Origin of the sequence: uncultured Pontibacter sp. (assembly GCF_947492645.1) — a bacterium.
GTDB lineage: Bacteria > Bacteroidota > Bacteroidia > Cytophagales > Hymenobacteraceae > Pontibacter.
This window is the reverse complement of sequence record NZ_CANLMZ010000008.1, coordinates 576,715-634,385: the sequence shown is the minus strand read 5'-3', so window position 1 is coordinate 634,385 and position 57,671 is coordinate 576,715. Positions and strand designations below refer to the sequence as shown.

The window sequence follows — 57,671 nt, the reverse complement described above, 5'->3', positions numbered from 1 at the left end:
GCATTGCTGAAGAGCGCAAACGTGTTCGAATATATCAACCATGCCGCTGACTACGGAATTACTATAGGAGATGCTTCTGTAGATTTTAACGCTGTTGTGAAGCGTAGCCGCGGTGTGGCAGACGGCATGAGCAAAGGCATCCAGTTCCTGTTCCGCAAGAACAAGATCGATGCGATTATGGGTACTGGTAAAATCGTTGGCAAAGGTAAAATTGAAGTTACCGACGCTGACGGCAAAAAAGATACAGTAGAGGCTACAAACATTATCATTGCAACCGGCGCGCGTTCACGCGAGCTTCCTAACCTGCCGATCGATGGCAAAAAGATCATCGGTTACCGCCAGGCAATGGCTTTGGATAAAAAGCCTGAGTCTATGGTAGTGGTAGGGTCTGGTGCTATCGGTGTGGAGTTTGCATACTTCTACAACGCGATGGGCACTAAGGTAACCATTGTGGAGTACATGCCGAACATTGTTCCTGTTGAGGACGAAGAAGTGTCACGTCAGTTGTCTAAGTCATTCCGTAAGTCTGGCATCGATATCATGACGGATTCTTCGGTAGAGGCTGTGGATACAAGCGGCGACATCTGCAAGGTAAAAGTTAAAACTGCCAAAGGCGAGCAGACTTTAGAGGCAGAGGTTGTACTTTCTGCGGTTGGTATCCAGACAAACCTGGAGAACATCGGCTTAGAGGAGCTTGGCATTAGTGTAGACAGAAGCCGTGTTGTGGTTGATGAGTTCTACAAAACAAATGTAGATGGCATTTATGCGATCGGCGATATTGTACCTGGTCCGGCATTGGCACACGTTGCTTCTGCAGAGGGTATTATCTGCGTAGAGAAAATAGCTGGCCATAGCCCAGAGCCATTAAACTACGGCAACATACCTGGCTGTACGTATTGCTCTCCGGAGATTGCTTCGGTTGGATTAACTGAGAAAGCTGCGCGTGAGCAAGGCCTGGATATCAAAGTTGGCAAATTCCCGTTCTCTGCATCCGGTAAGGCAAGTGCAGCTGGCGCGAAAGACGGTTTTGTAAAAGTTATTTTTGATGCCAAGTATGGCGAGTTCCTGGGCGCGCACATGATCGGTGCTAACGTAACGGAGATGATCGCTGAGGTAGTAGTTGCCCGTAAGCTGGAGACTACTGGCCATGAGATCATTAAGTCGGTACACCCGCACCCAACCATGAGCGAGGCTATTATGGAGGCTGCTGCTGCTGCTTACGACGAGGTAATTCACTTGTAATTAATCCGGCTCGCAAGAGTATTAAGCAAGAATATAAAGGGGTTGGTCGAAAATTCGGCCAGCCCCTTTTGCTTTGTGGTGCATTAGAGCTGCGTTTGTTTTTTCTTTGCACTAAAATCAGGCTGCTAAACGGCCTGATGCGCAAACCAAAACCTACCACTATGAAAAAATTATTCCTGCTTCTGCTGGCTGTGCTGCTATGCACATTCTCTTACGCCCAAACCGATACCGTACGTGTATCAACCAAAGGCATTCGCATAAAGCAAGTAAAGGCTGGCACACGCCAGTATTTGGTTACCATACAAACACCACAAGCCCCAAACGTGCTAAGGCAGTCGCTTTGGAACCGCAATGTTAGCTTTGAGAACTACCAGGGCAAAGAGCGGATGGTGGTGCGCCAAAACTGGATCGGAGCCGATACGCTTTCCAACAGAACCATACTTACCGTTTGCGAAAAAGACTTCACACCCATTTACCAGACCAGCACCTCGGCACGCGGAACAGCGGCCTTTAACTTTGAGAAAGGCCGTATTGTAGGTGCCGACTCTGTCAAAAGCAATGGTTTTAAAGGCTTTGCCATGCCATCGCCGGAGCCTACGTTTGACTGGGAGCTGGACATGGAGTTTTTTGAAAGCCTGCCTCTAAAAGCCAACACCGTTTTCCTGATCAATTTCTACCACCCGGGCAGCACAACCGGTCCGCAGTATTACGCTTATAAAGTTGTAGGCTCCGAAAAACTGCTTACTGTTAATAATGCCACCACCGACTGCTGGCTACTGCGCATCGATTACAGCTCTACCAGCCACGCTACATTTTGGGTAAGTAAAAAGGCGCATGAGGTGCTGAAGATGGAGGAAGTCTTTAACGGGACCAGGCGTAATAAAATTAAACTTAGCACGACAGCCGGAAAGTATATTTAAGCCTGTTCATACTTTGCAGGCAACCGCACGCAACGTGTACCTATACTTCCAGGTCTTTGGCTTGAATACTGTTTTGGAAGTATAGCAATTTGTCCAATCCAATTATACCTATAACCTATACCTATGAAAAAACTATTTCTGCTGGCGTTTCTGGCGCTGGCCTTTACCTCCTGCGATAAAGATGAAAGCGAAGCAGTAGAACCAGTTGCCATTGTACACAAAGAAATCAAGGCTACGTTTAAGTATACTTTACCGATCAGGGTAGATATAAACAATGATGGCCAGGATGATTTTTCTTTCGGGAATGTGCTGGTTTCTGACTCTTATGGGGCGCACAACCTGTTTTACATAAGGCCGCTGGCGCACAACCAGGTGCTCCTGAATATGAACGATGAAATAGCGATTGGAAACTGGAGTGCAGCCCTGAAAGCAAATGATGTGGTGCAGGAAGATCAGATAAATAATCTGAAATGGGTAAGAGGAACCGGGTTTCTGCTTGACCTGCGTAAGCCGGATGCCACCCACACATTTTATGAGGGACCGCTTTCAGATAAGGCGCCGCTTTATATAGGGGTAAGGCTAGAGAAAAATGGCGGCTACCATACAGGTTGGGTAAAGCTGAACTATGCCATGGGTAGTGAGGAGGTGGAGGTAACAGATGCGGCCTTTAATCCGCTATCTATGCAAATACTAAAAGCCGGGCAACGGTAATACTTAAGGTGAATCAAAAGCGTAAAAGGCAGGTAATTGTAACCTGCCTTTTACGCTTTGGCATACATAAAGGATCCGGAGAAATTTATTATTGGCAGTACTAGAGGTTGCATTGTTAAGATTCCGTTTTTATCTTGGGGTTTAAGGTTTCCATGCTATTTTAATCGGAACTTATACTTACATTGTAGGCTTATATGAATGACTCGCCGACGATCTTCTCCAATAGTTTAAGGTTTTGTAATCAGTTTAGGCATCTATTAAACATCCTCTGGTAACAACTCCTATGAATAAGAAAAGCAAAATTAAATTTGTCTCAAAAGACAGAAACCTGTTCTTTGCCACGCTGCGCAAACGCGTTGATAATTACTTTGAAGAAAACAACCTCTCGAAAAACGCCAACTCAGAAATGATAGTGAAAAGCGTGGTGCTGTTATCGTGCTACGTACTTCCGTTTATATACCTGCTGGCCTTCCAGCCATCATTGCCTGTAAGTCTACTTTTGTGGTTTTTGATGGGGTTGGGTGTGGCTGGTATAGGCATGAGTATTATGCACGATGCCAACCACGGAGCTTACTCTAAAAACAAGCATGTTAATTTCTGGATGGGCCATACGTTGAACCTTGTTGGCGGCTCGGCCTTTAACTGGAAACTTCAGCATAACATACTGCACCATACTTACACCAACGTTATCGACCTGGACGAAGACATTCAGGATAGATTGGTGCTGCGCTTTTCGCCGCATACTAACGTGAAGTTTTACCACAAGATACAATGGATTTATGCGTTCCTGTTTTACGGTTTACTTACACTTTACTGGGTAGTAGCCAAAGACTTTGTGCAGTATTTCCTGTTCATCAAAAATGGCGTTAACTCAAACTCAGATGCCGAGAACAAGAAGTTCTTGCTTAAGGTGATAACCATGAAACTGTTGTACTTCCTTGTGTTTCTGGTGATGCCTACTTTACTTTTCGGTATTCCGTTCCTGCACGTGTTGTTAGGCTTCTTGCTGATGCACTTTGTGGCAGGCATTATACTTACGGTTGTTTTCCAGCTGGCGCATACAGTAGAGGGTACCTCGCACCCGCGCCCCGACGAAAACGGTAACATAGAAAACGACTGGGCCATACACCAGATGAACACCACCGTAAATTTTGCCCGCGATAACAAATTTATCAACTGGTATGTAGGCGGGTTAAACTTCCAGATCGAGCACCACCTTTTCCCGCGTATCTGCCATGTGCATTACCCGGCCATAGCACATATCGTAAAAGCTACTGCCGAAGAATATGGTATACCTTACATGGAGAATAAAACCTTCTGGCAGGCTGTTCGCTCTCACATTGCCACGCTGCGCCGCTTCGGTAAACTGCCCAGCTTAAACGAGGCTATAGGCTAAGGCCGGAAACAAAGAAATTCACAGGAACAGGTTATACAGCTTGTTCCTGTTTTTTTTTATGGGGTGCTATACTTGGTTTGAGAGCTGGCACATGCTAAAAACTAACTATAGGAACTGAGCATACTTACCTTTACCTTTGTGCCACAATTAATATCTCTACCTGCTAAAATAGAACCTTAATTTACTTTATTAGGTTAAGTAGAGACAGGATGAGCAAGGAGCACGATTGTTGCTAAATTTTCAGTTGAAAAGAGCTTGTTCATCAAAGCTTACGCTGTGCCGGAATTTGCCGTGCCCAGCCTTTTGTACTGAAACATCATTTAATGACATTCGAGAATTTAAACCTGATTGAGCCAATCCTAAAAGCTCTTAAAACAGAAGGATACACAACACCAACTCCCATTCAGGCACAAGCCATCCCTTACATACTGCAGCAGCGCGACATCTTAGGATGCGCACAGACAGGTACTGGTAAAACAGCGGCTTTCTCTATTCCTATTCTGCAGTTGCTGCACGCGCAGCCTCAGAACGGACCAAAGAAAATAAGGGCGCTTATACTTACACCAACACGCGAGCTGGCTATCCAGATCGGGGAAAGCATGAGAGCCTACGGCAAGAACACAGGCCTGAAGCATACTGTTATATTTGGTGGTGTGCCGCAACGCCCGCAAACCGATGCCCTTAGAGCCGGTGTGGATATTCTGGTGGCAACGCCAGGCCGTATGCTGGATTTGATGGCACAGAAATTTATTAGCCTAAGCCACCTGCAACTGTTTGTACTTGATGAGGCAGACCGCATGCTGGACATGGGTTTTGTGCATGACGTGAAAAAGGTGCTGAAGGTATTACCGGAGAAAAAGCAGTCGCTGTTCTTCTCTGCTACCATGGCGCCTGAAATCATGAAACTGGCTGATACTATTCTGGTAGATCCTGCCAAGGTGGAAGTAACGCCGGTATCATCTACGGCCAACACCATTCAGCAGAAGGTATACTATGTAAAGAAATCAGATAAGAAGAACCTGCTGATACACCTGTTGAAAGACGGTGAGATAGACAGAGCCTTGGTATTTACCCGCACAAAACACGGTGCCGACAGAGTAGCCAAAGACATGACCAAAGCCGGAGTACAGGCAGAGGCAATCCATGGCAACAAATCTCAGAATGCAAGAGTGCGTGCTTTAGATAACTTTAAAAAGAGCCAGACACGTGTACTCGTAGCTACCGATATTGCCGCACGCGGTATTGACGTTGATGACCTGAGCCACGTGATAAACTACGAATTGCCGAACGAGCCTGAAACGTACGTGCACCGCATTGGCCGTACCGGTCGTGCAGGGGCAAGTGGCGTAGCCTTATCGTTTTGCGATGCCGAAGAAACTGCTTACCTGGTAGGTATACAAAAGCTGATCTCTAAGTCGGTGCCCGTGGTAGATAACCACCCGTACCCGATGACGGCCAAAGATTTTGCTGAGGCGGCCAGTACTGTAAAACAACAGAAGCAAAAAGGTGGCAACGGTGGCAGAAGCCGCTGGGGCAACAAACCTTCTGGTAGTGGCAATGCTGGAGGGCAGAGCAGAGGCAATAATGGCGGCGGCCAGCGTACAGGCGGCAGCCGTAGCAATGGTAACCGTAACAGAACGCATCAGGCAAGCTAAAATCCTAATTAACAAAGTATAAAAAAAATCCTGCCGGTATTAAGCCAGCAGGACTTTTTTTATGTTGGACTTTAACCTTACAGGAGCTGTGCATACAGCAAAGCCTGGCGAGCAATTTTTTATAAAACTAAACAAGGAGCATGCTCTTCTATAGATAATCTATCAAGGTTTATAGTTACCGGTTATCGTTCAGTTGCTTGTTTTCATACTTCTCGTTTCGCTTCTTGTTTTTCTTTTTGTCTTTTTTGCGACCAATGGCACCGCCACCCACGGCACCTGCTGCGCCACCAACTACGGCTCCGGTAGTGCCACCTACAGCGGCACCTGTTGCCGCACCAGCTGCACCACCAATTACAGCGCCTTTTTTCTTACTGCTCCAACTGTCTGTGCCAGCGCAACTGCCTAGTAAAAATACACTTAGAAGTATGTATATAAATCCTTTTAAAGTTTTCATAGCTTTTGAGTTTAATAAATATTGTACGGCCATTGTACGACGCGCAACGTGTTGTGGTTTAAGTTATAAGGTGTAATAGATAGCTGGTTGTTTTTATAAAAGGCTATTAGATAGAGTGTTACGCAATAGTGAAACCTCAGGAGCAAACCCGATTTAGCGCTGCCAAGAGTCAGGAGAATTGCATAACTTGCAGCCTCAAATTAGCATTCATTGCACCTTCAAAGTATGGCTTCCCGTAAAGCTGTACTACAATTTACAAACGTTCATACTTTCCCCATGCCTGCTATCAACATTACGCCCTGCACCACCACAGACCTGCATACCTTACAGGATATCGCCATCAACTCGTACGGCGACCATTATTTATACTTGTGGTACGATGGCGGCATGTGGTATATAAACAGATGCTTTAGCGAGGATGCCCTAAAGAAAGAGCTTGAGGACGAAAATACCGCTTTCTTTCTCATCTATGAGCAGGAGGAGCTGGTGGGGTTTCTCAAACTGAACATCAATGCTGAAATAGAAGGCTATACGGCACAGGAGGCGCTGGAGCTGGAGCGTATTTACCTGGTTAAAACGGCATCGGGCAAGGGCATTGGCCGCGAAGCGATGACCTTTACAAAGAAGTATGCACAAGACCTGGGCAAGAAAGTTATCTGGCTAAAAGCCATGGACAGCAGCAAATCGGTGGCTTTTTATGAGCAGAACGGGTTTGAAAAGTGCGGCACCTATACCCTCAACTTTGAAGCCATGAAGGAAGAGTACCGTGGCATGTATGTGATGAAGTTGGAACTGGCTTAACTGACCAAAACATAAATTTACTGATGGTTAAACATTTAATGTAGATACATTGTTATATTTGCAGCACCTAAACCATCTGCTGCAGAAACAGTAAACGGTATTTAGGTCAATAGTAAAGTACCACATGAGAGTAGCTACAAACAGAGCAGGCGCAAAACCAAGGGTTGCGCACAAGGCCTTCCTCCCTAAGCTGGGTGCCGGGAATATGTTGCTACAAGCATGTAATGGTAGCTGAAGCTAAATAAATTAATCTAAAGCACACAGCTGCAGGCCGGGGATACCATGGTCTGCTTTTCTTTTTTATAGCCTCAACAAGGCTGAACACAAATGGATAAGAGACAACAGAATATAATCATATTTATACTTGGCGCTTTGGCAGCCTTAGGGCCGTTTGCCATCGACATGTACCTGCCAGGTTTCCCGGCTATTGCCAAAGATCTGCGCACCGATATTTCGCATGTGGCGCTGTCGCTTACGAGTTACTTTGTCGGTATATCAGTAGGGCAGCTTATATATGGGCCTTTAGTAGACAGGTTTGGACGCAAAAAGCCGTTGCTGATAGGCTTAAGTCTGTTTATAGTAGCAGCCGTAGGTTGTGCCTTTGTACCTACTGTAGAGTGGCTGATAGCGCTGCGCCTGCTGCTGGCCCTGGGAGGTTGCGTGGGTATGGTAGCCAGTAGGGCAGTAGTGCGCGATGTGTTCCCGGTTAAGGATATACCAAAGGCTTTCTCGATGTTGATGCTGGTGATGGGTGTAGCGCCTATCGTGGCACCAACTATTGGTGGGTTTGTAACAGCGCACTTAGGCTGGCGCTATATTTTTGCTGTATTGGCGGCCATAGGCGTGGCAGTAATGCTCCTGATCGTTTTCCTGCTGCCCGAAAGTAAAGGGCCGGACAAAACCATATCGCTTAAGCCGAAAAGTGTTTTGAACGAATTTATGGGAGTACTTAAAAATCCTGTTTTTGTGACTTATGCCTTTGCTACCAGTACGGCACAGGCTGGTATGTTCGCTTACATTGCAGGGTCTCCTTTTGTGTTTATGGAAATCTTCGGATTAACTGAAACGCAGTTTGGCTGGGCCTTCGGTATGAATGCATTCGGTTACATTGCCGGCAGCCAGTTTAACAACTTAATGCTCCGTAAACGTACCTCTGCGCAGATAACCTTAGGTTCAGGTGTTGTGCAGTTCACGGCGGGCATGCTGCTGCTGTTTGGCAATTACTTTGGCTATCTTAATGCCGCCGGTTCGCTTATACTTATCTTCAGCTATATGTTTTGCCTGGGTGTGTTGGGGCCAAATGCATCGGCGCTGGCGCTGGCGCCTTTTGCACGAAACGCCGGTAGTGCCTCGGCGCTAATGGGAAGTGCCCAAATGGCAACCGGGGCCATTGCCTCGGTACTGGTAAGTACATTGCATAACAACACCGCTATACCTATGATGGCTGTTATGGCTGGCGCAACAATTATTAGTCTGGGCCTGCTGCTTGGGTTTAAAAATTACTCAAAACATAGCCTCCAGCTTCATCCACAGGACCAGGTATAATTTAGCTATTTAAAATAAGGCCTCGCATACGTATACTTTGGTGAGTACAAAAGCACTTAGGAGGAGTAAAATCAACTGAAAAGTATAGCAACTTAAAGTATAGCAACAAACTCGAAACCACTTATACTTATTACAAAACCTTGAGCAACACCCTGGATATATTGATAGTTGGCGGAGGACCAATTGGCCTGGCTTGCGGCATAGAAGCAAAAAAAGCAGGCTTAAGCTATGTAATCATTGAAAAAGGCTGCCTTGTAAATTCGCTGTTCAACTACCCCCTGCACATGACCTTCTTCTCCACCGCCGATAGGCTGGAGATTGGTGGTTACCCGTTTCCGTCTATCCACTCAAAGCCAAACCGCATGGAGGCGCTGGAGTATTACCGCCGTGTAACTGATGTGAGCGATCTGAACATACGCTTGTTTGAGGAGGTGCAGAGTATAAAGCCAGGTGCTGAAGAAGTGTACAGCGTAAGTACGGCTAAAGGCAAGTATAAAGCACGCCATATTGTTATCGCTACTGGGTTCTACGACATCCCGAACCTGCTGAATATACCCGGTGAAGACTTGCCGAAAGTAAAGCATTATTACTACGATCCGCACTTTTTTTACAAGCAGAAGGTGCTGGTGGTGGGGGCCAACAACTCTGCGGCCGATGTAGCCTTGGAAACATGGCGAAGAGGGGCAGAGGTATCTATGGTAATCAGGCAACCGGAACTGCAAAGTATAAAATACTGGGTAAAGCCAGACCTGCAAAACCGTATCGACGAGGGGGCCATAAAAGCATACTTTAACGCTAACTTAACAGAAGTACGAGAGCAGGAAGTAGACCTGCAGACAGCTGAGGGCAAGCTCACAATAGAAAACGATTACGTAATGGCCATGACGGGCTACCAACCGAACTTCTCCTTTTTGGAAAAGGTTGGCATTGAGCTCTCTGATGATGCATTGCGCCACCCCACACACAATCCCGAAACCATGGAGACCAATATGCCGCGCATGTACCTGGCCGGTGTAGTATGCGGTGGTATGGATACAAGGGTGTGGTTTATCGAAAACTCAAGGGTGCATGCTGTTAAGATTGTGCAACACATACTAGAACAGGCAAAAGTAAGCAGTTAGTTTTGCTCTGCCGGCAGATGTTGCTTGGTGCGGCTAACCAAGTATACTCCCACAAAAATCATTAAAGCGTACAGCGCCTTTTGCATGGTAAAAACATCTTTGCCAAAACCTACCGCAATAAGTATGGCCAGCACCGGCTGCAAGTAAATATAAGCTCCTACCAGCGATGGGTTAGCATAGCGCAAAGCCCAGGTGTTGAACAGGTAAGCGATAATAGTTACCGCAACCACCATGAAAAGTATAGCTAACCAGATCGAAGTCGGAAATGCGCTATAACTTGGCTGCTGCACCTCTACCCACCCAAACGGGATAACAATAACGGCACCCACGGCAAAGATGCGGCTCACAATTGTAATGGCTTTATACTTCTGCATCAGCGGCTTTACCAGTACCAGGTACATGCCAAACGAGATGGCGTTTACAATGATCAGGATGTCACCCCAAATGTTGCCTGCTGTACTTGCGCTGCCCGAGGTAGAGATAAGCAGCAAAGCTCCGGCGCAGGATACCACAATGCCCGATACCTTGCGCATACTTACCCGCTCCTTTAAAAGTATAGCCGAGAAAATAAGTACAATTACCGGCACAATCACCATTAAAAGTGCCGCGTTGATAGGAACTGTAAGGTTTAGCCCCGCAAAAAAACAGAGTTGGTTGATGGCAATGCCCGTTACACCGCAAAGTATAGACCGCACATTATCCGCCCAACCCACAATTTTCTCCTTTACAACTATCCGGGCAAATACGCCGAAAAATAGAGCCGCTGACACCACCCTTATCACAATCAATCCGAAAGGGCCAACATAAGCGGGCATTACTTCTTTGGCGATGCTGTAGTTGCTGCCGTAGATCAATGCCACCAAAAAAAGCGCCCCATGCACCTGCACCTGTCTGTTCATGGGTGCAAAGGTACGTGCTAATTTTCGTAGCTCCGTATAAGGATGGAAACAATTAAATACTGCTGCACCTATGAATTATATGCAAAATATACCGCTTACAGTAAGGCGTGCTATTGAGGTGATGGGGCTTTTCTTTTTAGGGTGGATAATAGTACTCGGTAAAGGAGTATTGGCACCTATACTAATGGCTTTCTTTCTTAGCATCATGCTGCTGCCACTCTACCGCTTTTTCAGAAAGTATAAATTCCCGGAAATGCTGGCCATCGCAATTAGTTTACTCACCTTATTTGTTGTTGCAGGCCTTATCATATGGTTTTTCTCTGCCCAGATAAGCAGCCTGGTACAGGATTTCCCAACCATCCAGAAGAACGTAACAAACCACCTGAATGCCCTTAGTGCATGGGTGGGCAGGCACTCGCCATATTCTACAGCAGAGCAAATGGAGTTTATACGTACGCGCAGCAGCGGGTTGTTGAGCTATGCGGGTAATCTGCTAAGCGGTGCGGCGCTTTCTGTCACGTCGGTTTTCGTGTTTGTGGCTTTGCTGCCTATCTATATTTTCCTGTTGCTGTTTTACCGTAACCTGTTGTTGCGCTTCGTGTTTCTGTGGTTTCCTGAGGAGATGCACGGTAAAGTTGGTGAGGCGCTGCACGAAATGCAGATCATCATTAAGAGCTACCTGTTTGGCCTGCTGATACAGGTAAGCTACATGACTGTTTTGCTGGGCGGCATCCTGTTGATAATAGGTATAAAGCATGCACTCCTGATCGGTTTGATCTTTGCCTTTCTGAACCTGATCCCGTACGTGGGCGCTTTGCTCGGAAACATAATCGGGGTGTTGCTTACGCTGGCCTCGTCGTCGGAGCTTTGGCCTATACTTGCTGTGTTGGGCACAATTGCCGGTGTGCAGTTTCTGGATAATAACATCCTGATGCCCCGCATTGTCGGCTCTAAAGTAAAAATCAATGCCCTTGCCACCATTGTGGGCGTGCTGGTGGGCGGCGAGATAGCGGGAATAGCGGGTATGTTTCTGTCGTTGCCGATAATTGCCATCCTTAAGATCATCTTTGACCGAAGCAGGAGCTTCAGGCAATGGGGAGTGCTTTTTGGCGACGAGAGGCCAGACGCAAACCCTATGAAAGAACCTGAGTTGAGAGATAAAAGCGAGGCTACACAGCAGCAGCTGCAACGGGAAAATAAAGTAGAGCCTCCACACAAGGATACCTAACCAGGTAGGATGCTTTATAGTAACACTTGAAAAACATGGCAGAACGTACGTGTGCCAAAGTATAACTGTAAAGCGAAAGCCAGCTGTTTTGGAAGCAGGTAAGGCATAATCTTTAAGCTCAATTTCGTAGCTTTGTTAACAACCGATTCCGGAGAAAGTAGAGAGTAAATGAATCACCCGAACATACCTTTGGCCGAACGCATGCGGCCACACAACCTGGACCAATATTACGGACAAAAACACTTGGTGGGGCCAACAGGCATCCTGCGCCGCTACATTGAGGGCGGTGTAATACCAAGTATGATATTGTGGGGGCCTCCGGGTGTTGGTAAAACCACGCTGGCCAACATTATCGCCAACCAGATGAAAGTGCCATTCGTAGCGCTGAGTGCCATAAATGCTGGCGTAAAAGATATACGCGAGGTAATAGAACAGGCTAAAAAGCGACAGGGAACTGTACTGTTTATCGACGAGATCCATCGTTTTAACAAGTCGCAGCAGGATGCCTTGTTGGGGGCCGTAGAGAAAGGTACTGTTACGCTGGTGGGTGCCACTACCGAAAACCCATCTTTCGAGGTAATTTCGGCCTTGCTGTCCCGGTGCCAGGTATACATACTCAAACACCTTACTAAAGACGAATTAGTAGAGCTGGTTGATAAGGCGCTGGAGCAGGACGAGTGGATGCGCCACCGAAACGTGCGGGTGCAGGAGTATGAGGCGCTGCTTACCATATCAGGTGGCGATGCCCGTAAGCTGCTGAACCTGCTGGAGATTGTAGCGGAGGGTGTGAAAGGCGATGAGGTAGCAGTTACAAACGACCTGGTAAAGCAGGTGGCGCAGCAAAACATTGTGATGTATGATAAGTCCGGTGAAATGCACTATGACTTGGTTTCGGCTTATATCAAATCTATTCGCGGCTCTGACCCAAATGCGGCAGTATACTGGCTAGCACGCATGATTGAGGGTGGTGAGGACCCTAAGTTTATTGCAAGGCGCTTGCTTATTGCGGCATCCGAGGATATTGGCTTGGCTAACTCCAATGCGTTGCTTATGGCTACATCGTGTTTCCAGGCGGTGCAGATGATCGGGTACCCGGAGGCAGAAATCATACTTTCGCAATGCACGGTTTACCTGGCAACATCGCCTAAAAGCAATGCTAGCTACAAAGCCATTAAAACAGCCCGCGCGCTGGTGCAGCAAACAGGTAACCTGCCTGTGCCGCTGCACATACGCAATGCGCCAACCAAGCTGATGAAGGAGATAGGTTACGGCAACGATTACAAATATGCCCATGATTACGAAGGCAATTTTGTGCAGCAGGAATTTATGCCGCAGGAGCTAAGCAACACACCGCTTTACCAGCCCGGCAACAATGCCCGCGAGTGCGAAATGCTAAAGCAATTGCAGGCGCAATGGGGTAAAAAGTACCGTTATTAATCTGGATGCCTTTTCTGATCATTGGTGCAATTATATAGTATAGCAACTTGATTTTCAGTTTTATAAGAAGTGTTTCCAGCTGAAGGATCTGGAATCATCAACTTAAAATAACTTTGCTTTAACACCCGGTAAAAAAATAAGAAGCAAGGACAAACGAAGCATGAACAGGCTACTATTTATACTTTTATTTTTATTGCAAACAGCCTTTTACATTGTATGGGAGCAAATGGGCTACAGCTTTGGCAGCGTATTTATTTTTGTAGGCACCATGGTGCTGGTATACTTCAGGAGGCGCTATTTGCAAATGCTCCCTTATTGGGCAGGCAACCTCTCCGATATACCAAAATACTTTAAGTTGCCTTAAATAGTAGCAGGTAAGTTTTAAAGTAAGATGAAGATTGTGCAGGTCTTGGTAGCAGCTGTGTTAAGATACAGCCATTTAGCCATCCAGCAGTTATAAATCTATTGGTCTATAAAATGCATAGGTTAGTCGAGAAGGGAAGCAGGAGTTGAACTATATGCGTTATTTTTGTTTATTGTAGTGTGAGGCTACGTATAGCAGCACAATCAACGAAGTATAACAAACACTAAAATCCATATGTTGAATTTTCTTAAATATGTGCTGGCCACTATTGTGGGCATGCTCATATTCTTCTTCATCAGTATACTTATACTGGTTGGCATTGCAGCTAGCGCATCCTCCGATGACGAAGTAAAAGTTAAAGAGGCCTCTGTGCTGGAGCTTAAATTTGATAAGCCTATTGTAGAACGCGACCCTAAAAGTCCATTCGCAGAACTTGGCTTCTCTTTTGGCGGCTTCTCCAGCTCTGATGGGCTGGACGAGATAAAAGCAGCCATCCGCAGGGCAAAAACAGACGATAATGTGAAAGGCATTTTCCTTAACATGACTTTTGTAGATGCAGGAATGGGTAAACTGGAGGAAATCCGTAACGAGCTGATTGACTTTAAGGAGTCAGGTAAGTTTGTGGTTTCTTACTCCGATCTGTCTACAGAAAAAGCATATTACCTGGCATCTGTAGCTGATAAAATTTACCTGAACCCATTGGCTACTATCGAGTTTAATGGCATGAGCTCGGAGATGTTCTTCTTTAAAAAGATGTTGGATAAACTGAACATCGAAGCGCAGATCTTTAAAGTAGGTACTTACAAAAGCGCCGTAGAACCTTTCTTCCTGGAAAAAGCCAGCGAGGCAAACCGCGAGCAGCTAAACTCTTTCCTGAATTCCATTAACGATTACCAACTGCAGAACATCGCCAAAGCCAGAAAAATTGATGTAGCGGAGCTGAAGAATGTGCAGGATAACCTGTTGGTGCGCAACCCGGATGATGCCAAGCGCTACAAGCTGATAACAGACATCGGTTACTTTGACGAAGCCATCGCTTACATGAAAAACGAGACCGGCAAAGAGGAAAAGGATAAACTGGAACTGGTAGAGCTATCGAAGTATAAAAAAGTAAAGGACAAGAATGTAAGCACCTCTAAAAACCGTATTGCCGTTATTTATGCTGAAGGCGATATTGTGGATGGTGAAGGTGACGAAGACAACATTGGTGGCCGTAAGTATGCAGAGGCTATCCGTGATGCCCGTATGGATGAGAACGTGAAAGCCATTGTGCTGCGCATCAGCTCACCGGGCGGAAGTGCCCTTGCCTCAGATGTGATGTGGCGCGAGATTCAGCTTACTAAAGGCGTGAAGCCAATAATTGCCTCTATGTCTGATGTGGCTGCCTCTGGAGGATATTACATGGCCATGGGCTGCGATACGATTGTGGCGCACCCCAACACCATTACCGGAAGTATAGGTGTTTTTGGTGTGATACCTAACATACAGGGCTTCCTGAATGAAAAGCTGGGCATTACTGTAGATCACGTAAGCACGGGCAAATTCTCGGAGGCTCCTACAATTACGCGCCCGATGACGGCAGCTGAAAAGGAGATTGTGCAAAATCAGATAGACCAGATTTACGAAACCTTTACAAGCAAAGCTGCAAAAGGCCGTAACATGACCCAGGACAAGCTAAAGGAGTATGCCTCTGGTAGAGTATGGTCTGGCACAGAAGCCAAGCAGCGCAACCTGGTGGATGTATACGGTGGCCTGGAAACAGCCATTGAGATAGCTGCCAAGAGAGCCGGTGTTGCCGATGATTTCCGTTTGAAGGAGTTGCCTGCCCGAAAATCTTTCTTTAGCGAAATGCTGGGCGACATGAGCGCACAGGCAAAAGAGCAGTCTGTTAAGGCTGAACTTGGAGAGCTTTACCCATATTATAAACTGTACAAGAAAGTAGAAACCATAAAAGGTGTGCAGGCGCGCATGCCTTACGAGTTAAGCGTTCAGTAAACAATCATCAAGTGTATTTCTGAGCCTAAGCATCAGGAAGCCACACTTATCAAGTATAAAAACCGCCTTTGGGTTTAACACCTAAAGGCGGTTTTGTTTTTGGGGCAGCCTATTTTTTTGCAACTTGCCGGTCCATTTATACTTCCTTCAGCAGGTGCTTTCAGAAGTATAAATGCAGTTATGCGGTAACGTATACTTATGAGCAAAGTCATTTTAATACCGGACAGGATTGAATTACTTTGCACGCTTATATTCGCTTAGTCACTCATTCAAATTTTTACAAACCAGCACATGATGCAGCTTTTAAAAGAATCTACCAGCTATATACAGAAACAAATAGGCGATTTTGCTCCTGAGTTCGGGGTTATACTTGGCACCGGCCTTGGCGCCCTTGTAAACGATATCGAAGTACAGTATGCGCTTTCTTATGCCGATATCCCAAACTTTCCGGTATCAACCGTAGAAAGCCACTCCGGTAAGCTAATCTTCGGTAAGCTGGCCGATAGACCAGTTGTTGTTATGCAGGGTCGCTTTCATTATTACGAAGGCTATACCATGGACCAGGTTGTTTTTCCGGTGCGTGTTATGAAGCTGCTGGGCGTTAAAAAGCTGTTTGTGTCTAATGCAGCCGGCGGCCTTAACCCAAGCTTTAACACCAGCGATTTAATGGTGATCACGGACCATATCAACCTGCAGCCAAGTAACCCGCTTATCGGTAAAAACCACAACGAGCTGGGCCCTCGCTTCCCGGACATGAGTGATGTGTATGACGAAGAAATGGTGCGCCAGGCCATGATCGTAGCCGAGGATGCAGACTTCGATATTCGTGAAGGGGTTTACGTTAGTGTGCCAGGCCCTATGCTGGAAACACCTGCAGAGTATAAATACTTAAGTATAATTGGTGCGGATGCCGTGGGCATGTCTACGGTGCCGGAGGTAATTGCTGCCCGCCACATGGGTATGCCGGTGTTTGCTGTTTCGGTTATTACAGACTTGTGCACACCGGATAAACTAAAGAAAGTTGTTTTAGCTGATATTCTGGAAGCGGCAGCCATTGCAGAACCACGCATGACGCATCTGATTAAAGAGTTGATCAGGTTGCAGTAGGCCATCGGCCACCCATAAATGAGAAAGGGCGAAGTTATGCTTCGCCCTTTCTCATTTATGCCTTGCGCAACTAGTGCAGTACCACCGTTTTTCGCTGGTAGGCTAAGTTTGTAAAGATCCCGAAGCCACCCTGTACTGACGATTTTATTCGGGAGGGCTGGCCAAAAGGGTTGCCGTTGGCGTCTTGTGCATCATCAACAGAATTCAGGAAGTCGTAATACTGTTTTTCGATGTGGTAAAGCGATACAATGATGGTGTCGTTACGGGCATAATCGTAAGCCGAGCCGATAGAGGTACGCTTACCGTTTGTCAGGTTATCGCTGGTCGTAAAATCGCGGTCTGGCTTAGTGCCCACACTATCAATGTGCGTTACAAAGCGGTAATAATTTGCCACATTCGGATCGTCTTGATAAGTGGTAAGTAAGTATGCTTTTTCTTTCTCGTTAAACTTCCATTCCACCTCTTCAATCGGAACAACAGGCAGTACTTTTGTAAAGCCGGTTACCTTGCGGCCTTTGCCGTCTGTTACCTCCAGCCCATATATATCTCCGGGTTTTCCACGCATTACCTCCGTAGAGGTATGGGTGTAGTATTTGCCTGCTGACTGGTAGGTGTGGGGCTGGTAGTTTAATTTGATGCGGCGGCCATTGTGCGTGATGTATACTTCGGCATCTGTCACAAAAGGAGACTGCGGCGCATCAAAGTAAGATACACTTTCGGTTACGGTAAGCTTATAGGTTTTGCCCGGCTGCAGGTAACATTCTACCACTAGCTGCGAAGTATGCGCTGGTAAAGCCACTTCAATGTCCTTTTCCAGGTCGCAGGCAGTAAGCAGCAGCAGGGGCACGATGAAGTATGATAATAGCTTGCGGTTCATCAGAATTTAAAGTTGTAAGTTACAGATGGTATAGTCGGGAAGAGCGAAACCTGCTTGCCCTGGAATTTTGTTATCTGGCCGGTTGCTTCATCCTCTAGCTGGTCGAAATACACAAAGTATGGATTGCGCCTGTTGTAGGCATTGTACACGCTAAACGTAAGGTCGGCGGCGCCACGTTTTGGTTTTAACTTAAGCACCAGCCCCAGGTCAAGGCGGTGGTTGGGCTCCAGCCTAAAGCCATTACGCTCGGAATAGACAGGCACGACAGAAGAGCGTTGCCCCTGCACATCCTGAAAAGCAAACCTGGCAACCGGCAAAGAATAGGCGTTGCCTGTGCCGTAGGTAAAGGCGCCTGTCAGGTTTATGCGCTTGCTTAATTGGTGCAGCAGTACCACACTTATATCGTGCCGCCTGTCGTAGCGCGTCGGAAACCATTTGCCATCGTTTATAGCCTCTTCGGGGTTTTCGCTGTTAAATTTGCGATACGTCCAGGATAAGGTATAGCCAACCCAACCGGTAGTTTTGCCTTTTATTTTCTCGATGTATGCTTCGGTTCCATAGCTTTTGCCTTTCCCGAACAGAAACTCAGCCTCCAGGTCATCGTTCACAAAAAGGTTGGCGCCATCCCGGAAATCAATCTGGCGCTCCATCCATTTATAGTATACCTCGTTGGTTACCAGAAACTGCCCGTTGCCAAACAGGTGGCTAATGCCTGCTGCTACCTGCTGCGACCGCTGCGGCTTTACCGAGGCAGAGGATGGGTACCAGATATCGGTTGGCAACGAAGCGCCTGAGTTTGCTATCAGGTGCACATATTGCATCATGTTGGCGAAGCTGCCTTTAAGCGAGGTGTTCTCGGTTAAGTTATACTTGGCGGCAATGCGTGGCTCCAGGGCAAAGTATGTTTTGCCGTTGTTAAAGCCCGAAAAGCGAAGGCCATAGTTAAGTGATAGCTGCGCGTTTACCTGGTAATCATCAGAAATGTAAGCGCCAAATTCGGTTGCGTTATACTTGCTGCCAGCCCCAAACGATTGGCTGTTGTCCTCAGAGTCAAAGTTCAGGCGGCCAACGGTAAAGTTGTGGCGGGTGGCGCTTGCTCCAAATTTAAGGCTGTGCCCCCCCGACAGAAAAAGGTCGAAATCAGTTTTTAAAGTATAATCCTCTATATCAGAGGTAAGCTTAAAGCTGAAGATGTCGATCTCGTTGTTGATGGTATACTTGTAGCTGGTAATGCCAGCGGAGGTGTTGGAGTATAGCCTGTCGTTGTACTTATGGCGCCAGTTCAGGTTAGCCATGCTGTTGCCCCAGTCAAAACCAAACCTGAAATCATCGTCCCGGAACGTGAAAAAATCACGGCCCCAGTAACTGCTGAGGCTTAGCTCGTCTTTCTCTCCCAGCTTGTAACTAAATTTACCGTTGAGGTCGTAAAAATAGTAATCCGGGATGGGGTTATAGTCTTTTTTGTCTTCGTTCAGGCGGTTTAGCTGGCGGGTAAACACATCTACATAGGTGCGTCGTCCCGAGATCAGGAACGTAGCCTTGTCTTTTACAATAGGGCCATCCAACGTGAGCCGCGATGAAATTAAGCCGAGCCCGCCTGTTGCCTGTATGCGTTCGTTGTTTCCTTCGGTCATCTCTACATCTACAACCGACGAAAGTCTGCCTCCGAACTGCGACGGGAAACCTCCTTTGTATAACTCCACGCTTTTAACGGCATCAGAATTAAACACGCTGAAGAAGCCGAACAAGTGCGATGGGTTATAGATCAGCGCATCGTCCAGCAGCACCAGGTTTTGGTCCGGGCCGCCGCCACGCACATACAAGCCCGAAGAGCCTTCGCCCCCTGACTGCACACCCGGCTTTAGCTGCAGCGTTTTAATTAAATCAACCTCGCCGAACAGGGCCGGCAGCAGCTTTGCTTCTTTGGAGGTAAGGGTTTCCACGCTCATGCGGGTATCGTTCAGTTTCTGGCGCAGCGTCATCGCCTCAATCTCTACCACTTGCAGCTCAGTAGTGGCAGGGCTAAGGCTGAAGTTTAACGTTAGGTTGTTTTCCGAAACGGTAACCGTATTGCTGGAGGCATCATAACCAATATAACTGGCTTGCACCACGTGGCTACCCTGTGGCAGCGACAACGTATAAAAACCGTTTTCGTTTGTGGTGGTGCCTGTTTTTAAGCCCGGTACGGCCACGGTTGCCCCTATTAGTGCCTCGCCGGTGGCAGCTGCACGCACCATGCCGCTTAAAGTATAATTTTGCGCAACGGCTGGTAACGTAAGTGCCAGAACAAGTATAAAAAGCAAGAAATAAAAGGGATAGCGCATGCAGGCAGTTAAATGTCGGAAGCGTGTTAAAAGTATAGAAACCTTATTGTATAATAAAGATAAACACAAATTGTTTGCCCACACACAGGTTTTACTGCGCTGTGGTTCTGGTAATTATCTAAAAAGTGAGAGCCGCACCTGTAAAGGCAACGGCTCCCGGTAGATAGATAGGTAGTAGTAATATTTTATCCCTGGTAGAGCTCCAAAATGCGTTGCTTGCAGTAGAACTCACATTTGCTTTGGAGTAGTTCCGTTTGGGCTCTGTTTTTATTATTCAAAGATTCCATGTAGGCGAAAAAGTCGATGGTGCCCAGTTCATATCGCTTCTTAGCCGACTCAAAGGCTTTTTCTGTATACTCCAGGTTGGCTACAACGGTATTATACTTTTCCTGGGCTGCCAATACATCTAAGTATACTTGTTGCACCGTTTGCCGAAGTTGGTTCTGGCGTGCAATCAGGTCGAGTTCGGCGTTGCGCAGGTCTAAACGTGCTGTCTGAGAGTCAAAATGGCGGCTTAGGCCGTTAAACAATGGTATACTTAAGCTCAGGCCTATAATCTTGCGTTGGTTCAGGTCCAGTTGCTCAAAGTATGGGATGGTGCTGAAATCGCCATTGCCGGGATTTTTTAAAACGTTGCTGGTATAGTTAGAACTTAGCACTCCTTCTAACGAGAGCGTTGGCGAGAAATTGCTTCTGACAACTTTCAGATTACTTTTAGCTGCCTCTAGCGATGCCGTTGACGACTTTACCAAAGGAGAGAAGCCCAGCGCCCGTGCCATGATATCCTGTTCACCTGGCAGGCTCATGTTTATATCGATTGGTGTCGTCGGGGTTTGGAGTGCGTAGTCCTGGTTGCCCTCCACGTTCATCTCCTGCGCCAGTTGCAGCTTTGCCCTGCGGTAATTATTCTGGAACGTGATCAGGTTCAGCTTTTCGGTGGCAATCTGGGCTTTTATCTGGTATACTTCGTCCTGGGCCCGCACACCGGCGCGCTCCAGTTTTTCCATTTTCTCCAGCTGGGCATTCAATAGTTTTATCCGCTCTTGCACAATGGTGATGTTTTCAAAGTCCAGGAGGGCTTGCAGGTAATAGTTAGTAATGTTTGCTTCCAGGTCTATCTCTGCCTGTTGGGCGGCGTATGTGCTGGCTTCGGCTATCTGGCGTGCCCGCTTCAACTCAAACAATTTTGTGAAACCATCAAACAGAACTACCTGGCCGCTAAGGTATGGGTATGAGGTAGTGGTGGTGCCGTTCTTTACCTGCCCCGTCACGTTGTCAAAAGTCTGGCCGTTAATTTTGTTCAGGTCTGCATTGGCGGCAACAGCTGGCAGGTAACTGAATTTGCTGCGGCTAACGTTGATGTCGGCTTTGGTGCTGTTATACTTTGCCTGGCGCAGCGCCACGTTGTTCTGGCGGGCCAGGTTAAGGCTTTGCTCCAGCGTGAGCACCTCCTGTGCCTGTACAGCTGCTGCCAAACAGAGGCATGCAGCTAGCCCTCCCAGCTTTTTCAGCAGGGCTTTGGATAAAAGATTTTTCATAGTTTTAGGTTGTACTTATGGCTGTAGTTTATACTTCGCTGTTAAGCCAGGCAGCGCGTAGGGCTTTCTGCTGCTCGGTGGCATTTGGGTCTGGGGTAAGCACATGCACGGCCTGCTGCTCTATGGCAGTTACCTTGCCTTTCAACTTCTTCTCCTTCAGTTTGCCTTTTGCATTCTTTCGGCCTACGGTAATGGTTATCTTCTCGCCGGGCTTCATCTGCTGCAGCCTTTCGCCTATCAACTCGCGGATGTTTTCGGTGGTAATGTCGGTGCCGTTAAATTTGAGCAACTGGTCGTTTACCTGAAATCCCATCTGTTTGCCAAAGGCATCCATGTCATCAATTTCTGCTACGATAATCTTGTTGGCCTCTCTGTCAAAGCCAGGTGTGAAACCACCGTAAGAGTTTATACTTTCGTTGGCGACAGGCTGGTAAGTAATACCAACCTTCCGGAAAGTTTCCTCCAGCGGCAGCGGTTCTGATCCTTCCACATGTTTTGCAAAAAACGTTCTTAACTCAGGAGAGGTAAGCTCCGCTATTTTATCAAAAAGCTCATCATCTTTAAAGGAGTTCTCTTTGCCGTAGGTTTTCGACAGATCCAGCATAAGATCGCGGAGGCTATACTTGCCCTGGCTTTGCTCACGCAGGTTTATATCCAGCACCAACCCTATGAGTGCACCTTTCTGGTATACATTGCCATACTCTTTTTCATACTTATCCAGCACCAGCGCACTCATTTCTGTAAAAGGCAAGGTGTCGTTGTAGTACATTCTGGAAGTGGCAATGTACTCGCGCAGCTTGCCCAGGTAAGTATCCAGGTCGTAGAGGTTCTCATATACCTGCACATGCGAGGCAAAATACTCAGTTACGCCTTCATACAACCACAGGTGCTTCGACATTTTAGGGTCAATGAAGTCGAAATTGCCGATCTCTTCGGAGTGTATGTTGAGTGGCGTTACGATATGGAAAAACTCGTGCGCGGCCACATCTTTTATAGTAGAGCTGAACTGCTCTGCCGGCATTTCAGGTAAAAAGTATACCGATGAGTACGAGTGCTCCAATGCCCCGTAAGACCCTGATTTTCCTACGCGCTCCGGCACATAGATCAGAAACGCATACTTATCTACAGGCAAGGTGCCACCCAGGTACTTGCGTTGTGCGTCCAGTATGTCACGTACATTATCGGCTATGGGTTTGGATGTAACGCGCCCACTCGGAGAGTATACCGACACCAACACATCTGCTTTACCGATTTTAAGTACAGTAGTATCCGGACGGTTATACATTAGTGGCGAGTCGGCCAGGTCCATGTAATTTGGCACCAGGTACTTGTCTGATGTGGCGGTGCTGGAGGTAGCCACAAGCGGGGTAGAGCCATAGAAACCCTCCGGTTTGGTTACGTTCAGCTCGTAAGGTATTTGCTTCATACCGTCAAAGTAGCCCACAAACCCGAAGGTGTTTATCAGAAAGTTCTTGCCTGCCTCGATGTTTGTGCCGCCGGGCTCAAATATGGCGTTTTCAGACATGTCCGCATCAAAGGTATCGTCTACCCAATAGGTAATTTTAGAAAGATTGGTGGCATTGCCAATTTTCCAGCGGTTAGTGTCTAGTTGTTCTACTGCCAGCGCTTTCCCATTCTTATCGAAGGCTTTAAAATCGGTTATAAACCTGCCAAAGTCAGAAACAGAGTAGGTGCCGGGTACTATTTTGGGCATGATGTAGGTTACTTCGCTCTGCTTTAGTTGTGGCACTTGTAGCGTTACCTGCACTTTATCATCCTTAACCTGTGTCAGGTCCAGGGTAAAGTTATACTTGCCAGCTGCAGTTTGCTGCGCCGCAACGTGCCCGGTTAAAGTGAGGCTAAGCCCTAAGCTCAGCAGCAGAATAGATTTTTTTATCAACATAGTATAAAGTATAAATATAAGATCATGCCTTAACTGCTAACGTACGATCTATACTTTGTGCTCGTTTCCGGTGCAGGTAAGCATCCATCGACACAGGCCCGGCACCGTTAAAAAGAAAGAAAAAGCCTACAGCTATCAACTGCGCTGCAGGGTAGTACTGCGGGAACGACTGCCCGGTATGCGCAATCAGAATGGCCGCTGTAAAATTGATGATCAGCAGTAATCCAACCCACCGTACTGCGCCGCCTATCAGCAGCAGTATACCACAGATAAACTGCAGGTATACTGACAAATGAGCAGCCAGCAAAGGGTATGGCACTTTACGCTCCTCCAGAAAATCCCTGAACTCCAGCATTCTATCCCAGCTAAAAACATTGTCCTGCACGCCGTAAAGCAGAAATACCCCAATGGCAAGCCGTATAAAAAGCACACCATACGTGTTGTAGCGGCGGAAAAAGGAAAATGCTTTAATGCCCATTCGTTTGCTTGCCCTAAAATACTGTCGAAAGCTGCCCAGAAGTAAAAGCACAGCAGTTGGCTGTAACGATCAAGTATAAATACTTTACTCTAATATAGCACTTTAGGTAAGGCCTGCACTCCTGTTTTCGACCATCGCCGCTTTTTTGTAGATGAACCCTAATTAAGCGCCTCTATTGCTTTGCGGTATTCGTAGTCGGAGCTAATTGTTTTGGCTGTCTTTTTATAATCCTCGCGCAGGGCAGTAGCATTGGCTGGCAGCCGGGAAGCCATATTGCGCAGCACTTTGCTTTTTTCGTAATCAGAGCTGATGCTGCTAACCACCGGGAATAATGCCTGGTACTGCGCCTCCGATAGTTTCTGTTTGTTAAGTATGCTGCTGATGGATTTACTTTTCTCGTAATCGGAAGAGATGCTGTTGATGGCGCCGAAAGTAAGCTTGTAGTTATCAGTAAGGAAACTTTCCTGGTTGGCCATCTTTTGAATTATCTTGCTTTTTTCGTAATCCGAAGAAATGGAATTCACCGTTTTTACAGCTGCGGCGGCTGTATTTTTGCTCAGGTGTGGCGTAGCCAGAAAGTGGCTTAGCACTTTGCCCTTTTCGTAGTCGGAAGATATCTTTTGGGCTGCCTGCAAGTATGCAATAGCCAGGTCGTCTTTGGCAAGCCGGGCTGCAGGTACTTTTTTAAGTAGTTTGCCTAGCTCGTAATCAGAGTTGCTGGCAACTGCGGCGTGCTGTAAAGCCAGTTTGGTGTCTGGGGCAGACAAGTTGGGTTGTGCCATCAGGTAACTTACAATCTTCAGCTTGCTACTGCCGCCATCTATCTTATCTGCTTCTGCCAGTACGGCCTTTGCCCCACCTTTCTTGTAAATGTCTTGCACCATCGCCTCCAGGCCGATTCCTGTTTTCGCTATAATGGTTGGCATTTCCAGCTGTAGCCACTTTTTACCTGCAGGCTCATAGGCTACCTCTTTGCCGCCTTCGTAATACTTGCGGGTAAGCTTGCCGTTTTTGTCGCTTTGGATTTCAAGCTTTTTGTTTACACCGTTTCCCTTTTTGAGGTAGCGCAGGTAACCGTTTGCCGAGATGCTCTTTACATCTTTAAAGTCTTCGGTTAGGTTAATGTCACCGTTATACTTTATTTCTTCGTGGGTGCCGTTGTTAATGTAAATGTAGTTGCCTTTGTTTCCGTTTTTGTTGCTGGTTACAACATGGGTGTTATTTTTAACCCGGCTTTTGATCGTATCCTGCTGCGTTACGGCAACTATACTTAAGGTTTTTGCCTCAGCAATACTGGCTATGCTTACTACAGCGATGGCGGCTATTATAACTTTTCTGTACATATTTTTCATGGCTTATTTTTATAGCAGATGCGCTAGTGGCTTGTAAGGTTGCCTCAGGGAGTATGAATTGCTTCAAAAACTCCCCTAAGCATTCACCTTAACACAAACAACAAACTTAAGTATGGCCTACTGTGCCCGCAAAGCAGAAACAGGATCAAGTAGGGCGGCTTTCATGGCTTGGAAACTCACGGTAACGAGGGCAATGGTCATGGCTGCGAAGCCAGCAATTATAAATATCCACCAACTCAGGTTTACACGATAGGCAAAATCCTGGAGCCAGGTGTTCATGCCGTACCAGGCAATGGGGCTTGCAAAGGCAATAGCTATCAGTACCAGCAAAGCAAACTCTTTGGATAAAAGCATGACAATACTGCCTGTAGAGGAACCGAGTACTTTGCGGATGCCGATCTCTTTGGTACGTTGCTCAGCTGTGAAAGAAGCAAGGCCAAACAAGCCCAGGCAGGCAATAAAAATAGTTAGTGCTGCAAAATAGCCGAACACTACCAGCATTTTTTCCTCGGCTTTATACTGCCTGTCGAAATACTCATCTAAAAAGAAATATTTCATGGGGTGCTTCTGGTCGAACTGGCGCCATTGCTCTTCTACAAATTGTATGGTGGCTGCCTGGTTTTTTGGGGAGATACGCGCCAGCAAATACCCCGGCGACTCAGGTATTAGTTGTATGGCGAGCGGTTTTACTTCCGAGTGCAAAGACTGTATATGGAAATCCTTTACCACACCAATAATACGTGCCTGGTTTCCGGCTAGTGTTGTGTCACCGTTATTAACTTTCTTGCCAACAGCATCCTCGCCCCAGCCCAACCATTTGGCGGCAGCTTCATTTATGATTATACCAGATTTCTGGTCCGTCTTGATGTCCCTGGAAAAGTTGCGTCCGTCTTTAACATCAATGCCCATCAGCGGTAAAAAGTCATAATCAACACCCATAATGTCGATTGTTTTTTCCACCATTTTGTCGCCTTGCTCCACCAGCATAAGCGTGCGGTTCAATGATTCGGAAGGAATACTGTAGGAATTGGAAACGCTTAACACGTTTGGGTTCTGCAGCAGCTTCTGCTTTATCAGCGGCAGGCGCTGTACTAGCGTAGAGTCGCCGCCTGGCACATCTACCACCAACACCTGTTCTTTCTGGTACCCTAGGTCTGCGTTTTTAAGAAACTGCATTTGCGCGAACACCACAATGGTGCCTATAATCATGATAAGCGAGATGCTGAACTGCAATACCACTAAAGCCTTTCTTAAAGTAGCACTTCCGCCTCGGGGCATTTTATCTGATTTCAGAACGTCGGCTGGTTTGAAGTGTGAGAGGAAAAAAGCCGGATAACTACCTGCCACTACGCCAACCAGCAACACAATTACCAACAGCACAAGTATAAACTCCCATTGCAGGAAGAAATTAGAAGTAAAATGTTTGTCGGTAAGGATGTTAAAGCTCGGGATAAACACCTGCACCAGCGCCAGCGCCAGCAATACGGCTATCAGGGTAAGCAGCATAGACTCGCCCAGAAACTGGCTGATAAGCTGACTCCGATCTGCGCCAACAACCTTTCGCAAGCCTACTTCTTTAGCACGTTTTGCCGATCTGGCTGTGGCCAGGTTCATATAATTTATACTTGCAATCAGTAACAGAAATACTGCAACAGCACTAAAGATGTACACATAAGCTTTATTGCCTGTTGGTGAAAGCCCATGTTCATACTGTGTATCAAAATGAACAGCTTTGAGGGGCTGCGCAATAAACTTCGTTTCGGCATTTAACCTGTTTTCTTTTATCCAGGGGTTTACGATAGTAGCTGTAAGGTTATCAAGCTGCTGCTGAAATGTAGATATGTTAGCTTGTTCAGGTAACAAGGCATAGGTGTAATGGTTAAAATTAAACCATAAGTTTTTACGCTCCTCATCAGTCAAGGCATCATCCTGTCCGGCTGTTGAAAGTAAGCCGGATGGATTTATGTGCGAGTGGCCATCGTTTTGGTATACACCTGTTACAGTATAAGAGTCGCGGCTAAATTTTAGCACTTTCCCCATTGCCTGCTGGGCACCACCAAAAAACTTAGCTGCAAGCTCTTCTGTCAGCACAATGGTTCTGGGGGCATCTAATGCCGTAGCCGGGTTTCCGGCTACAAATTTGTAATCGAAAACAGTAAAAAACGAGCTGTCGGCAGCCAGCAGTTTATCTTCGCTAAAGCTTTGGTTATCGTACCAGATGGTTTGCCTGCGCACCTGCGTAAACCGGGTTACGGTTTCTACGCTCGTAAACTTACGTATTTCGTGCTCCAGCGGATGGGGCGTTACGGCAAAATCATCTTTATGGCCCTCAAAAGCTACTTCTCCCACCACGCGCACAATACGGTCCGACTTGCTGAAGTTGCTTTCGTAGCTTAATTCGTCCTGCACATACAGGAAAATAAGTATACAGGAAGCCACGCCTATTGCCAGGCCAATAATGTTGATGGCAGAATATACTTTGTTCCGGTACAGGTTCCGGAAGGCAATTTTAAAGTAGTTCTGCAGCATGTCGCCTCACGTTGATGTTCTCTGTCACGATCTGGCCGTCGAAGAGGTTTACAATGCGATGGGCATATTCTGCATCAGAAGGAGAGTGCGTTACCATTACCACGGTTGTGCCTGCGTCGTTTAGCTCAGATAATAACGTCATCACTTCACGGCCATGCACCGAGTCAAGGTTACCAGTTGGTTCGTCGGCAAGTATAAGTGCCGGGTTAGATACCGTTGCCCTTGCTATGGCTACACGCTGCTGCTGGCCACCAGATAACTGCTGCGGGAAATGGCTGCGGCGGTGGGCAATACCCATACGTTCCATTGCCTCCTGTACTCTTTTAGTTGTATCCGCTTTAGAAACGCCCAGGTAAGCCAGCGGCAGACCAATGTTTTCTTCCACCGTAAGTTCATCTATCAGGTTAAAGCTCTGGAACACAAACCCTAGGTTTTCTTTGCGCAACTTGGCACGCTGGCGCTCGCTGGCACGGCTAATATCCTGCCCTAAAAACTTAAAGCTGCCATCGCTCGGCGAGTCTAGCAGACCAAGTATGTTTAGCAGCGTAGATTTTCCACAACCCGAAGGGCCCATGATGGCCACAAACTCTCCTCTTACAATTTGTAAGTTTACTCCAGCTAAGGCAGTTGTCTCAACGGTATCGGTTACGTAGCGCTTCTGCAGGTTCTGGGTTTCAATTACTAGTTCTTCCATGTTTGTTCAGTTGTTGGAGTTGTAAATGTTTTTCTAGCTTTATTTTGTACTAATGGAGCTGTGGTATTATTAAATACTAAACGAATTCAATGATTTTATACTTTCGATGATTTGCAGCTTACCGAAGCTCAAGCCGGTCAATGTCGCCGTAGGTGTCGTAAGACGACAGCACCACTTTCTCGCCGGGCTTAAGGCCATCCAGCACCTCGTAGTAGTTCGGGTTTTGGCGGCCAAGCTTAATGTTTCGTTTCTCAGCAAAACTACCCGATTTATCTACCACAAAAACCCAGTTGCCGCCTGTGCTTTGGTAAAACCCACCGCGAGGCACCAGTACGGCCTCGCCGCCATCGTTCAGGTTTAGTTTAAGCTGCAGCGTTTGGCCGCGTCTTACACCGTCGGGGGCACCGTCAGCAAACTCCATATCCACCTGAAAGGTGTTGTTCTGTACTTCTGGTAGTACCTTGGTTACTTTTACCTTATGGGTTTTTCCGTTAAAGTCGAAGGTGCCGGTCAGGCCCGGGTATACCCTTGAAATGTAGTGCTGGTCAATTCTTGATTTGATCTTGAAGCCGTTCATGTCATCAATCTGGCCAATGTTTTCGCCTGGTGCTTTAGACTCACCCACCTCAGCCTTAAGCGAAGAAAGCTGCCCGGTAAAAGGAGCCACCACGTATAAGTTGTTCAGGGTGTTGCGGGCCATGCTGATGTTAGCGTCCATTCTTCTGATAGACTCATCCAGCTGCTTCAGTCTGTCATTCATTAATTTGGCATCCTGGGTAACAGAGCGCTCAGCTAGTGTTTTGCGTTTGTTCAGGTAGTTAAACTCATCTTTGGAAGCCTCATACTCTTCCTGTGGAATTACCTTTTCGGCGATAAGCATTTTGTTGCGCTCATACTTGCGTTTTGCCAGGGCCAGGTTGTATTCTATTTCAGCCAACTCATTTTCCTTCCGGATAAGGTCCTGCTTCATGGTAATCTCAGAGTTCTGGCGCTCGTTCATCAAATCATACAACTGCGTTTCGCGCGTCATAAAGTCAATCTGGAGCGTGGTGTTCGATAGTTTGAGGATGGTATCGCCTTTCTGCACCGTACGTCCGTCATCAGTATAAATTTTATCCACGCGGCCACCCTCCGTTATATCCAGGAAAAAAGTGTTGATAGGATCTACAGAACCATCCACGGCAATAAACTCCTGAAACATACCATTCTGCACATTCCCGATTGTTACGCGGCCACTATCTACGTTAAGTTTAGAAGTATGCTCAGCGAAAAGAATGTTGTAAATAACAAGCACCAACGCCAATGCGCCGGCAACTATCAGGGCAATCTTTTTAGGAGTGTTTTTTTTCTTTTCAATTACGCGATCCATGGCAGAATTCAATACAGTAAGCAATTGTTTTTCATAGTTCTTTAAACAGTTTGCCAATAAATGTGCCATTAATTATATATTATTGATAATCAGTATTTTGGGGACTTTGTTTGTGTGATTGTACGCTTTTTATGTCCGATACCGAACACTCTACTGTCTGCAACCGAACAGTAAAGTATAGGCTACACGAAGTGTGCAGTTGCCTAAGGTGTTTTGTAGATATTTTATACTTCTTAAATTATCGCGAATTATATAAAAAACTGTACTTTTACATACATACCCACGCTCAGATAAGGCTATAAACTATGAGTAAAATACCGTGCAAGATACTTATTGTAGATGATGAAGAGGACATACTGGTAGCCGGAAGGCTGCTCCTGAAACAGCATTTTGCCACCGTACTTACCACTTCTGATCCTTATCATATTCCGGGCATGCTGCAAGAGCACGGGTTTGATGTCGTGTTGCTGGACATGAACTATAGCACCGGCGCCACCTCTAGTAAAGAAGGTTTTCATTGGTTAAGGCAGATTATTACTTTATCTCCTAAAACAACTGTAATCCTGATGACTGCCTATGGCGACATTGAGCTGGCGGTAAAAGCTTTAAAGGAAGGCGCCTCCGACTTTGTGCTGAAACCGTGGCAAAACGATAAACTGGTTGCCATACTTAAAACAGCCTGCCATAATAAAACCGGCACCGGCCAACGCAGCAGCGAAGCAGCGGTAAAGCAAAGTACAACTTTTCATTACGATGGTTTTATAGGTGTGTCTCCGGCCATGCAGCGCGTGTACCAGACCATAGATAAAGTGGCTGCTACCGACGCAAACGTGCTTATACTTGGCGAAAACGGAACCGGCAAAGAAGTGGCCGCGCGTGCGCTCCACCGCAAATCCAAAAGGGCGGAGCAGGTGTTTGAGAAAGTAGACCTGGGAGCCGTAAGCGAAACTCTGTTTGAAAGCGAGCTTTTCGGGCATGCCAAAGGTGCTTTTACCGATGCCAAAGAAGACCGGGCAGGCCGGTTTGAGGCCGCCACAGGTGGCACCTTGTTTTTGGATGAGATTGGAAACCTTTCTCCGGCACTACAGGCAAAGCTGTTAACGGCGCTGCAAAGCAGGCAGGTAATCAGGCTGGGCACAAACAAACCACGCCCCATCGATATTCGCCTGATTTGTGCCACCAATATGCCGCTGTATAACATGGTGCGGGAGGGAGGTTTCCGGCAGGATTTGCTTTACAGGATCAATACCGTAGAAATCCATTTGCCGCCCTTACGCGAACGCCGCGAAGATATTGCGTTACTGGCAAAGCACTTCCTGGAGGTGTACAGCCAGAAGTATGACCGCAGCGACCTGCATATGAACGCCAGTACTTGGCAACGCTTAAAAGAATACCATTGGCCGGGCAACATCCGGGAACTGGACCATGCCATGGAGCGTGCCGTTATACTTTGCGATGGAGACGAACTGCACCCCGACGATTTTTATCTGGCGCCAAACGAGCCATCGCAGGTGCAACAACCAGCACAGGCAAGTATAAACGAAACCGACCATACGTTAGAAAGCCTGGAAAAGCTAATGGTGCAGAAAGCTTTGGTAAAGCATGCCGGTAATATTACGCACGCAGCAAAAGAACTAGGCATTACCCGCACAGCACTTTACCGCAGAATAGAGAAGCATGGTCTTTAGAGGGTTCCGGCTAAATCTGCTTTTGCGCCTGCTGTTGCTAGTTATAGTGATTGTGGGCTTCCTGGTAATCCTGAACCGCACCGATTGGTATGTGACGGCCTTCTGCCTTTTTTTGCTGGCCCTGTTCCTGATCTATGATCTGGTATACTTTGTAGAACGCACAAACCGCGACATCAGCAGTTTTTTGCAGGCCATGCTGCACTCCGATTTTACGCAACGCTTCGCCTCTAATAATAAAAACACATCTTACCAAAACCTCTACCAAAGCTTTAATGCCATATCAGATGCTTTTATGCGCATCAAAGCAGAGCAGGAGGCAAATTATCACTACCTGCAGGCCATCGTGGAGCAGGTAAGCGTGGGTATACTTACATTTGATGAACATGGTAATGTGCTCCTGGCCAATCAGGCCGTGAAAGAAATGCTGCACGTGGCATATTTGCAGCACGTGGATGCCCTGCACCGGGTTAGTCCCGAGTTGGTGCAGGCCCTGAAAAACACCGGCAATAACGGCAAAGCCTTGATTACGGTACAGGCTGGCCAAAACCAATTGCTGCTGAATGTGCATGTAACAGAGATGATATCGCAGGGGCATAAGCTTAAAATTGTTACGCTGCAGAACATACAATCCGAATTGGAGGAGAAAGAGCTGCAAACCTGGCAAAAAGTTATCCGGGTGCTCACCCATGAGATCATGAACTCCATTACGCCTGTCATATCACTAACCGCTACAATAAGCAGCCTGGTGCAAACCGATGTAGTAGAAAAGTATAAAGCAGGAGAAGAGATTGAAGAGGAGAGCCTGGAAGATATACAGGCCGGGCTGCAAACTATTGAGAGAAGAAGTGCCGGCATGCTTAACTTCGTGCAAAATTACCGCCGCCTGATGCGCCTGCCTGCCCCCGAGCTACGTCCGCTTAAAGTAGCAGAGCTGCTGCGCAGCGTGCACCGCCTGCTGGAGGCCGATATGCAAACCCATCATGTTTCCCTTAAAATGTACTTGCCTGATGATAAGGCAGCAATTATGGGAGATGAAGAACAACTGGAGCAGGTGCTTATCAACCTGATTAAAAACGGAATGGAAGCTTGCCAGAGCTCAACTACACCATGTGTGGAAGTTGTTGCCTATTTGCCGGAACAAGAGCGCGATAAGCTGCGAATTGATGTTGTAGACAATGGGCCGGGAATTCCGGAAGATGTGCTGGACAAGATTTTTATACCTTTCTACACAACCAAGAAACAGGGCTCGGGCATTGGCCTAAGCCTCTCGAAACAGGTAATGCAACAGCACGGCGGCACTATCAGGGTAAGCACCAAACCCGGCGAAACAGTATTTACGCTGCAACTGAAGATGCTGAACAGTTAAGTGTTTGTAAAAGCTTTGCTTTGGGCTGCCAAGGCTTCATGTGTAGTGCAAACATGCTATCATCTTAAGTATAATTTATCATCAACCGCGAAGCTAGTCAAACATACTGCTGTATAACCTGCGTTAGCTGCTGTGCCGGTATAGCCCCAGACTGCCGCCATACTTGCTGGCCTTTGTTAAAAAGTATAAATGTAGGCACACCCTGCACCTTAAACTGCGCTGCTGCACTCTGGTTATTGTCTACGTTTACCTTGATCACCTTTATTTTACCGTTGTATTGGTTGGCAAGCTGCTGTATAACCGGGCTCATTGCTTTGCAGGGGCCACACCAGTCTGCGTAAAAGTCAACTAAAACGGGCATGCCTGGGCTGCTGATTAACTCCTTAAATGATTTCTTAGCCATAGTTAAAAGTGCTTTATGCTGGTTTATACTTTGTACGGCTGCAAATGTAAAATGTATTTCGATTTATACTTTCAACTTCCTTTTTCGGGCGTGTGTTTTAGCGCAGAGGTTAAAAGAAGCACCTCTGTAGGCAGGGCATTAGAATAAAAATAAAGGTTAGTCTTACATTTTGCTTTACATGCTTTCCTGCTTGGTGGCTTTAATGGAATATACCATTGGTAACATGTTCTCAAAGCCTTTAATGCGCCAATAGCCATCTTCGCCCTGCACCATGTTGGCAAAGCAGTTGTAAGGCGAGTAAGGATACTCATGCAAGAACTCCGGTAAAATGCCACGGCTGGTAAGCGCTGTCACTACTTCGCCCAAGCCATGGTTCCAGCCATATTCTTTATGCGTAATAGCTGCATCACGTTCAGCGTATGTGCCGGTGGTTTCTGTCACAATTGGCTTGTGGTTGTTAAGGTAAGGATAAACGATCTTCTCAAAATTATCGTCAAACATCCAAAGCACCGGATGGAACTCTGCTATGTAGAAGGTGCCTCCGGGCTTCAGGAAGTGGTTTATGATATCGGCCCACTTGTTCAGGTCAGGTAGCCAGCCAATGGTGCCATAAGATGTAAAAACAATGTCGAACTGGCCTTGCAGGTTCTCTTTGAGGTCGTAGAGGTTAGAGCGCACGAACTTTGCTTTCAGGTTAAGTTGCTCATTTAAAGCCCGCGCCTGTTTTATGGCTTCGTCCGCTATATCAATACCGGTTGCATCTGCCCCTAAACGTGCCCACGATAGCGTGTCCTGCCCAAAATGGCATTGCAGATGCAGCATGCTTTTGCCTGCCACATCGCCTAACTCTGCAAGTTCAATCTGATTTAACGACGTTTGGCCAGCCATAAATGCCTGCATGTTATAAAACTCAGACGCTAAGTGTACCGGCGTTTTCTGATTCCAGAGGTTGCGATTGGTTTCAAAGTATAAATCATAGTCTTCCATAATGCTAAATATATGTTTTTAATTATGATTTAATGACGCATGCTTTATAATTGTAAATTAGTAAATTCCTATATTTAGTGTTCTAACCCTTAACAAAGAAAAAATGGCAAAATTTGACGGTACAGAAGGTGCACCAATAGATCGTGCGCTGGCAGCCGAATGGACAGCGAACTACCGCAGAGCAGAAGCTGAGGGAGCTGAGAATACAGTTATAAAAGCACATTTTTATGGCCGTGAAATTCTGCAGCGGCTCCTGGACCAGGAAGGATGCATGGGCATACGCATTTATTATGCACGCGATGAAAAAGGCCAGAAACAGTTGGTGCTTGTAGGCGCTGACGCAGCCGGAAACGACGTGGAAGACCTGGTGGTGGACAGCTCCAAAATCTGTCCTCCGGATTGCAGCACAGGAGGTGGTTTAATAGGTTAATGGAGTTTTTTTTACGAAAAGTTTACCCGTGGATGATTGAGGTTTCCTCTTTTAGCCCACTATTACCTTTTATAGTAGCCCTTTTGCTGCTGCTCAAAAATAACAACAGGCAGTTCAAGCTCCTGTTCCTTTTTATTTTATCAACAGTAGCAATAGAGGCTGCGGGGCAAATTACTGTGTACCTGGGCACAAGCAATAATATCTGGCTGCAGCACCTGTACAGCCCCATAGAGTTTAGCATACTTGCGGCCATCTATTACCAAAGCTTTAAGCGGAAGTACTTTAAGCGCAGCATTCTGGTCTCAACCTGTTTATTCATCTTGTTCAGCATTGGTAACGCCGTGTTTGGTGAAGGCATCATGCAGATGAATTCTATGGTGAAAATGGTGGAAAACGTACTGCTTATCAGTATTGCGATTTTATACTTTTACAAAGTTGCCAACGACCTAAGCATTACTTACCTGGATAGGGACCCGGTGTTTTTGTTAAGTTGCGCATTGCTGATCGTTAAGTCAGGTAGTACCATGTCATCTATCATGTTCAACGCTGCTCTTGCCGAGTCGTATGATGCGGCCCGAATATGCATTTCCATTATCTTGGTGCTAAATATATTTTTCAATATTGCATTGGTGTTCATTTTAAAGAGATTAGCTAGAAATTGAAAACGCTGGAACCTGTTTTATACATTACACCTGTTTTACTTGCCCTGGCCATTGGCATTATAGGCTTCGTGTTTATGTACCAGCGGCGTATGCTGCAGCACCAGGTGCAACTCCGCGAGATCCAGGAAATGAAGCAACGCCAGATACTTGATGCCACCTTAGAGGCGCAGGAGGAGGAACGCCGCCGCGTAGCCCGCGACCTGCACGACGATGTTGGCGCTACACTTGCGCTCGTAAAGTTAAACCTGCACCAACTTATAGCCCCCCTGCAGGATAAGACAAACGGACAAGGTATTAAGAGCATGCTGGATGATGTAATTGGCAATGTGCGCCGCATATCGCATGGTTTAATGCCTGTTGTGCTCGAAAAAATGGGTTTGCAGCGTGCCCTGGACGCCATGAAACGGTCCTTGCCAGAAACTTCCGGTACAACCATGGAGCTTATTTGTAATGATAACAACAGGCGTATAGCTCCTAAACTCGAACTTTCGCTTTACCGGGTAGTGCAGGAGTTGCTAAACAATACACTTAAACACGCTAACGCAAGTATAGTAACCGTGCAGTTGCAGTTCAGCGAACAGGAACTGTACCTAACATATACAGATAACGGAGTAGGTTTTGATTACAAAAAATTGATGGAGTCTCAGGAAAACAGCAGCCAGGGACTAGGGTTAATGAACTTACAGGCAAGAATTCATCTACTTAATGGTACTTTTGCTTACCACTCAGCTAAAAATTCGGGTACAAAAGCTGATATTTGCATTCCAATTTCTTAAATTTAAACAAACTTACAGGCTATATAATGAAATATCAGCCATTTACTCTTGCAATCGCCGATGATCATACCCTTTTTAGAAAGGGTGTAATGGAGATTTTAAAGGCTTACGACGAAATACATCTGATTGCTGATGCATGCAACGGGGCAGAGCTTATCGAAAAAATCGAAAATAAGTTGCCCGATATTGTTATGCTCGATTTAGAGATGCCTGAAATGGATGGCATTGCCACATCCCGTTACCTGATCAGTAAATTCCCGGAAGTAAAGATATTGATTGTTTCGATGTACGGCGAAGAGTCTTTAGTTGAGAAGTTGCTGGAAGAGGGAGTGCATGGTTACTTGCTTAAAAGCGCTGAACCGGATGAGTTGCGCGAGGCTTTGCAAACGCTGTATAGTGGCAATAATTACTACTCACACGAGATAAAGAACAACATATCGTATTAAGCTAAAACAACGATACTTCAAAAAGCGAGAACTATACCATTGGTTCTCGCTTTTTGTTTGTAGTGCTGTGTGATTACGGTTCAGGTGGCTAAGGATCTTACGCTTCGACTTTACTTCAATGCATAAGTATAACGTTAGGCTGCAGCTCAATTTTATTAACCAAAAGGCTCATCTGTTTGTATTAAGAAAGATGGGTAAAAAGCAAACAGATCTTGTGTGTGAGTTGTGCAGTCGTGAGGTGCAAAGCCTTTCGCGGCACCACCTGGTGCCACGCGAGGAGGGAGGCCGCTATGGTGCTACCGCTGAGCTTTGCCAGCCCTGCCATAGTACCATCCACCTGAGCCTGAGTAACCAGGAACTGGCCCAGGAATACAACTCTATAGAGGCGCTGCAAAAGGCAGAAGCGCTGCAGAAGTACCTGAAGTGGGTAAAAAATAAGCGTGTGGAGCGCATCTCGAACCGCAGAGGCAAAAACAGGCGTAAAAAGTAGCTTGCCTGTCCCTCAATCTTATTTCTGAGTAGTTGCGGGTTTACTGCCATCAGTTTTATACTTACCTTTAGCCATGCAAAAGCGAACATTTCTCCCCTTCACAGATCTCAAAAAGCACAGAGCTATTGTAGTTGACAGCACACACCCAAACGGCTTTATGCTATCGCATTGGAAAGGTGCTCCCACTCCCGAAAGTATAAAAGATGATACAAGTGCAGCCATTGTACTTAATGCCATGCGGAAAAACCTGCCGGATCTGGATTTGCCCTATGTGTCTGCCAACCATTTTGATATAGATGGGTTTGTGGGCGTTTGGGCCTTGCTAAACCCAGAGAAAGCCTTGCAAAACGAGGAACTGCTGCGGCAAATGGCCTTGATCGGAGACTTCAGAGAACTGGACCTGAACCACCCGCTGGCAGGTGAGGCGCTAAAGCTGGTTTGCTGGATTAATGCTAAAGAGCGGGAGCTGTTTTACAAGCCTTTCGAGGCTGATGAGATGGAGGAGAAGGAGGTGCTGCAATGCACTAAAAAGTTTACTTACTTTCTAAGGGAGTTTGGCCGTGTACTGCAAGACCCGGACTGGGAAAAGGGCTCCTGGGAAGATGAAGTGGCAAGTGTGCTGCTAGGTTACCGCGACATGTATAAGCCCTCCACCAAACTAACCCGAAAGCCCGAAGTAGGGCTGATCATTATTGAGACAGCACACCCGATGCATTATTATGCGCTGTTTAGCCGCACCAAGGGCTTCGATATTGTGTTAACCTGCTACGAACAAAACCGCTACGAACTAGAGTATAAGTATACTACGTGGGTGGATATTGCCTCAAGGGCTACGCTGCCCCGTATAAGTATGGCACCGCTTGCTGCAAGGCTCAACGAGTTGGAGCAATCAGGATACAGCTGGACCTATGATGCCGTTACTGAAACCGGCCCTATTCTACGGCTTGGCGGAGAAGACCTAAAACGGGCAGACACTTACGCCAACCCGACTGAGCGAGAAATTTATACTTCTACGATTCCTGTAGAGCAGTTAAAGCAGGAGGTGATTTTATACTTTGCCCAAGCCTATCAAACCGTGCAGCCAAAGTATAACTGGACGTGGCAGGAGGTGAAAGAATTAAATAGACAGATCTGAATTTGGGCAGTATGCGGTTTTTATACCGTTTTAGCGGTGATTAATACGATGGTGGCAGGTGATGTACATCAGTTTTAGGTCTGTAGTTACACTATATTTTTGCAGTTACGTATACATCGAAAAACTATAATATTGCATCCACCGCACAGACATGAAAAAAATACTTTGCCCCACAGACTTCTCGGGTACGGCAACAAAAGCCGTTAAATTTGCCTCAGAAATAGCACAGCAGGCCGGCGCGCACCTTACACTTATACACGTGGTGCACTTGCCCATTGTAGATACATCTGAAACAGCCCTGGTAGCCAGCGAGCTGTTGGGCGAGCAAATGCGCGACGCAAGCGATAAACTAAAGCAACTGTGCAGCCAGCTAGAAGAAACTTACGGAGCCAACCGTGAGAGCAATTTTACGTGTGATTTTGTGCTGAAAGAAGCCTTGTTGACAGATGTAACCGAACACCTGACAAAGCACGAAGGCTACGATCTGATTGTGATGGGCACCACAGGCTGCGACAGCACCATGGAAGAACTCCTGATCGGAAGCAACACAGAAGCTGTGATAGAAGAGGTTAACTGCCCGGTGTTATCTGTGCCTGGCACAGCAGAATGGCAAGGTGTAAACAAAATTATCTATGCTACCGATTATGCACCCGGCGATAAAGAAGCGCTGGAGAAAGTAGTGGAGTTGGGTAGTGTTTTTGGAGCAGATATAGACGTAGTGCACGTTGTAAAAGAGGCAAGCCCAGAGGCAGCTGCTAAGGCAGAGTCTTTCTGGCTGGAGTTGCAACAAAAGTATACAGGCGTGCCACTCCATTTCCAGGAGATAGTAAGCAAACGCGCCGACGAAGGACTTAAAGATTATTTTAAGCGCGAGAATGGAAGTATACTTGCCGTGCTCCGAAAAGAAAAAGGCTTCCTGCAAAACCTATTCTCCCAAAGCCTGGCCGAAAAAATGACTTACCAGGCAGAGGTGCCGTTGCTGGTGCTGCAAGGGCATAAATAAATTAACATTAAAAAAAGAGGCTCTTCTACCAAGAAGAGCCTCTTTTTTGTGGTATACTTCTATCGTATCAGCCACAAATTGTATTGCTGTAGTATTTTGTTTGCTGTTACTCGCCTATGTTTCGTGGCATATCCTCATCAAAGATGTGGTCCAGGTCTTTAGCGCATTCCTGGCAGTTGTAACGTCCGTAATCTTCAATGGCTCTGGGTAATGTCATATTCCGGAAAGTGCCTTTCCCTTTGCATGCTATAAGTATGGGGCAGTCGTGCTTCACGTGAAAAAGATCGGCCGTATTGTTATCGCAGATCCAGACGCGTTTCTTCACCAGCTCTTCTGGTATCACAAAAAACTCAGGAGCAGGGCGCTTGGTTGTGGCAGCAGTTTCAGTTTGCTCTTCTTGCTGCGCGGTATTCTCCTGGCAGGCTGTGGTGGCTGTGCCAAGTATAAGTATAAATGCGAGTTGCTTCAGGGTGTTTTTAAGCAACTTTGATAGGGTGAAATTCATTTTAATAATGTTTGATCTAAACTTAAAGGTATAAAAAGTATCGTTAGTTGCTACATGTTTTATCAGCGCGCCTGCCATGTTCGCGTATGGCTACAGCCTCTGTAACGGTAAGGGTTTCTACTTTACAGCGTTTTAATACTGAGCAGTTTTTATCATAATGGTATACAGCCGAGCCGGTGCTGTTGCACAAGTATACCTGGCGTTTAGTGGCCCCTGCGGGTATAGGTGCGTTAGCTGTAGATGCGGCAACAGAGGTGTTTCCGGACTTGTTTTTGCGGAAATCCCAGGGGGCAACAGGATTGGCATCTGCCCACAGCCCACGCTTAAAACGGCGTGCATCCGCTTCGGCGTTAGCAAGGCTTGCATCTTTAGAGTATGCTTTATAGTGCCAGGCAAATCCATTCTTAACCAACTCCTCATTAAGGCTTTTCCCATCCGGAAGTATAACGGTGCCCACCGTGCGGCCATAGCGGTCCTTGTTGTTCACGATCAGGCGGACCTGTTTTCCGAAAACGAGGTCTGATGTATACTGTTTTGCCCGCTGCCCATAGGCCTGGTTCTTTTCAGGGGTATCTACACCATATAATCTTACTGTTACCTCTTCGCCGTTTCTCAGCAGCACAATTGTATCTCCGTCTTTCACCCCGACTACTTTATCACCAGCAGTAGTGGCAGGTTTAGCAGGGCCTTCTGTACCTGGTGCTGTGGTTGCAGGTGCTTCTGCGGCTATCTCATCTTCTGCTACTTCCGTTGCGTCTTGCTGCGCACGACTGCGTTCCTGTATGGCTCTCTGGCGCTCTCTAAATTGCTCCTGGCTATCTTTTTTGTCGTTGCTGCAGCCAAAGCTGCTTAAGGCTATACTTAGCAGAAGCGGGAAGTATAAAAGCTTTTTCATATCAGGGCCGGGGTATAAGTATAAAGTGTAGCATAAAGTATACGCTAAAACAAAGATACTATACTTTACGCAATGTAGTTAAAAGAAAAAAGTCCCTCTACAGGTGCAGAGGGACTTTTAGTTACATAGTTTAAGCTATTACTCCTGTATGCCGGGCACTCCCATTGGGGTGGCACTATGCCAGTTAAACTCAGGTGCTTTGCGTTTAGTAGGTGCTAATTCATCCAGGGTGTTAGCATCGTATAAGCGGCCATTGCGCATTACATATTTAATAGTATTGGTGTTGCGGATGTTCTCCAGCGGGTTTGCATCCATAATTACAAGGTCGGCTAATTTACCGCCTTCAATAGAGCCGATGTCGCCATCCAGGCCAAGGCCTTTTGCACCAAGTATGGTTGCCGTTTTAAGTGCATCTAAGTTGCTCATGCCACCAGATTGCATAGACCATACTTCCCAATGGTAGCCCAAGCCCTGCAACTGGCCATGCGAACCTACACCTGCCACGCCACCAGCTTTTACCAGCTTATCTACAAACTCTGCGTGGCGGTCAAAAATGTGCTCTTCTTTTGTAAACCAGCCTGGTCTGCGGCGTGCTTTCGCGTCCAGTTCCGGCTTTGGTGTAAAGTAATTCAGCTTTCTGTCTCCTACTACATCCTCTGTGGCATAGTAATAGTTTTCAGCCCAAGGGCCACCATAAGATACCAGCAAAGTTGGGGTATACGCCATCTCTGACTTAGCCACAAAATCAACCACATCTTTGTAAAGCGGATAGATAGGGAAGGAGTGCTCGTGGCCCGGATAACCGTCTATGGCTTGCGTCATGTTCAGTTTAAAGTCGAGGCCGCCTTCTGTGGTTGGTAGCAGCCCCTGCTCTTTTGCTGCCATAATAATCCATTGGCGGTGCTGGCGGTTACCTACCAGGTACATCTTAATGGTTTTGGTGTTGTAGTACTCAGAGTATTGCCTTAGCACCTGCTTGGCGTGGTCCAGGCTTTTCAGTTTGTAAGACCAATAGCCAACGCCTGGGCCGGTAGAGTATACTCTTGGGCCGATCATTTTACCGGCATCCACCATGTCTGCGTAAGTAAGCACGTCAGTAGTAGCTGTTTGCGGGTCGCGGGTGGTAGTTACGCCGTAAGCCAGGTTTGCAGCGTAAATCCATACTTGGTTGGTGTGTACGCCCCAACGTGGCCACATGTGCGCGTGCGTATCCACAAAACCAGGCGTAATGGTTTTGCCCTTCACATCTACTACATTGGTGCCTTTAGGTGCATTTAAGGTGCCCGTTGGGCCAACAGCTTTAATGCGATTATTTTCGATCAGGATATCGCCATTTTCGATTACCTGGTCGCCATTCATGGTAATAATGCGGCCGCCTTGCAACAGGATAGTGCCCTGCGGAATGTCGCGCGCTACCTGTATGGCAATCTTCGTTTCGGTTGGCTTATAACCTTCGTCTTCTTTCTTAGCGTCACCTTCTTCTTTATCAGCTTTCTCGGATGTTTCATCTTTTTTAGCTTCGTCCTTCTTTGCCTCGGCCAAAGCTTTTTCGGTTTCTTTTTTCAGCTCCAACTCTTCTGCTTTAGTTTTTGCAGCGTCCAGGTTGTAAGAGAAAAAGCCATTGCCGATAGACCAGTACACAGTTTTTCCGTCAGCGGACCAGCTTGGAAATTGTCCGCCGATTTCTGTGAGTTTCCAGCTCGGGAACGATGATGAAGCCACATCTGCCACCGAAATTGTAGGTGTTTCACCACCTGTAACCGGAATGGTCACTACATAAATTTCGTTGTTGATTAAGGCAAGTGCTTTATCGCCTACAGGCGCTTTTATAACCGTTGAGGCAGTAGATGGCTTTTGCTGTGGCTCGCGCTCCTCCAGGTGCATGTTGTGGTTCATTTCTTCCTCAATCATGTCCTCCACAGAGCCAAATGTAGTGATGCCTTTTACTTTCAGGAACGATTTTTTGTCTGTGCCATCCCAGCGGATAGATACCAATCCATCGCTACTGCTATACAAGTATATTCTGTCGTCGCCTTTTATAAAGTGCGGGTTGGCACCAACAGTTGCTTTGGTGATGTAATTCGTTTCGCCGCCTTTGGCTGATACCCAGTTTATGTTTTGGCGCGAAGCAAATGCACCAGGTCCTTCTGCCTCACGGTAAGCCTGCGCGGAGCCCTTTACAAATACAATCTTGCTTCCATCCGGCGACCATACCGGATCCTGGAAAATGGCAGTCTCAACAGTAATTTTTGTTGGCTTGCCTTTACCAGTAGCGTTTGTTTTGTAGATGGCACCACCCGCTTTCTCGTCCCAGGTAACATAAGCCAGCTGCTTACCATCCGGCGACCAGGCTGGCTGCGCCTCGGTATAGTTGGCATCAGTTAATCTTTTTGGGGTGCCGCTTGGGTAGTCCATTACATAAAGCCTGTCCAGGGCAGTAAAAGCAAGCCTCTTTCCGTCCGGCGACATGGCTGCATCCCTTATCTGGGTAACAGTCATCATCTTGTCATCCTTTATCGGGAATTTAAAATCCAGCTTAGGGCCTACTTCCAGCTCTGCATCTACCTGAAAAGGAATTTCTTTGGCAGGGCCACCTGCTATTGGCAAGCTATAGATTTTGCCACCGTAAGAGGCCACCAGGTTTTTGCTGTCAGGGGTAAACGACATGGCAGGCAGTACCCCAAGCGGCGCAATAGACTCCTGCTCGTCGCGCTGTACAGGGTAAGCCAGCCATTTTTCTTCTCCGGTTTTGATGTTTTGTGCCACCAGGCCTGTATGGTTGTTATGGCGTGTACCGTAAACCAGCCAATTGCCATCCGGCGACAGCGTTGGTGTAAATGCTGATCCGTAGCGTGATGTTCTGGTATCTGTTTCACCGGTTTCGCGGTCGTAAGTAGCCAGTTGGTACTGGGGCAGCTGTGCATTATAATTCCAGGCGCCTGTGCGTTGCGAGTACCAAATGTAACGGCTGTCTTTGCCAAAGGCAGGCTCTATTGTTTTTAAGTTGTCTGGCTTGCTGATAAGCTCAGAACCAGTACCTCCATCTTTGTGGTAAAGGTGCAGCTTTAAATTACGGCGGCCTTTGGCGGCAACCAGATACTCACCATCCGGTGTCCACTCCGCCGATTGGTAGTTCTCGTTTTTACCTTTGCTGAGTTGCTTCGTTTTCTTTGTAGCCAGGTCTAACGTCCAGAGGTTGTCTGCACCATCCCTGTCAGAGATAAAGGCAATCGATTTACCGTTCGGGCTAAAGCGTGCCTGGGTATCAAAAGACATACCCGATGTGAGTTGCTCGGCCTTCCCACCGCCAATTGGCAGCAAGTATAAATCGCCCAGCATGTCAAACACCAGTTGTTTGCCATCGGGGCTAACGTCCAATGATAACCAAGAACCTTCTGTGGTGTTGATTTTAATTTTGCGGGCACCTTCCAGGGGCAGGTCCTTCTTGTCTTTTTTAGTTTTGTCTTTTTCGGTTGTGGTTGCATCTTGGGCCATGGCAGGTTCCAGCATCAAGCCCAACGAACAAAGCACCAGCAGCGATTTCCTCCATCGCTTTGTAGTACTGCGTACCGGTAAATTCATAGATTGGTATTAGTTTAGTTTGCTATAGCTAATATAAAGTATAAAAGCTAAACAGCAGCAGCAAATAGATGAATACCAGATTTTTGCAGGTAGTAAGTATGATTTTATAGATAAAGAAGGAATTGGATGTGCATGGATGTTTTTAAATTAAAGCTCGGGACAGGGTTTAACCATCCTTAACCCATCTTGGGGGTAAAGGAGCCTCCTTTAAAGTATAAAGCGGGGACATCTGCCATTACACTTTTCTGCCATTACACTTTTTAAAGCTTTCAGATTTAGGTTGGCTTAATCTCCCTGCTATCAAGATCCTTTCTAGATGATAAAAAGTATTAACTTTAATTATGGAGATAGACTTATAATCGGTAAATAAAATTCTCATCCTTATACTAGTGTGAACGCGCGTTCGAAACTAGCGAGCGCAGCTCTGAGGGGCTAGGGTGGTTAGGCCCGGAATGTCAAATGATATCCCTACACAACCTCCACTTTGCTTACTCCGCCCGGCTGCCGCTGTACTTTAATCTGTGTGCTGATGCGCTCTTTTAACGCTTCAACATGCGAGATAATGCCAATCATTTTGCCACTTGCCTGCAGGTTTTCCAGAGTAGAGATGGCTGCATCAAGTGTTTCAGCATCAAGGGTGCCAAATCCCTCATCTATGAAGAGAGAGTTTATTTGGGTGCGGCGCCCGGCAAGGTCGGAGAGGCCCAGCGCCAGCGCCAAACTTACCAGAAAGCTTTCGCCGCCGGATAGGGTGTTCATCGGGCGCACCGCTTCTGCCTGGTAGGTGTCTACAATAAGCAATTCCAAATCGTCGGAGGTGCTTTTTAAAATACGGTACCGGTTGTTAAGCTTTTGCAAGTGGCGGTTAGCCAGCTCCACGAGCCTTGCCAGCGTAAGCCCTTGTGCAAAGCGGCTAAACTTGCTGCCCTCTGCCGAGCCAATCAAATCAGAGAGCTGTGACCAGCGGAAGTATACTTGCTGCTGCATACTTAGCTGTTGTGCCAGTTCTTTGTTCTTATCTCGCTGCAAGGCATCCTGCTCCAGTATTTGCTGGTGGCGCGCGCGCTGTGCTATTAACTCACGGAGCTGCTCGGTGTATTGCTGTTGCTGTTGTAACAGCGCTTCTTTGCTTTCGTGGGTAAGTTCTTTTACTTGTAATTGGGCCAGTTCCTGCTGCACATCGCTTATACTTCTGCGCAGTCCGGTTAAGGTTTTTTCTGTGGAGGCTTTCAGGTTTGCCAGTCTGTCGGCCTCATCGCGTTCGAGCAGCATTTGGCTAAGCGCCTCTATAGTCTCAATGCCTTTTTGCTGCAGCACGCGCAGCAGGCCGTTTCGTAGCTCATCTAAAACAGAAGTGCTCTGCTTGTGCCTGTGCAGGCAATCGGTTTGTCGGTTTTTGCTTTCCTGTAGCTCCTGTTGTTTCTGTTGTTGTTTGCTGCGGGCTTCTTCGGCGTGGGCTGCTTTGGCTTTTAGCTCACGCTGTGCCTGCTGCCGTTCCTGTTCCGGGTCTTTATCACCGAATAAAGTATGGCGTTCGGCTTTTAGGGCAGCTAATTGTTCGTGTTCCTCTTTAAGTGCCTGCTGGCGCTGCTGCAGCTCAGTAGTTTTATCCTGTACTTTTTCGGTCAGGTTTTTAACCAGTTCCTTTAGCTGTATATAGCTTTCGCGCATGCCATCAAGCTGTTGCTGCTTTTGGGCGTAAGTGGATGCCGCTTGCTCCAGCGTTTTAAGCAAAACCTGCTTTTCTTCGGGTTTATACTGTTGGTTAAAGCTGGCCGCAAAAGACGCGATGGTTTGTGTATGCGCCACGTGCTGCTCCTGCTCATCTGTAAGTATAAGCTGGAGCTTTTGCAACTGGGTTTGCAGCAGCTTACCGGCCTGTTGCAGCTGGTTATAATTAGCCTGCGACTGTACTTGCGCTTCGCGCAGTTTCTGTAACTCCTGGTTTATACTTTCGAGCTCACGGCTTATAGTGCGTGCGTGCACCAGCTGTTGCTGCAGGTGGTTTAGCGTGTGCTGCTGTTCTTTTACAAGTACCTCTAGCTGGGCTGCTTCTGTTATATTTATACTTAACGCTAACTCTTCTTTGATAGAGGTATAAACGCTGTGCAAGCGGTTAAGCTCTGTTTCTGTTTCTGATTTGGTTACGGTAGCTACTTTCTGCTGCTGCTCTGCAGCGGCAAGCTGCAGTTGCAGTTGGTTTATACTTTGCTGCAAGGCTGTTACCAGCGCCAGTTGCGTATCGCGCTGCTGTATTTCTTCGGGCAAGTTAAACGCATACCCATCTTCGGCAAAAGGGTGATGCTTTGATCCGCATAGTGGGCACGGCTGGTCAGGCTCCAAGGTATGGCGGGCTTCTTCATACTGCTGTATCTGCTGCCTTAGTTGCACTAGTTTCTGTAGGGCTTCCAGGTGTTGTTGTGCCTGCGTATACTTTGCCTGCGTTTCCTGTAGCTGTTGTGCCACACGGTTTTGCTCCTGTGCCTGTTGCGTTAGCTGCTCTGCGGCATGGTTATACTTTGATGTGGTGCTGGTATACTGCTGCGCTAACTCCAGCAAACGCTCATACTTCGCCAGGCGGGCAGGCTGCTGTTGGGCGGTTTGCTCCAGGTCGTCCATACTTTTATCAGTTAGTATGGCTTGCAGCTGCGTTAGTTTTTCCTGTTTTTGCAGCTCCAGTTGCTTTTGCTGCAGCGTTTGCCGGCCTTGTACCTGCTGTATCGCTTCTAGCTGTGCTGCATCCTGCTGTTGCTGCGTGAGTAGCTGTGCCTGCTCTTGTTTTACACGGGCAATGCGCTGCTCTACTTCCTGTAAATCGCGTAAGGTAGCTTTTATTTCGGGTAAGTGCTCTTTTAGCTCCTGTAGGTGGGCGTTTTGTTCCAGCCAGCTTTTTATACTTGTAGCCTCCTGCTTTATGTGCTCCAGCTCCTGTTGTTTGGCTTGCAACTGCTGTTGCTCCTGCTTTAAAATTTCCTCAAAGCTAACGTAGGCGTTTTTATTTCTTTTGTAAGTCTCGCGGATAGTGTTTAGCTGATGGTCGAGTTTATTTACCTGCGCCAGCTGTGGCTCCAGTTGCCGTAGTTTTTCTTCCTGTTGCTGGTGTGCATTAGTCGTTTCGAAGGCAATTTTGCCTGCGGCCTCCAGCGCTGCTTCAAGTACGGGCAGGTGCTTTTCGAGCTGCTGCAGCTGTTCCTGCACCTCGGTCACCTTGCCGTTTATACTTTTGATTTCGGCAAGCTCGCCTACAAACTGGTGTGCCTGCTCGTGGTGGTGCAGTTTCAGGAAATCAGGTTTCAGGTTTTCGAGTTTCTGCTCCTGCACGTGCAGGGCCTCCTGGTGCTGGTGCTGCTTTTCCTGCAGTTGGGTTAGCTGCTGTAGCCATTGCACCTTCTCCTGTAAAGCATTCAGCTTTGTTTGAGTTGTTTTTTCCTGCGCTGTTAGCTCCAGTATGTGCTGCTGATATGCCTGCAGCTGTTCCTCCGGCAGTAGCTGCACATCCTGCAGCAGGCGTTCCAGGTCCTCACGTTTTTGGCGCTCTGCCTTCGCTTTCTCAAAAGCAAATTTGGATATCTCGGAGTAGATGCCGGTATCTGTTATTTTCTCGAGCAAGTTGCTGCGTTCGTTGGAGTTTGCTTTAAGAAAGCGGGCGAAGTCTCCCTGCGAGAGCATCACCGAACGCAAAAACTGGCTGTAGTCCAGGCCGCAAAGTTCTGCCACCTTTTCCGGTACCTGGCTTGGTTTCAGGTCAAAAGGCTTTTCGTCTTCCAGGTCGCAGAGCTCCATATGGATGGCCTGTATTTTTCCATCAAGCTTGCCTCTGCTTCTGCGTATCTGCCATTTGCTGCGGTACTGTTTTCCATTGGCCTCAAAAGTTACTTCCGATGTGCTTTCCGCTGTATGGCGCGTCATCAGGTCGAGCGGCTTCTCCTCGTTGTGGCGGTGTACTCTGCCGTAAAGCCCAACTGTAATGGCATCCAAGATTGTTGTTTTGCCGGCCCCTGTCGGCCCGGTAATGGCAAACAAGCCTGCCTCAGCCAGAGGGCTCTGATCAAAACGGATTTCGTGCTCTCCTTTAAGTGAGTTCAGGTTCTGGAAACGTACAGCTAGAATTTTCATTTTTTATGGACTTAAGGCTTTAGACTCAAGTATCTGGGTACTTATAAATTTACTATTGATCTGAAACCTCGCAGCATCCGAAGGTCCTGCAAGCGTCTAGTTGAGGCAGAGAGTTTGTGCGTTAGAAAGTTAAATGCTTTACTCATTCAAAATTTGGCCGCGTGTGTAGCCAGGCATTTGCAGGAGTTACGCACGCTGCGAGGTACTGAAACGCTTTAACTCTCCGGCTCTTCTCGCATCAGTTCCAGCAACTCTGAGAAAGTTGCAACCAACTCAGAATGGTCTGAATCGGGGAAGGCGCTTTCGCAGCGTTTCAGGAACACGTCTTTTTCGCTGAGGATGTGCAGGTCGGCTTCTTCCTGTACCTGTTGCTCTAGCGTTTGCGTTGCCCTCTGAATAATTGGTGGTCTGTGGATGAGCAGCTGTAATTCTTTCTCCTTCAGCTTCAGTATTTCTTCCAGTTGTTGGTTCAGGTCGGGGAGGGGAGCCTCCAGTTCTACCTGTAGTTCGGCCCAGGCCTGTAAGGTATAAGTGCTGTTGTCGTAGAGGGCGATCTGGTTTTTTACCTTATCCAGCGGCCCTTTAAAGCGTACCAGTTTACGGCAGCAGGGAATTTCCAGTTCGCGCAGGTCGGCTAGTTTGCCAGCTTCAAAATCAAGTATAAAAACTACTTTGGTGTCGGTTACTTCGCTAAAGCTAAGCGGAATAGGGGAGCCGGAATAGCGGATGTGATGTGCTTTGTTTACCAGCTGCGGGCGGTGCAGGTGGCCAAGCGCCACATAGTCAAACTCCTTCGGAAACTGGTCTGCCCCGATCTGCCCTAGGTTGCCTACGTGTATTTCTTTCTCGCTTTCAGAGGCTGAGCCACCGGCGGCAAATAAATGGCCCATGGCCACTACCGGTATACTTTGCGCTTTATACTTTTGGATGTGTGGTACAAAGGCCTGGTAGTGGTCGGCGATGCCTTGCTTTATGCGCTGCTCACGTTCATCGGCAGTTTCGCCGGGAACGGAAAGGCGCACGTCGCGGTCGCGGAGAAACGGCACAGCGCAAACAGCTAATCTTAACTCTCCTTCTTCGCTGCGAAGCTCGATCAGTTCATCTAATGGATCAGGAGAAGCGCCACCAATAACATGAATGTTAAAGCACTCCAACAACTCTTTAGGCGCATTTAGTGTGGAGATGGAGTCGTGGTTGCCTCCTGTAATAATGATATGGCGGCAGCAGGTGGCGCATACTTTCCGCAGAAAGTCGTAGTATAGCTTTAAGGCTGTGTTGGATGGTGCTCCGTTGTCAAATACGTCGCCGGACATAAGCAGCACTTCTACCTGCTCCTGCTCAATGGTTTGCTGCAGCCAGTTAAGGAAGTGCTGGTGTTCTTCGGTACGTTCTAAATTAACGAGGCGCTGGCCCAGGTGCCAGTCTGAGGTGTGTAATACGCGCATACTTCTTCATCTCCAATTCCGATTAAAGATACATCAGAATATAGGGATATTGCAAACGCAGAAAAGTAATTTAAGTAAAATAAATAAGCAGGGGAGGGAGCAGCAGCAGACTATTCTATTGCTTTAGCCCAGGCAATTGCCTTAGCGGGGTCAGAAAAGCTTTTAACGTTAAATCTTATCTTTCCCAATGCCTCGGCACGTGTTATTACCGATTCCAGGGCTATCTGATGAAAAACACTTGCTGGTAAAACCCGCGCCAATCGCTTTAGCCTTGTTTGTGACAGCAGTTCGTAAAACTCCGTCGACATCCATTCTTTAGCAGGAGGGGTAAGTACACCCAATGCCTGTGCATTTGCTACAGCACGCTCTACTCTTGTATCGCGCAGAACCTGGTACAGCTTAATACCACCTGCTTTCATTTCGGCTTCGCTTACCGGCCTGTGCCACTTAGACCGAAGCAGGTTTGCCTCTACATCAACTTCTATGGTATAGAAATCTGACTCAAACATAGTTTTAAAAGGCATAGGCAACAAGCGTTTCAAAGTTCAGACCAAAGGTAATCAGTTATAGTATTTAAATATTAAGTAATGTGGCATTAATATTATTAGGTAGACAGCCGCTGTTAATTTATGCGACTTACCAGTAGCAGGCCGGTAACAGGTGGCCTTAGTTTGTGTCGCCGCCCTCGGTAGGCAAACCAGCCTCTTTCAAGGTACTGAAACTGCCAATGTTATAAATATGTTTAAAGCCTGCTTCACGCATCAGTTCGGCTGCTTTACCGCTTCTGTTTCCGGAGGCACAGTATAAGTAATATACTTTATCCTTGTCCCAATTTTGCATCTGCTTTGCAAAATCGCCACTTCTGTAGTCCACGTTTTCAGCGCCATCTACGTAACCGCCAGCAAACTCTTGTGGGGTGCGCACATCCAGCAATACTGCTTTATTGTCCAGCTTCTGAGCCTTAAATTCATTCGGAGTAAGCTGCTTTACTTTAGGGGCATCCTGCTGCGGGCTTGTGCAGCTGAGCAATAAACCAGTCAATAAAGTTAATAAAGTCATTTTCATGGGATTAAGCGATACTGTGTTATTAAACGTATACTATATAGCAAAGGTAAAATAAAGTTTATTTTTCTTCGCATCGTAACAGACTTTCTGCTGTTGTGCCAGCTAAAATACCCTACAGCTGTTAATGCAGCCTATGATGTTTGTGATTGTATCGTCGGTTAAAAAATAATATACTTTTTTACCCTCGCGCTGTGTATCTACAATACCCTTATCACGCATGTTTGTAAGGTGGTGCGACAGCAAGGACTGCTCTATAGCCAGCACATGCTGTATTTCGGATACGGTTAAACGTTCGCGTTGCTCCAGTAAATCAATGATGCTTATCCGGACAGGGTGTGCAACGCATTTTAAAACATAAGCGGCCCTCTCTAACTTTTTCTGATCAACCCGTACTTTTAAGGTACTCATGCAATAGAATTTGAATTAAGACTAATACATGAACATGAATTCATGTATCATAGAAGTGACAATGTTTGAACGCTTAAAGTTCCGGCTGCAGCAGGAGCCAGGTAAAACAAAAGCGACGCCAGCATGTGCCGGCGTCGCTTTCAGGAAAAATCAATTGATCACTATGTTAATTCTGGTGGATGTTGCCCGTAGTCATCTGGCTCACATCTATACCTAAGCCATGTGCAATAGCTACCCCAAGCGCAATATCGGCACGGAAAAAGTGACACAGCTGGCGGTTAATGATCAGGTCTCGTTTCTCGCCGCTGATGCCGCTCATAGAGCCTATAATATTTTTGATGGTATTCTGCTTTTCCTCTGGTGTCATCAACCGAAATAAATCTCCTGGCTGTGTGTAATGGTCGTTTTCACCCTCAGCATTGCGGTCGTACCAGTCTGCAACTACATTCTGGCCTAGGTTCTCGGCTGGCTGCTTATACTTTTCGTCAGCATAAATAGCATCAAAACTATTCGGGAAGTAGTTCGGACTTTTGCCGCCGTTGCCGTCGATACGCATGGCACCGTCGCGCTGGTAGTTGTTAGTGGCAAACGGGCAACGGTTTACAGGTATCTGTTCGTAGTTAGCGCCCAGTCTGTAGCGCTGCGCATCGGGGTAGCCCAATATACGGCCCTGCAACATTTTGTCTGGCGAGAAAGAGATCCCGTCTACCACATGCGCAGGAGCAAATGCAGCTTGCTCTACGTGTGCAAAGTAATTGTCCGGGTTCTCATTCAGCTCCAGTATACCCACATCTATCAGCGGGAAATCTTTCTGCGACCATACTTTGGTCACATCAAACGGGTTCCACTTATAATTGGCTGCTTCTTCCTCTGTCATGATCTGTACTTTAAGCGCCCAACGCGGGAAGTCTCCTTTATCGATGGCCTCTACCAGATCGCGTTGTGCCTGGTCTGCATCCAAACCTCTCATGCGGGTAGCTTCCTCGTCGGTAAAGTTCTTTACGCCCTGCAGCGTTTTAAAGTGGAACTTCACGAAGTGGCGCTCGTTGTTGGCGTTAATGAACGAAAAAGTATGGCTTCCGAACCCGTGCATGTGGCGGTAAGAGTAGGGAGTGCCTCTGTCACTCATCAAAATCATGACCTGGTGCAGGCTTTCCGGGTTAAGGCTCCAGAAGTCCCATACCATGGTGGCGCTTTTGGTGTTGGTGTATGGGTCGCGTTTTTGCGTGTGGATGAAGTCAGGGAATTTCTTTGGGTCTTTGATAAAGAACACCGGTGTGTTGTTGCCTACCAGATCCCAGTTACCGTCTTCGGTATAAAACTTCAAGGCAAAACCACGTGGGTCGCGTTCGCTGTCGGCGCTTCCTTTTTCGCCGCCTACTGTAGAGAAGCGCAGAAATACGCGTGTTTCTTTGCCAATTTCGCTGAACACTTTTGCTTTTGTATACTTGGTGATATCGTGGGTAACAGTAAAGGTGCCATAGGCGCCGGAGCCTTTGGCATGCACGACACGCTCAGGAATACGCTCACGGTTAAAGTGCGCCAGCTTCTCATGAAGTATAAAGTCCTGCAGCAGTATAGGGCCACGTGCACCAGCTGTCTGACTGTCTTCGTGCTCGTAGTATGGGGTGCCGGATGCGGTGGTAAGGCGGGTGTTTCTCTCTTTTTCGCTCATGGTCAGGTTTGGATTGGAATTTGTTTTTTGATGGCTCAAAAGTAGAGGGACGGCTTTTATCAATCAAATTGATTGTTTTTATGGTTTGATAGGTTTTGTCTATGAATGGCAGAGCTAAGCTTAATAGAGATTTAATGGTTTAGCAAGACGCTTTATTGAATCATGCCACAGGTTTAGCTTCAGGGCAACTTGTGGCTGTACATGAGGCCAGTTTGTAACTGCCTTTCTGTGCGGGCAGAAAAGTATACTTTGATTTAAGTTTATACTTTGTCAGCTATTGCCAAAGTATAAAGTATAGCCGGGACCTTTGTTTCCTTGCTTTTTCAAAGCAAAGCTTTGCAAACTGCTACTAAGTACGGCCACAAGTTGCCCTGAAGCTAAACTTGCAGCATGAATACAATGAGGTTAGCCCAGGAAGTATATCACTAACAGAGAAGATAAGGCCACCAGCACCCAAAGTATAAAGCCATGGTAAAACGGCTTGGCACTAATGCTGCGGATGGTTTCCATATTCAGGTTTGCTCCAATCAGGAAAAGTGAGAGCAGCAACGCTTTTTTAGCGGCGAGAAGTATGAAAGGAGATACTGTTTTAACTACTGGCACAAAAGTGACCAGCACAGAGGCAAGTATAAACAGCAGTATAAAAGTTGGGATAGATACTTTGGTGCCTTCCGTTTTAAACAAGAAACCTGATACCAGCACCAGCGGCACTATCCAGAGGGCACGGGTAAGTTTAAGGGTAGTGGCTAGTTGTAGTGCCTCGTCGCCGTAGCTGGTTGCTGCCCCAACTACAGAGCTGGTGTCGTGTATGGCAATGGCAGCCCACAAGCCAAATTGCTGTTGCGTAAGCTGTAGTACATGCCCGACCTCCGGAAAGATGAAAAGTGCCAGCGCATTAAGTATAAACACAATGCCAAGCGCTACTGAAATCTCTTTAGAAGATGCTTTAATTGCCGGTGCAACCGCAGCAATGGCGCTTCCTCCGCAAATAGCTGTGCCTGCCGAGATCAGGTGTGTTAATTTAGGTGCAATGCCAAATGCACGGCCTAAGCCTAAGCCAAGTAGCATGGTTAAGGCAAGCGAGGAAAAAGTATAGAGCAGCCCACTCAGGCCGGTTTCTGCTACCTGGTACAGGTTAATGCCGAAGCCCAGGCCTACTACAGCTGCCTGTAGAATATACTTTGACCCTTTAGATGATGCAGCAGGAAATGGATTGCCGATAAGTAAACCAACTACTAAACCTGCCAGCAACGCCAACGGCGAAGAAAAGAAGGGTGTAAACAACAGCGCCAGCATCAGGATAACAAATACAAACTTTTGTATGGGAGTAGAAATCTGGTATCCGGAAAGGGGCATAGTTTGGGTTAGGGTTTACAGGTATGCAAAAGTATAGGTTTATACTTTGAGCACCAATCAGGGTTGCTATTAAATGCTTTGCCGCTTATAGTGTAGTGGTTAGTATTTTTAAATATGCTTTGTAGTAATAGGCTGCTAGCTTTCATCGTAAGAGCCCAATTCATTGGCAGGTATTTAAAAGTAAAAATCGATCTCGCTGCCAGCACGGTTTGCTGCATGCTAAGCGGCCATAGTTAGAGAAAATACATGCTTTTTTATACTTCAACGGGAAGAGGCTTTAAGCCTTTTGGTAAAAGAGAAGTCTATAGTATAAACCATAAGTAAGTGTACAAACACTATTTATAGTTGGATATTACCTTTAATTGCTGAAGCACAATATTTTATAGCTGCAGAAGCGAGGAGTTTCCGCTTTAAATTTTATATTTGAGTATCTACAACTAATCTAACTAAATCACCTAAAACAATCGGATGAAAAAAATCTTAACCATTGCTGCTTGCCTTGCCTTTGGCTCAGGCTACGTGATGGCGCAGGAGACCTTTCCGCGCAATGGGGTGTATGATGAACGCGCCGGCCTGGTAGCGCTCACTAACGCCACCATCCACACAGATTATAAAACCACCATCAACAACGCGACGCTGCTTATCCGCAATGGTAAGGTAGAAGCTGTTGGCACAAGCGTAAAAGTACCGGCCGGTGCTGTTACCATCGATGCCAAGGGCAAGCACATTTACCCAGGCCTCGTGGACATGTTCTCAACGTATGGTTTGCCAGAGGTTAAGAGTGAGCGTGGTGGGTGGGGATCGCCACCTCAGATGGAATCTAAAAAGCAAGGTGCTTACAGCTGGAACCAGGCTATCCGCCCGGAAACCAATGCCGTAGAACTTTTCAAGGTTGATAAAAAGCAGGCCGAGGAAATGCGCAAGCTGGGCTTTGGCTCTGTGCTAGCCGTGCACCGCGACGGTATTGCCCGTGGTACTGCCACATTGGTAACCCTTGCCGATAACAAGCGCGAAAACGAGGTAGTAGTGCTGGATAAAGCTGCCGCTGCCTTGTCGTTTGATAAAGGTTCTTCTACACAAGACTATCCTAACTCGCTGATGGGTTCTATGGCTCTGTTGCGCCAGACGTACCTGGATGCACAATGGAATGCGCAAAACCCTGCCAGAGAGCAGAACATCTCACTAACAGCTTTTACTGCCGCTAATAAGTATCCACAGATATTTGAAGTAAACGGCAAGCTGGATGTGTTGCGTGCAGATAAAGTAGGCGATGAATTTGGCAAGCAGTATATCATAAAAGGTGGTGGCGATGAGTACCAGATGATCAAAGAGATTAAGTCTACGAATGCCCCGATCATACTTTCGCTAAACTTTCCGGATGCTTATAACTTGGAGGATCCATTTGATGCGCGCCGTGTGCCGTTGGAGTCCATGAAGCATTGGGAGATGGCTCCTGCCAACGCAGCAATGTTAAACAAGGCCGGTGTTACCATCGCCTTTACAGCAGCCGACCTGAAGGATAAGAAAGACTTTTTGCCAAACCTGCGCAAAGCCATACAGTATGGCCTGAGCGAAGAAGAGGCTTTGAAAGCGCTTACAGCTACTCCGGCAAAACTATTGAACGCCGATAGCAAAGTAGGTAGCCTGAACAAGGGCATGCTGGCGAACTTCATTATCACCAGCGATAACCTGTTTGCAGTAGATAATATTATACTTGAGAATTGGGTACAGGGCAGCCAGTACAAGATTTCTGAAATGCCATCTGATTACAGAGGTGTTTATACTTTAAAAATGGCGCAGCAGCCAGATCGTAAACTGATGATCTCCGGTACAGCAGAAAAGCCTGAATTGAAAGTAATTGCCCAGGATACTGTAACCGGTAAGATCACTTTCAGCGGCAACCTGGTAACACTTGCTTTTGCAAAAGACAAGAAGAACAAAGAGAGCATCCGTTTAAGCGGTTGGGTACAGGAGAAAAACCTGCAGGGCGAAGGCCAGTTGCCTGACGCAACATCGGTTAAATGGACAGCCACTTTCTCGGAGGCCATGAGCCAGAAAGCGAAAAGCGACAGCACCAAAGTTGCCAAAACTCCGCAACTGGGCAACATGATCTATCCGTTCCGTGCTTACGGCCAGACTGAACTGCCTAAGCAGGAAGTGGTGCTAATCAAAAACGCTACGGTCTGGACGAACGAGAAAGAAGGTAAGCTGGAGAATACAGATGTGTTGCTGAAGAATGGCAAGATTGCTAAAGTAGGCAAAAACCTTTCTGAAAACGGTGCTAAAGTAGTAGACGGTACAGGCAAACATGTAACGCCAGGCATCATAGATGAGCACTCGCACATTGCCCTGAACGGCGTGAACGAAGGTACACAATCGGTAACTGCTGAAGTGCGAATGGCCGACGTGGTAAACTCTGACGACATTAATATTTACCGCCAACTAGCTGGTGGGGTAACCACTTCGCAGCTGCTGCATGGTTCTGCAAACCCAATCGGTGGCCAGTCGGCTATTATCAAGTTGCGTTGGGGTAAGAGCCCGGATGAGCTGATGGTGGAAAACGCTGACGGGTACATTAAGTTTGCACTTGGTGAGAACGTAAAGCAGTCGAACCGCAATAACGCTAACATTCGCTTCCCGCAGTCGAGAATGGGTGTGGAGCAGGTGTTTGTGGATGCCTTCCAGAGAGCCAAAGAGTATGAGCAAAGCTGGAAGAGCTACAACAGCCTTTCTAAGAGAGAAAAAGCGAAAACACCGGCACCTCGCCGCGACCTGGAGCTAGATGCTTTAGTAGAGATCCTGAATGAGAAGCGCTTTATCACCTGCCACTCTTACGTGCAGTCTGAGATTAACATGCTGATGAAAGTGGCCGACGAGATGGGCTTTAAGATCAACACCTTTACGCACATCCTGGAAGGTTACAAAGTAGCGGACAAGATGAAGGATCGTGGCATTGGTGGCTCTACCTTTGCTGACTGGTGGGCATACAAAATGGAGGTGAAAGATGCTATCCCTCAAAATGCTGGTATCATGAACCAGTTGGGTGTAGTTACGGCCATCAACTCCGACGACGCGGAGATGGCACGCCGCCTGAACCAGGAAGCAGCTAAGAGTGTGAAGTATACGGGAATGAGCGAAGAAGACGCCCTGAAAATGGTAACGCTTAACCCTGCTAAACTCCTGCACCTGGACGACAGAATGGGAAGTATAAAAACCGGTAAAGATGCCGACGTAGTACTTTGGAACGATAACCCGCTATCGATCTATGCAAAGCCTTTGAAAACTTTTGTAGACGGGAT

46 protein-coding genes (2 of these 46 only partly in view) are annotated in these 57,671 nt (G+C 47.0%); 23 read left to right on the top strand and 23 right to left on the bottom strand.

Features of this window, described 5'->3' with window-relative positions; all coding sequences use genetic code 11:
* From lpdA to Q1A23_RS13135, 5 genes are all read left to right on the top strand, one after another.
* Nucleotides 1–1,242 carry the 3' portion of a dihydrolipoyl dehydrogenase gene (lpdA, locus tag Q1A23_RS13155; protein WP_299824052.1) on the top strand. 153 nt of this gene lie to the left of the window's left edge, so 1,242 of the gene's 1,395 nt are visible here — the last part of the coding sequence; its start codon lies beyond the left edge, outside the window; it ends in the stop codon at nt 1,240–1,242.
* A gap of 161 nt (nt 1,243–1,403) precedes the next feature.
* Complete coding sequence (locus tag Q1A23_RS13150; RefSeq protein ID WP_299824051.1) at nt 1,404–2,162, top strand: hypothetical protein; 759 nt, start codon at nt 1,404–1,406, stop codon at nt 2,160–2,162.
* A 123-nt stretch (nt 2,163–2,285) separates the two neighbouring features.
* Nucleotides 2,286–2,873, top strand: a complete 588-nt coding sequence (locus Q1A23_RS13145; protein ID WP_299824049.1) for a hypothetical protein — start codon at nt 2,286–2,288, stop codon at nt 2,871–2,873.
* A 283-nt stretch (nt 2,874–3,156) separates the two neighbouring features.
* Nucleotides 3,157–4,269 carry an acyl-CoA desaturase gene (locus Q1A23_RS13140; RefSeq protein WP_299824048.1) on the top strand — a complete coding sequence of 371 codons (1,113 nt, stop codon included), beginning with the start codon at nt 3,157–3,159 and terminating at the stop codon, nt 4,267–4,269.
* Between the two features lie 323 nt (nt 4,270–4,592).
* On the top strand, nt 4,593–5,924 hold the full coding sequence (locus tag Q1A23_RS13135; RefSeq protein WP_299824046.1) for a DEAD/DEAH box helicase: 1,332 nt from the start codon (nt 4,593–4,595) through the stop codon (nt 5,922–5,924).
* Between the two features lie 175 nt (nt 5,925–6,099).
* Here Q1A23_RS13135 and Q1A23_RS13130 read toward each other — a convergent pair whose 3' ends face one another.
* A complete protein-coding gene (locus tag Q1A23_RS13130; protein ID WP_299824043.1) occupies nt 6,100–6,378 on the bottom strand; it encodes a glycine zipper domain-containing protein in 279 nt (92 codons plus the stop codon).
* Nucleotides 6,379–6,603: 225 nt separating this feature from the next.
* Here Q1A23_RS13130 and Q1A23_RS13125 point away from each other — a divergent pair, with 225 nt between their 5' ends.
* From Q1A23_RS13125 to Q1A23_RS13115, 3 genes are all read left to right on the top strand, one after another.
* The gene (locus tag Q1A23_RS13125) at nt 6,604–7,179 is read left to right on the top strand and encodes a GNAT family N-acetyltransferase (protein WP_299824041.1); all 576 of its coding nucleotides are present in this window, start codon (nt 6,604–6,606) and stop codon (nt 7,177–7,179) included.
* 327 nt (nt 7,180–7,506) lie between these two features.
* The gene (locus Q1A23_RS13120) at nt 7,507–8,724 is read left to right on the top strand and encodes a multidrug effflux MFS transporter (protein WP_299824039.1); all 1,218 of its coding nucleotides are present in this window, start codon (nt 7,507–7,509) and stop codon (nt 8,722–8,724) included.
* Between the two features lie 140 nt (nt 8,725–8,864).
* The gene (locus Q1A23_RS13115; protein ID WP_299824037.1) at nt 8,865–9,845 is read left to right on the top strand and encodes a YpdA family putative bacillithiol disulfide reductase; all 981 of its coding nucleotides are present in this window, start codon (nt 8,865–8,867) and stop codon (nt 9,843–9,845) included.
* Here the strand turns inward: Q1A23_RS13115 and Q1A23_RS13110 are convergent.
* On the bottom strand, nt 9,842–10,744 hold the full coding sequence (locus Q1A23_RS13110) for a DMT family transporter (protein ID WP_299824035.1): 903 nt from the start codon (nt 10,742–10,744) through the stop codon (nt 9,842–9,844). The two genes, Q1A23_RS13115 and Q1A23_RS13110, sit on opposite strands and share 4 nt — an antisense overlap.
* Before the next feature lie 70 nt (nt 10,745–10,814).
* Here Q1A23_RS13110 and Q1A23_RS13105 point away from each other — a divergent pair, with 70 nt between their 5' ends.
* From Q1A23_RS13105 to Q1A23_RS13085, 5 genes are all read left to right on the top strand, one after another.
* Complete coding sequence (locus tag Q1A23_RS13105; RefSeq protein WP_299824033.1) at nt 10,815–11,972, top strand: AI-2E family transporter; 1,158 nt, start codon at nt 10,815–10,817, stop codon at nt 11,970–11,972.
* Between the two features lie 168 nt (nt 11,973–12,140).
* On the top strand, nt 12,141–13,409 hold the full coding sequence (locus tag Q1A23_RS13100) for a replication-associated recombination protein A (protein ID WP_299824032.1): 1,269 nt from the start codon (nt 12,141–12,143) through the stop codon (nt 13,407–13,409).
* A gap of 160 nt (nt 13,410–13,569) precedes the next feature.
* Complete coding sequence (locus Q1A23_RS13095; protein WP_299824030.1) at nt 13,570–13,773, top strand: hypothetical protein; 204 nt, start codon at nt 13,570–13,572, stop codon at nt 13,771–13,773.
* A 234-nt stretch (nt 13,774–14,007) separates the two neighbouring features.
* Nucleotides 14,008–15,768 (top strand): signal peptide peptidase SppA, encoded by a 1,761-nt coding sequence (gene sppA / locus Q1A23_RS13090; protein ID WP_299824028.1) that lies wholly within the window; start codon nt 14,008–14,010, stop codon nt 15,766–15,768.
* Between the two features lie 291 nt (nt 15,769–16,059).
* On the top strand, nt 16,060–16,875 hold the full coding sequence (locus Q1A23_RS13085; protein ID WP_299824026.1) for a purine-nucleoside phosphorylase: 816 nt from the start codon (nt 16,060–16,062) through the stop codon (nt 16,873–16,875).
* Nucleotides 16,876–16,945: 70 nt separating this feature from the next.
* Here Q1A23_RS13085 and Q1A23_RS13080 read toward each other — a convergent pair whose 3' ends face one another.
* From Q1A23_RS13080 to Q1A23_RS13040, 9 genes are all read right to left on the bottom strand, one after another.
* On the bottom strand, nt 16,946–17,752 hold the full coding sequence (locus tag Q1A23_RS13080) for a DUF4249 domain-containing protein (protein WP_299824024.1): 807 nt from the start codon (nt 17,750–17,752) through the stop codon (nt 16,946–16,948).
* Entirely contained in the window at nt 17,752–20,076 is a 2,325-nt protein-coding gene (locus Q1A23_RS13075; RefSeq protein ID WP_299824023.1) for a TonB-dependent receptor, read from the bottom strand. The genes Q1A23_RS13080 and Q1A23_RS13075 overlap by 1 nt, the downstream gene beginning before the upstream one ends.
* A gap of 185 nt (nt 20,077–20,261) precedes the next feature.
* The gene (locus Q1A23_RS13070) at nt 20,262–21,614 is read right to left on the bottom strand and encodes a TolC family protein (protein WP_299824022.1); all 1,353 of its coding nucleotides are present in this window, start codon (nt 21,612–21,614) and stop codon (nt 20,262–20,264) included.
* Between the two features lie 28 nt (nt 21,615–21,642).
* Entirely contained in the window at nt 21,643–23,517 is a 1,875-nt protein-coding gene (locus tag Q1A23_RS13065) for a peptidase M61 (RefSeq protein WP_299824020.1), read from the bottom strand.
* A gap of 22 nt (nt 23,518–23,539) precedes the next feature.
* Nucleotides 23,540–23,995: a DoxX family protein gene (locus Q1A23_RS13060; protein ID WP_299824018.1), complete on the bottom strand. Its 456-nt coding sequence runs from the start codon at nt 23,993–23,995 to the stop codon at nt 23,540–23,542.
* A gap of 158 nt (nt 23,996–24,153) precedes the next feature.
* Nucleotides 24,154–25,347 (bottom strand): hypothetical protein, encoded by a 1,194-nt coding sequence (locus tag Q1A23_RS13055; RefSeq protein WP_299824016.1) that lies wholly within the window; start codon nt 25,345–25,347, stop codon nt 24,154–24,156.
* A 117-nt stretch (nt 25,348–25,464) separates the two neighbouring features.
* Nucleotides 25,465–27,876 carry an ABC transporter permease gene (locus tag Q1A23_RS13050; RefSeq protein ID WP_299824014.1) on the bottom strand — a complete coding sequence of 804 codons (2,412 nt, stop codon included), beginning with the start codon at nt 27,874–27,876 and terminating at the stop codon, nt 25,465–25,467.
* On the bottom strand, nt 27,857–28,570 hold the full coding sequence (locus Q1A23_RS13045) for an ABC transporter ATP-binding protein (protein ID WP_299824012.1): 714 nt from the start codon (nt 28,568–28,570) through the stop codon (nt 27,857–27,859). Before Q1A23_RS13045 ends, Q1A23_RS13050 begins: the two co-directional genes overlap by 20 nt.
* Nucleotides 28,571–28,688: 118 nt before the next feature.
* Nucleotides 28,689–30,008 (bottom strand): efflux RND transporter periplasmic adaptor subunit, encoded by a 1,320-nt coding sequence (locus Q1A23_RS13040; protein WP_299824010.1) that lies wholly within the window; start codon nt 30,006–30,008, stop codon nt 28,689–28,691.
* A gap of 236 nt (nt 30,009–30,244) precedes the next feature.
* Between Q1A23_RS13040 and Q1A23_RS13035 the strand changes: the two genes are divergently transcribed.
* Together Q1A23_RS13035 and Q1A23_RS13030 are read left to right on the top strand one after the other, a co-directional pair.
* Nucleotides 30,245–31,627, top strand: a complete 1,383-nt coding sequence (locus tag Q1A23_RS13035) for a sigma-54 dependent transcriptional regulator (protein WP_299824008.1) — start codon at nt 30,245–30,247, stop codon at nt 31,625–31,627.
* Nucleotides 31,617–32,993 carry an ATP-binding protein gene (locus tag Q1A23_RS13030; RefSeq protein ID WP_299824006.1) on the top strand — a complete coding sequence of 459 codons (1,377 nt, stop codon included), beginning with the start codon at nt 31,617–31,619 and terminating at the stop codon, nt 32,991–32,993. Before Q1A23_RS13035 ends, Q1A23_RS13030 begins: the two co-directional genes overlap by 11 nt.
* 97 nt (nt 32,994–33,090) lie before the next feature.
* Here Q1A23_RS13030 and trxA read toward each other — a convergent pair whose 3' ends face one another.
* Together trxA and Q1A23_RS13020 are read right to left on the bottom strand one after the other, a co-directional pair.
* A complete protein-coding gene (trxA, locus tag Q1A23_RS13025; RefSeq protein ID WP_299824005.1) occupies nt 33,091–33,396 on the bottom strand; it encodes a thioredoxin in 306 nt (101 codons plus the stop codon).
* A 174-nt stretch (nt 33,397–33,570) separates the two neighbouring features.
* The gene (locus Q1A23_RS13020; RefSeq protein WP_299824003.1) at nt 33,571–34,383 is read right to left on the bottom strand and encodes a class I SAM-dependent methyltransferase; all 813 of its coding nucleotides are present in this window, start codon (nt 34,381–34,383) and stop codon (nt 33,571–33,573) included.
* Between the two features lie 103 nt (nt 34,384–34,486).
* On the opposite strand from Q1A23_RS13020, the gene Q1A23_RS13015 reads away from it, so the two are divergent.
* The 7 genes from Q1A23_RS13015 to Q1A23_RS12985 all read left to right on the top strand — a co-directional run bounded on the left by Q1A23_RS13015 (nt 34,487) and on the right by Q1A23_RS12985 (nt 39,325).
* A complete protein-coding gene (locus Q1A23_RS13015; RefSeq protein ID WP_299824001.1) occupies nt 34,487–34,813 on the top strand; it encodes a hypothetical protein in 327 nt (108 codons plus the stop codon).
* The gene (locus Q1A23_RS13010) at nt 34,813–35,475 is read left to right on the top strand and encodes a hypothetical protein (protein WP_299823999.1); all 663 of its coding nucleotides are present in this window, start codon (nt 34,813–34,815) and stop codon (nt 35,473–35,475) included. The genes Q1A23_RS13015 and Q1A23_RS13010 overlap by 1 nt, the downstream gene beginning before the upstream one ends.
* Nucleotides 35,472–36,251: a sensor histidine kinase gene (locus tag Q1A23_RS13005; RefSeq protein ID WP_299823997.1), complete on the top strand. Its 780-nt coding sequence runs from the start codon at nt 35,472–35,474 to the stop codon at nt 36,249–36,251. Before Q1A23_RS13010 ends, Q1A23_RS13005 begins: the two co-directional genes overlap by 4 nt.
* A 26-nt stretch (nt 36,252–36,277) precedes the next feature.
* On the top strand, nt 36,278–36,697 hold the full coding sequence (locus Q1A23_RS13000; protein ID WP_299823996.1) for a response regulator transcription factor: 420 nt from the start codon (nt 36,278–36,280) through the stop codon (nt 36,695–36,697).
* A 190-nt stretch (nt 36,698–36,887) separates the two neighbouring features.
* Entirely contained in the window at nt 36,888–37,187 is a 300-nt protein-coding gene (locus tag Q1A23_RS12995) for an HNH endonuclease (RefSeq protein ID WP_299823994.1), read from the top strand.
* Nucleotides 37,188–37,260: 73 nt separating this feature from the next.
* On the top strand, nt 37,261–38,322 hold the full coding sequence (locus tag Q1A23_RS12990) for a DUF6687 family protein (protein WP_299823993.1): 1,062 nt from the start codon (nt 37,261–37,263) through the stop codon (nt 38,320–38,322).
* Nucleotides 38,323–38,473: 151 nt separating this feature from the next.
* Complete coding sequence (locus Q1A23_RS12985; protein WP_299823991.1) at nt 38,474–39,325, top strand: universal stress protein; 852 nt, start codon at nt 38,474–38,476, stop codon at nt 39,323–39,325.
* Nucleotides 39,326–39,431: 106 nt separating this feature from the next.
* Here the strand turns inward: Q1A23_RS12985 and Q1A23_RS12980 are convergent, their stop codons facing one another.
* The 10 genes from Q1A23_RS12980 to Q1A23_RS12935 form a co-directional block, all read right to left on the bottom strand.
* A complete protein-coding gene (locus tag Q1A23_RS12980) occupies nt 39,432–39,830 on the bottom strand; it encodes a hypothetical protein (RefSeq protein WP_299823989.1) in 399 nt (132 codons plus the stop codon).
* A 43-nt stretch (nt 39,831–39,873) separates the two neighbouring features.
* Entirely contained in the window at nt 39,874–40,725 is an 852-nt protein-coding gene (locus tag Q1A23_RS12975; RefSeq protein ID WP_299823987.1) for a thermonuclease family protein, read from the bottom strand.
* Between the two features lie 138 nt (nt 40,726–40,863).
* Nucleotides 40,864–44,307, bottom strand: a complete 3,444-nt coding sequence (locus tag Q1A23_RS12970) for an amidohydrolase family protein (protein WP_299823985.1) — start codon at nt 44,305–44,307, stop codon at nt 40,864–40,866.
* 468 nt (nt 44,308–44,775) lie between these two features.
* The gene (locus Q1A23_RS12965; protein ID WP_299823983.1) at nt 44,776–48,423 is read right to left on the bottom strand and encodes an AAA family ATPase; all 3,648 of its coding nucleotides are present in this window, start codon (nt 48,421–48,423) and stop codon (nt 44,776–44,778) included.
* 215 nt (nt 48,424–48,638) lie between these two features.
* Nucleotides 48,639–49,868, bottom strand: coding sequence for an exonuclease SbcCD subunit D C-terminal domain-containing protein (locus tag Q1A23_RS12960; RefSeq protein WP_299823981.1), 1,230 nt, complete (start codon nt 49,866–49,868; stop codon nt 48,639–48,641).
* Between the two features lie 110 nt (nt 49,869–49,978).
* Complete coding sequence (locus Q1A23_RS12955; protein ID WP_299823980.1) at nt 49,979–50,377, bottom strand: hypothetical protein; 399 nt, start codon at nt 50,375–50,377, stop codon at nt 49,979–49,981.
* Nucleotides 50,378–50,534: 157 nt separating this feature from the next.
* The gene (locus Q1A23_RS12950) at nt 50,535–50,927 is read right to left on the bottom strand and encodes a rhodanese-like domain-containing protein (RefSeq protein ID WP_299823978.1); all 393 of its coding nucleotides are present in this window, start codon (nt 50,925–50,927) and stop codon (nt 50,535–50,537) included.
* 108 nt (nt 50,928–51,035) lie between these two features.
* Entirely contained in the window at nt 51,036–51,341 is a 306-nt protein-coding gene (locus tag Q1A23_RS12945) for a metalloregulator ArsR/SmtB family transcription factor (protein WP_299823976.1), read from the bottom strand.
* 166 nt (nt 51,342–51,507) lie between these two features.
* A complete protein-coding gene (locus Q1A23_RS12940; protein WP_299823974.1) occupies nt 51,508–53,016 on the bottom strand; it encodes a catalase in 1,509 nt (502 codons plus the stop codon).
* A 405-nt stretch (nt 53,017–53,421) separates the two neighbouring features.
* Nucleotides 53,422–54,372, bottom strand: coding sequence for a putative sulfate exporter family transporter (locus Q1A23_RS12935; RefSeq protein ID WP_299823973.1), 951 nt, complete (start codon nt 54,370–54,372; stop codon nt 53,422–53,424).
* Nucleotides 54,373–54,840: 468 nt separating this feature from the next.
* Between Q1A23_RS12935 and Q1A23_RS12930 the strand changes: the two genes are divergently transcribed.
* On the top strand, nt 54,841–57,671 hold the 5' portion of the coding sequence (locus Q1A23_RS12930; protein WP_299823971.1) for an amidohydrolase family protein. Its footprint extends 193 nt past the window's final position; only the first 2,831 of its 3,024 coding nucleotides appear in the window; it begins with the start codon at nt 54,841–54,843; its stop codon lies beyond the right edge, outside the window.

What these genes read in the sequence shown, in the direction of transcription:
- Q1A23_RS13150 (WP_299824051.1), top strand. Translation starts at nt 1,404, where the DNA reads ATGAAAAAATTATTCCTGCTTCTGCTGGCTGTGCTGCTATGCACATTC.
- Q1A23_RS13145 (WP_299824049.1), top strand. Translation starts at nt 2,286, where the DNA reads ATGAAAAAACTATTTCTGCTGGCGTTTCTGGCGCTGGCCTTTACCTCC.
- Q1A23_RS13140 (WP_299824048.1), top strand. Translation starts at nt 3,157, where the DNA reads ATGAATAAGAAAAGCAAAATTAAATTTGTCTCAAAAGACAGAAACCTG.
- Q1A23_RS13135 (WP_299824046.1), top strand. Translation starts at nt 4,593, where the DNA reads ATGACATTCGAGAATTTAAACCTGATTGAGCCAATCCTAAAAGCTCTT.
- Q1A23_RS13130 (WP_299824043.1), bottom strand. Translation starts at nt 6,378, where the DNA reads ATGAAAACTTTAAAAGGATTTATATACATACTTCTAAGTGTATTTTTA.
- Q1A23_RS13125 (WP_299824041.1), top strand. Translation starts at nt 6,604, where the DNA reads ATGGCTTCCCGTAAAGCTGTACTACAATTTACAAACGTTCATACTTTC.
- Q1A23_RS13120 (WP_299824039.1), top strand. Translation starts at nt 7,507, where the DNA reads ATGGATAAGAGACAACAGAATATAATCATATTTATACTTGGCGCTTTG.
- Q1A23_RS13110 (WP_299824035.1), bottom strand. Translation starts at nt 10,744, where the DNA reads ATGAACAGACAGGTGCAGGTGCATGGGGCGCTTTTTTTGGTGGCATTG.
- Q1A23_RS13105 (WP_299824033.1), top strand. Translation starts at nt 10,815, where the DNA reads ATGAATTATATGCAAAATATACCGCTTACAGTAAGGCGTGCTATTGAG.
- Q1A23_RS13100 (WP_299824032.1), top strand. Translation starts at nt 12,141, where the DNA reads ATGAATCACCCGAACATACCTTTGGCCGAACGCATGCGGCCACACAAC.
- Q1A23_RS13095 (WP_299824030.1), top strand. Translation starts at nt 13,570, where the DNA reads ATGAACAGGCTACTATTTATACTTTTATTTTTATTGCAAACAGCCTTT.
- sppA (WP_299824028.1), top strand. Translation starts at nt 14,008, where the DNA reads ATGTTGAATTTTCTTAAATATGTGCTGGCCACTATTGTGGGCATGCTC.
- Q1A23_RS13085 (WP_299824026.1), top strand. Translation starts at nt 16,060, where the DNA reads ATGATGCAGCTTTTAAAAGAATCTACCAGCTATATACAGAAACAAATA.
- Q1A23_RS13080 (WP_299824024.1), bottom strand. Translation starts at nt 17,752, where the DNA reads ATGAACCGCAAGCTATTATCATACTTCATCGTGCCCCTGCTGCTGCTT.
- Q1A23_RS13075 (WP_299824023.1), bottom strand. Translation starts at nt 20,076, where the DNA reads ATGCGCTATCCCTTTTATTTCTTGCTTTTTATACTTGTTCTGGCACTT.
- Q1A23_RS13070 (WP_299824022.1), bottom strand. Translation starts at nt 21,614, where the DNA reads ATGAAAAATCTTTTATCCAAAGCCCTGCTGAAAAAGCTGGGAGGGCTA.
- Q1A23_RS13065 (WP_299824020.1), bottom strand. Translation starts at nt 23,517, where the DNA reads ATGTTGATAAAAAAATCTATTCTGCTGCTGAGCTTAGGGCTTAGCCTC.
- Q1A23_RS13060 (WP_299824018.1), bottom strand. Translation starts at nt 23,995, where the DNA reads ATGGGCATTAAAGCATTTTCCTTTTTCCGCCGCTACAACACGTATGGT.
- Q1A23_RS13055 (WP_299824016.1), bottom strand. Translation starts at nt 25,347, where the DNA reads ATGAAAAATATGTACAGAAAAGTTATAATAGCCGCCATCGCTGTAGTA.
- Q1A23_RS13050 (WP_299824014.1), bottom strand. Translation starts at nt 27,876, where the DNA reads ATGCTGCAGAACTACTTTAAAATTGCCTTCCGGAACCTGTACCGGAAC.
- Q1A23_RS13045 (WP_299824012.1), bottom strand. Translation starts at nt 28,570, where the DNA reads ATGGAAGAACTAGTAATTGAAACCCAGAACCTGCAGAAGCGCTACGTA.
- Q1A23_RS13040 (WP_299824010.1), bottom strand. Translation starts at nt 30,008, where the DNA reads ATGGCACATTTATTGGCAAACTGTTTAAAGAACTATGAAAAACAATTG.
- Q1A23_RS13035 (WP_299824008.1), top strand. Translation starts at nt 30,245, where the DNA reads ATGAGTAAAATACCGTGCAAGATACTTATTGTAGATGATGAAGAGGAC.
- Q1A23_RS13030 (WP_299824006.1), top strand. Translation starts at nt 31,617, where the DNA reads ATGGTCTTTAGAGGGTTCCGGCTAAATCTGCTTTTGCGCCTGCTGTTG.
- trxA (WP_299824005.1), bottom strand. Translation starts at nt 33,396, where the DNA reads ATGGCTAAGAAATCATTTAAGGAGTTAATCAGCAGCCCAGGCATGCCC.
- Q1A23_RS13020 (WP_299824003.1), bottom strand. Translation starts at nt 34,383, where the DNA reads ATGGAAGACTATGATTTATACTTTGAAACCAATCGCAACCTCTGGAAT.
- Q1A23_RS13015 (WP_299824001.1), top strand. Translation starts at nt 34,487, where the DNA reads ATGGCAAAATTTGACGGTACAGAAGGTGCACCAATAGATCGTGCGCTG.
- Q1A23_RS13010 (WP_299823999.1), top strand. Translation starts at nt 34,813, where the DNA reads ATGGAGTTTTTTTTACGAAAAGTTTACCCGTGGATGATTGAGGTTTCC.
- Q1A23_RS13000 (WP_299823996.1), top strand. Translation starts at nt 36,278, where the DNA reads ATGAAATATCAGCCATTTACTCTTGCAATCGCCGATGATCATACCCTT.
- Q1A23_RS12995 (WP_299823994.1), top strand. Translation starts at nt 36,888, where the DNA reads ATGGGTAAAAAGCAAACAGATCTTGTGTGTGAGTTGTGCAGTCGTGAG.
- Q1A23_RS12990 (WP_299823993.1), top strand. Translation starts at nt 37,261, where the DNA reads ATGCAAAAGCGAACATTTCTCCCCTTCACAGATCTCAAAAAGCACAGA.
- Q1A23_RS12985 (WP_299823991.1), top strand. Translation starts at nt 38,474, where the DNA reads ATGAAAAAAATACTTTGCCCCACAGACTTCTCGGGTACGGCAACAAAA.
- Q1A23_RS12980 (WP_299823989.1), bottom strand. Translation starts at nt 39,830, where the DNA reads ATGAATTTCACCCTATCAAAGTTGCTTAAAAACACCCTGAAGCAACTC.
- Q1A23_RS12975 (WP_299823987.1), bottom strand. Translation starts at nt 40,725, where the DNA reads ATGAAAAAGCTTTTATACTTCCCGCTTCTGCTAAGTATAGCCTTAAGC.
- Q1A23_RS12970 (WP_299823985.1), bottom strand. Translation starts at nt 44,307, where the DNA reads ATGAATTTACCGGTACGCAGTACTACAAAGCGATGGAGGAAATCGCTG.
- Q1A23_RS12965 (WP_299823983.1), bottom strand. Translation starts at nt 48,423, where the DNA reads ATGAAAATTCTAGCTGTACGTTTCCAGAACCTGAACTCACTTAAAGGA.
- Q1A23_RS12960 (WP_299823981.1), bottom strand. Translation starts at nt 49,868, where the DNA reads ATGCGCGTATTACACACCTCAGACTGGCACCTGGGCCAGCGCCTCGTT.
- Q1A23_RS12955 (WP_299823980.1), bottom strand. Translation starts at nt 50,377, where the DNA reads ATGTTTGAGTCAGATTTCTATACCATAGAAGTTGATGTAGAGGCAAAC.
- Q1A23_RS12950 (WP_299823978.1), bottom strand. Translation starts at nt 50,927, where the DNA reads ATGACTTTATTAACTTTATTGACTGGTTTATTGCTCAGCTGCACAAGC.
- Q1A23_RS12945 (WP_299823976.1), bottom strand. Translation starts at nt 51,341, where the DNA reads ATGAGTACCTTAAAAGTACGGGTTGATCAGAAAAAGTTAGAGAGGGCC.
- Q1A23_RS12940 (WP_299823974.1), bottom strand. Translation starts at nt 53,016, where the DNA reads ATGAGCGAAAAAGAGAGAAACACCCGCCTTACCACCGCATCCGGCACC.
- Q1A23_RS12935 (WP_299823973.1), bottom strand. Translation starts at nt 54,372, where the DNA reads ATGCCCCTTTCCGGATACCAGATTTCTACTCCCATACAAAAGTTTGTA.